Origin of the sequence: Dysosmobacter sp. HCP28S3_G4 (assembly GCF_052065175.1) — a bacterium.
Classification (GTDB): domain Bacteria; phylum Bacillota; class Clostridia; order Oscillospirales; family Oscillospiraceae; genus Oscillibacter.
This window is the reverse complement of the sequence record NZ_JBQHUP010000019.1, coordinates 1-43,584: the sequence shown is the minus strand read 5'-3', so window position 1 is coordinate 43,584 and position 43,584 is coordinate 1. Positions and strand designations below refer to the sequence as shown.

At 57.9% G+C, this 43,584-nt stretch carries 44 protein-coding genes, 1 tRNA gene and 3 pseudogenes; 29 read left to right on the top strand and 19 right to left on the bottom strand.

Going from position 1 to position 43,584, the window contains the following annotated elements; genetic code table 11:
- Positions 1 to 356: 356 nt before the first annotated feature.
- Positions 357 to 1,757, bottom strand: a complete 1,401-nt coding sequence (locus ACTNBU_RS06450) for a S1C family serine protease (protein WP_441031903.1) — start codon at positions 1,755 to 1,757, stop codon at positions 357 to 359.
- Between the two features lie 252 nt (positions 1,758 to 2,009).
- On the opposite strand from ACTNBU_RS06450, the gene ACTNBU_RS06445 reads away from it, so the two are divergent.
- The 4 genes from ACTNBU_RS06445 (at position 2,010) to ACTNBU_RS06430 (ending at position 6,136) form a co-directional block, all read left to right on the top strand.
- Positions 2,010 to 3,608, top strand: a complete 1,599-nt coding sequence (locus ACTNBU_RS06445; RefSeq protein WP_441031901.1) for an NAD(P)/FAD-dependent oxidoreductase — start codon at positions 2,010 to 2,012, stop codon at positions 3,606 to 3,608.
- Positions 3,609 to 3,696: 88 nt separating this feature from the next.
- Positions 3,697 to 4,677 carry a D-2-hydroxyacid dehydrogenase gene (locus ACTNBU_RS06440; protein ID WP_441031899.1) on the top strand — a complete coding sequence of 327 codons (981 nt, stop codon included), beginning with the start codon at positions 3,697 to 3,699 and terminating at the stop codon, positions 4,675 to 4,677.
- 21 nt (positions 4,678 to 4,698) lie between these two features.
- Complete coding sequence (locus tag ACTNBU_RS06435) at positions 4,699 to 4,878, top strand: hypothetical protein (RefSeq protein ID WP_441031897.1); 180 nt, start codon at positions 4,699 to 4,701, stop codon at positions 4,876 to 4,878.
- Positions 4,879 to 4,954: 76 nt separating this feature from the next.
- Positions 4,955 to 6,136, top strand: coding sequence for an iron-containing alcohol dehydrogenase (locus ACTNBU_RS06430; RefSeq protein WP_441031895.1), 1,182 nt, complete (start codon positions 4,955 to 4,957; stop codon positions 6,134 to 6,136).
- Positions 6,137 to 6,211: 75 nt separating this feature from the next.
- On the opposite strand, the gene nifU is transcribed toward ACTNBU_RS06430, so the two are convergent.
- The 4 genes and pseudogenes from nifU to ACTNBU_RS06410 form a co-directional block, all read right to left on the bottom strand.
- Positions 6,212 to 6,658, bottom strand: a complete 447-nt coding sequence (gene nifU, locus ACTNBU_RS06425) for a Fe-S cluster assembly scaffold protein NifU (RefSeq protein WP_441031894.1) — start codon at positions 6,656 to 6,658, stop codon at positions 6,212 to 6,214.
- A 25-nt stretch (positions 6,659 to 6,683) separates the two neighbouring features.
- Entirely contained in the window at positions 6,684 to 7,871 is a 1,188-nt protein-coding gene (nifS, locus tag ACTNBU_RS06420) for a cysteine desulfurase NifS (RefSeq protein WP_441031892.1), read from the bottom strand.
- A 198-nt stretch (positions 7,872 to 8,069) separates the two neighbouring features.
- Complete coding sequence (locus ACTNBU_RS06415) at positions 8,070 to 8,516, bottom strand: RrF2 family transcriptional regulator (protein WP_441031890.1); 447 nt, start codon at positions 8,514 to 8,516, stop codon at positions 8,070 to 8,072.
- Between the two features lie 235 nt (positions 8,517 to 8,751).
- Positions 8,752 to 8,922: pseudogene (locus ACTNBU_RS06410) on the bottom strand (small, acid-soluble spore protein, alpha/beta type); the annotation flags it as partial.
- 209 nt (positions 8,923 to 9,131) lie between these two features.
- On the opposite strand from ACTNBU_RS06410, the gene ACTNBU_RS06405 reads away from it, so the two are divergent.
- Together ACTNBU_RS06405 and ACTNBU_RS06400 are read left to right on the top strand one after the other, a co-directional pair.
- Positions 9,132 to 9,791, top strand: coding sequence for a CatA-like O-acetyltransferase (locus ACTNBU_RS06405; protein ID WP_441031888.1), 660 nt, complete (start codon positions 9,132 to 9,134; stop codon positions 9,789 to 9,791).
- Positions 9,792 to 9,967: 176 nt separating this feature from the next.
- A complete protein-coding gene (locus ACTNBU_RS06400; protein ID WP_441031886.1) occupies positions 9,968 to 10,393 on the top strand; it encodes an Hsp20/alpha crystallin family protein in 426 nt (141 codons plus the stop codon).
- Between the two features lie 87 nt (positions 10,394 to 10,480).
- Here ACTNBU_RS06400 and ACTNBU_RS06395 read toward each other — a convergent pair whose 3' ends face one another.
- From ACTNBU_RS06395 to ACTNBU_RS06355, 9 genes are all read right to left on the bottom strand, one after another.
- Complete coding sequence (locus ACTNBU_RS06395) at positions 10,481 to 11,233, bottom strand: acyl-[acyl-carrier-protein] thioesterase (RefSeq protein ID WP_441031885.1); 753 nt, start codon at positions 11,231 to 11,233, stop codon at positions 10,481 to 10,483.
- 27 nt (positions 11,234 to 11,260) lie between these two features.
- Positions 11,261 to 12,664 carry a GNAT family N-acetyltransferase gene (locus ACTNBU_RS06390; RefSeq protein ID WP_441031883.1) on the bottom strand — a complete coding sequence of 468 codons (1,404 nt, stop codon included), beginning with the start codon at positions 12,662 to 12,664 and terminating at the stop codon, positions 11,261 to 11,263.
- A 188-nt stretch (positions 12,665 to 12,852) separates the two neighbouring features.
- Positions 12,853 to 14,526 (bottom strand): ATP-binding protein, encoded by a 1,674-nt coding sequence (locus tag ACTNBU_RS06385; RefSeq protein ID WP_441031881.1) that lies wholly within the window; start codon positions 14,524 to 14,526, stop codon positions 12,853 to 12,855.
- A 7-nt stretch (positions 14,527 to 14,533) separates the two neighbouring features.
- A complete protein-coding gene (locus ACTNBU_RS06380) occupies positions 14,534 to 15,202 on the bottom strand; it encodes a response regulator transcription factor (protein ID WP_441031880.1) in 669 nt (222 codons plus the stop codon).
- Positions 15,203 to 15,680: 478 nt separating this feature from the next.
- Complete coding sequence (phoU, locus tag ACTNBU_RS06375; RefSeq protein ID WP_441031878.1) at positions 15,681 to 16,316, bottom strand: phosphate signaling complex protein PhoU; 636 nt, start codon at positions 16,314 to 16,316, stop codon at positions 15,681 to 15,683.
- 15 nt (positions 16,317 to 16,331) lie between these two features.
- Positions 16,332 to 17,087, bottom strand: coding sequence for a phosphate ABC transporter ATP-binding protein PstB (gene pstB, locus ACTNBU_RS06370; RefSeq protein WP_441031906.1), 756 nt, complete (start codon positions 17,085 to 17,087; stop codon positions 16,332 to 16,334).
- 13 nt (positions 17,088 to 17,100) lie between these two features.
- A complete protein-coding gene (gene pstA, locus ACTNBU_RS06365; RefSeq protein ID WP_441031876.1) occupies positions 17,101 to 17,946 on the bottom strand; it encodes a phosphate ABC transporter permease PstA in 846 nt (281 codons plus the stop codon).
- Positions 17,947 to 17,949: 3 nt separating this feature from the next.
- Positions 17,950 to 18,798 (bottom strand): phosphate ABC transporter permease subunit PstC, encoded by an 849-nt coding sequence (gene pstC, locus ACTNBU_RS06360; RefSeq protein WP_441031904.1) that lies wholly within the window; start codon positions 18,796 to 18,798, stop codon positions 17,950 to 17,952.
- Between the two features lie 254 nt (positions 18,799 to 19,052).
- Positions 19,053 to 19,937 carry a phosphate ABC transporter substrate-binding protein gene (locus ACTNBU_RS06355; protein ID WP_441031874.1) on the bottom strand — a complete coding sequence of 295 codons (885 nt, stop codon included), beginning with the start codon at positions 19,935 to 19,937 and terminating at the stop codon, positions 19,053 to 19,055.
- A 335-nt stretch (positions 19,938 to 20,272) separates the two neighbouring features.
- Between ACTNBU_RS06355 and ACTNBU_RS06350 the strand changes: the two genes are divergently transcribed.
- Entirely contained in the window at positions 20,273 to 20,788 is a 516-nt protein-coding gene (locus ACTNBU_RS06350; RefSeq protein WP_441031872.1) for a CarD family transcriptional regulator, read from the top strand.
- A gap of 104 nt (positions 20,789 to 20,892) precedes the next feature.
- Here the strand turns inward: ACTNBU_RS06350 and ACTNBU_RS06345 are convergent, their stop codons facing one another.
- Complete coding sequence (locus ACTNBU_RS06345; protein ID WP_441031871.1) at positions 20,893 to 21,735, bottom strand: DegV family protein; 843 nt, start codon at positions 21,733 to 21,735, stop codon at positions 20,893 to 20,895.
- A gap of 310 nt (positions 21,736 to 22,045) precedes the next feature.
- Between ACTNBU_RS06345 and ACTNBU_RS06340 the strand changes: the two genes are divergently transcribed.
- A complete protein-coding gene (locus ACTNBU_RS06340; RefSeq protein ID WP_441031869.1) occupies positions 22,046 to 23,320 on the top strand; it encodes a glycosyltransferase family 2 protein in 1,275 nt (424 codons plus the stop codon).
- Positions 23,321 to 23,460: 140 nt separating this feature from the next.
- The gene (locus tag ACTNBU_RS06335; RefSeq protein WP_441031867.1) at positions 23,461 to 24,354 is read left to right on the top strand and encodes a dipeptidase; all 894 of its coding nucleotides are present in this window, start codon (positions 23,461 to 23,463) and stop codon (positions 24,352 to 24,354) included.
- A 75-nt stretch (positions 24,355 to 24,429) separates the two neighbouring features.
- Here the strand turns inward: ACTNBU_RS06335 and typA are convergent, their stop codons facing one another.
- Both typA and ACTNBU_RS06325 read right to left on the bottom strand, forming a co-directional pair.
- On the bottom strand, positions 24,430 to 26,253 hold the full coding sequence (gene typA, locus ACTNBU_RS06330; protein ID WP_441031865.1) for a translational GTPase TypA: 1,824 nt from the start codon (positions 26,251 to 26,253) through the stop codon (positions 24,430 to 24,432).
- A 116-nt stretch (positions 26,254 to 26,369) separates the two neighbouring features.
- Positions 26,370 to 26,579, bottom strand: a complete 210-nt coding sequence (locus ACTNBU_RS06325; protein ID WP_441031863.1) for a hypothetical protein — start codon at positions 26,577 to 26,579, stop codon at positions 26,370 to 26,372.
- A 15-nt stretch (positions 26,580 to 26,594) separates the two neighbouring features.
- Here ACTNBU_RS06325 and ACTNBU_RS06320 point away from each other — a divergent pair, with 15 nt between their 5' ends.
- The 7 genes from ACTNBU_RS06320 (at position 26,595) to ACTNBU_RS06290 (ending at position 31,287) form a co-directional block, all read left to right on the top strand.
- Positions 26,595 to 27,767 (top strand): phosphoglycerate dehydrogenase, encoded by a 1,173-nt coding sequence (locus ACTNBU_RS06320; protein ID WP_441031861.1) that lies wholly within the window; start codon positions 26,595 to 26,597, stop codon positions 27,765 to 27,767.
- An 803-nt stretch (positions 27,768 to 28,570) separates the two neighbouring features.
- A tRNA-Arg gene (locus tag ACTNBU_RS06315) sits at positions 28,571 to 28,647 on the top strand.
- A gap of 872 nt (positions 28,648 to 29,519) precedes the next feature.
- Positions 29,520 to 29,735: a Maff2 family mobile element protein gene (locus tag ACTNBU_RS06310; RefSeq protein ID WP_002576404.1), complete on the top strand. Its 216-nt coding sequence runs from the start codon at positions 29,520 to 29,522 to the stop codon at positions 29,733 to 29,735.
- 85 nt (positions 29,736 to 29,820) lie between these two features.
- A complete protein-coding gene (locus ACTNBU_RS06305; RefSeq protein WP_005929973.1) occupies positions 29,821 to 29,979 on the top strand; it encodes a Maff2 family mobile element protein in 159 nt (52 codons plus the stop codon).
- 65 nt (positions 29,980 to 30,044) lie between these two features.
- Positions 30,045 to 30,407 carry a helix-turn-helix domain-containing protein gene (locus ACTNBU_RS06300; RefSeq protein WP_007887891.1) on the top strand — a complete coding sequence of 121 codons (363 nt, stop codon included), beginning with the start codon at positions 30,045 to 30,047 and terminating at the stop codon, positions 30,405 to 30,407.
- Positions 30,367 to 30,744 (top strand): TnpV protein, encoded by a 378-nt coding sequence (locus ACTNBU_RS06295; RefSeq protein ID WP_002584333.1) that lies wholly within the window; start codon positions 30,367 to 30,369, stop codon positions 30,742 to 30,744. The genes ACTNBU_RS06300 and ACTNBU_RS06295 overlap by 41 nt, the downstream gene beginning before the upstream one ends.
- A 51-nt stretch (positions 30,745 to 30,795) precedes the next feature.
- Complete coding sequence (locus tag ACTNBU_RS06290) at positions 30,796 to 31,287, top strand: nucleotidyltransferase domain-containing protein (RefSeq protein WP_002584332.1); 492 nt, start codon at positions 30,796 to 30,798, stop codon at positions 31,285 to 31,287.
- A gap of 118 nt (positions 31,288 to 31,405) precedes the next feature.
- On the opposite strand, the gene ACTNBU_RS06285 is transcribed toward ACTNBU_RS06290, so the two are convergent.
- The gene (locus ACTNBU_RS06285) at positions 31,406 to 32,212 is read right to left on the bottom strand and encodes a helix-turn-helix domain-containing protein (protein ID WP_441031858.1); all 807 of its coding nucleotides are present in this window, start codon (positions 32,210 to 32,212) and stop codon (positions 31,406 to 31,408) included.
- A gap of 472 nt (positions 32,213 to 32,684) precedes the next feature.
- On the opposite strand from ACTNBU_RS06285, the gene ACTNBU_RS06280 reads away from it, so the two are divergent.
- The 12 genes and pseudogenes from ACTNBU_RS06280 to ACTNBU_RS06225 all read left to right on the top strand — a co-directional run bounded on the left by ACTNBU_RS06280 (position 32,685) and on the right by ACTNBU_RS06225 (position 43,167).
- Positions 32,685 to 32,873, top strand: coding sequence for a hypothetical protein (locus ACTNBU_RS06280; protein WP_005930722.1), 189 nt, complete (start codon positions 32,685 to 32,687; stop codon positions 32,871 to 32,873).
- Entirely contained in the window at positions 32,870 to 33,211 is a 342-nt protein-coding gene (locus tag ACTNBU_RS06275; protein WP_173877597.1) for a DeoR family transcriptional regulator, read from the top strand. The genes ACTNBU_RS06280 and ACTNBU_RS06275 overlap by 4 nt, the downstream gene beginning before the upstream one ends.
- Entirely contained in the window at positions 33,204 to 33,500 is a 297-nt protein-coding gene (locus ACTNBU_RS06270; RefSeq protein ID WP_173877598.1) for a DUF3847 domain-containing protein, read from the top strand. The genes ACTNBU_RS06275 and ACTNBU_RS06270 overlap by 8 nt, the downstream gene beginning before the upstream one ends.
- Before the next feature lie 746 nt (positions 33,501 to 34,246).
- A complete protein-coding gene (locus ACTNBU_RS06265) occupies positions 34,247 to 35,707 on the top strand; it encodes an Lsa family ABC-F type ribosomal protection protein (protein ID WP_441031855.1) in 1,461 nt (486 codons plus the stop codon).
- A 214-nt stretch (positions 35,708 to 35,921) separates the two neighbouring features.
- On the top strand, positions 35,922 to 36,467 hold the full coding sequence (locus ACTNBU_RS06260; RefSeq protein ID WP_002584326.1) for an AAA family ATPase: 546 nt from the start codon (positions 35,922 to 35,924) through the stop codon (positions 36,465 to 36,467).
- A 196-nt stretch (positions 36,468 to 36,663) separates the two neighbouring features.
- A complete protein-coding gene (gene mobQ / locus ACTNBU_RS06255) occupies positions 36,664 to 38,244 on the top strand; it encodes a MobQ family relaxase (protein ID WP_002584325.1) in 1,581 nt (526 codons plus the stop codon).
- 65 nt (positions 38,245 to 38,309) lie between these two features.
- Positions 38,310 to 38,954, top strand: coding sequence for a CHC2 zinc finger domain-containing protein (locus ACTNBU_RS06250; RefSeq protein ID WP_002584324.1), 645 nt, complete (start codon positions 38,310 to 38,312; stop codon positions 38,952 to 38,954).
- Positions 38,923 to 40,260, top strand: coding sequence for a virulence-associated E family protein (locus ACTNBU_RS06245; RefSeq protein ID WP_002584323.1), 1,338 nt, complete (start codon positions 38,923 to 38,925; stop codon positions 40,258 to 40,260). Before ACTNBU_RS06250 ends, ACTNBU_RS06245 begins: the two co-directional genes overlap by 32 nt.
- A gap of 241 nt (positions 40,261 to 40,501) precedes the next feature.
- Positions 40,502 to 40,699, top strand: coding sequence for a hypothetical protein (locus ACTNBU_RS06240; protein ID WP_002592708.1), 198 nt, complete (start codon positions 40,502 to 40,504; stop codon positions 40,697 to 40,699).
- Positions 40,700 to 42,370 carry a recombinase family protein gene (locus ACTNBU_RS06235; protein ID WP_002584321.1) on the top strand — a complete coding sequence of 557 codons (1,671 nt, stop codon included), beginning with the start codon at positions 40,700 to 40,702 and terminating at the stop codon, positions 42,368 to 42,370.
- 91 nt (positions 42,371 to 42,461) lie between these two features.
- Positions 42,462 to 42,545 (top strand): annotated as a pseudogene (locus ACTNBU_RS06230) (Maff2 family mobile element protein); the annotation flags it as partial.
- A gap of 25 nt (positions 42,546 to 42,570) precedes the next feature.
- On the top strand, positions 42,571 to 43,167 hold the full coding sequence (locus tag ACTNBU_RS06225) for a VirB6/TrbL-like conjugal transfer protein, CD1112 family (protein ID WP_441031852.1): 597 nt from the start codon (positions 42,571 to 42,573) through the stop codon (positions 43,165 to 43,167).
- A gap of 94 nt (positions 43,168 to 43,261) precedes the next feature.
- Here the strand turns inward: ACTNBU_RS06225 and ACTNBU_RS06220 are convergent.
- Positions 43,262 to 43,483: pseudogene (locus ACTNBU_RS06220) on the bottom strand (ATP-binding protein); the annotation flags it as partial.
- Here ACTNBU_RS06220 and ACTNBU_RS06215 point away from each other — a divergent pair.
- Positions 43,406 to 43,579 (top strand): hypothetical protein, encoded by a 174-nt coding sequence (locus tag ACTNBU_RS06215; RefSeq protein WP_441031908.1) that lies wholly within the window; start codon positions 43,406 to 43,408, stop codon positions 43,577 to 43,579. The pseudogene ACTNBU_RS06220 and the gene ACTNBU_RS06215 sit on opposite strands and share 78 nt — an antisense overlap.
- Positions 43,580 to 43,584: the final 5 nt, after the last annotated feature.

Below are 43,584 nucleotides of genomic sequence, written 5' to 3'. Positions count from 1 at the left end.
TACTGTTATTTTGAAAACAAGGCGGCAGCAGCTTGCACCACTTCCACCTTGAATATATTTTGCTCTATTTGCACCGCATTTCGGCGTTTACACAGAATTTGGGACAGACCCGCCCATTTCCTATTTTCGATTCTATTTTCCCGAATATGTGCTGAAAACCCGGTTGCCGCCTAATTGCGCAACCGGGTTTCTCGACAGCCTGAGCGCACCGTGATCTCTCACGGTGCGCTTTCCCATATCATTCGTCTGCCTGCGATCTATATTGACCGGCCGGGACGTCTGCCGCAAGGGCGGTCTTGGCTCTGCCGCAGCTGCTGCCGCGGCCCGCCCGCCAGACTCCGGCGGATTCCCATGGTTCAGGCCGTGGTGCCGCTGCCCCGGCGGCCGCCGTACTGGCCGAAGAAGTAGTCAAACAGGTCCTGCATGTCGTCGCTGCTGTAGTAGTTGTTGCTGCCGCTCTGGTCCTGGGTAGCACTGGTGGTGGTGTCCTGCTTGGGCTGGGCGCCCCAGGTCAGCTCCACGGTGATGGTCTGGCCCTCCCGGTAGACGGTGAGGGTGGCGGTGTCACCGGCGGAATAGCCCTTCTTGGCGGCGGTGAGGTCCTCCAGGGAGGAGATGGCGGTGTTGTCGATCTTCGTGATGACGTCGCCCATCTTCAGTCCCGCTTTGGCGGCGGCGCCGTCCTCGTCCACGGAGTAGATGAAGGCGCCCTCGGTGATGCTGTAGCGGTACTGCTGGGCCATGCTGGCGCTGAGAGTGCCGATGGTGGCGCCCAGATAGGCCTTGTTGGTGACGTAGCCGTTGGTCATGATGTCCTCGATCATGGAGATGACGTCGTTGATGGGGATGGCGAAGCCCAGACCCTCAACGGCCTCGCTGGAATAGCTGGAGTACTTGGCGGACACGATGCCCACCACCTCACCGTAGCTGTTGAACAGCGGGCCGCCGGAGTTGCCGGGGTTGATGGAGGCGTCGGTCTGGATCATGTTGAAGGGGGTGCCGTCCACGTTGATGGCCCGGTTCACGCTGGAGACCATGCCGCCGCTCATGGAGAAGGTCAGCTCGCCCAGGGGGTTGCCCACGGCCAGCACCCGGTCGCCCACGTTCAGGGAATCGCTGCTGCCCAGGGTCACGGGCTGGAGGTCCTGAGCCTCCACCTTGATGACGGCGATGTCGTAGTCCTTGTCGGTGCCGATGATGGCGGCGTCATAGGTGTCGCCGTTGTACAGGGTGACCTTCACGGTGTTGGCACCGCTGACCACGTGGTTGTTGGTGACGATGTAGCCGTCCTGGGTCAGGATGAAGCCGGAGCCGGCGGAGGCGGTCTCCACCTGCTGGCCGAAGATGTTGGTGCCGGAGCTGCCGGTGACGTTGATGGACACCACGCTGTTGACGTTGGCGGCGTAGACCTCCGCGTCGGTCATCAGCTTCTTGCCGGTGACGGTATTCACCGTCACCTGGGTGGCGGGACGGCCGCTGACGTTGATGGCGGCGTTGTTCCTTCCGGCGCCCACCGCCGCGGTGATGCCGGCGCCCGCGGCGCCGCCCACCAGGGCGCACACCAGGGCCAGGGCCACCAGCTTCACGCCCCGGCGCTCCTTCTTCACAGGCTGCATGTCCTGAACGGGCTGGCGGTACTCGCTCTGGGACGCCTGATAGCTGTGGAGCTGCTCGTCCACGGTGGGGCGGGTCTGGGTGGTCTCGCTGCCGTCCTTGCGGTAGGTGTAATGATACAGATTGTTCTCGTCGTTATACATATCCGGTTCCTCCTATGTCTCTCCCGTTTTCTTCTTATTCTGGATAATAGCAGGAGTTTGTGTACAGAGTGTGACAAAAGATTGCACGAATTTTAAATTTCACCGCCGGGGATCTTTTTCGCTTTTCCCCACCGGCTTCCTTCTTGCACCTTTGCCTGAAGTATAGTATGCTTATCTTAAAACATCCTTTAAGAGATATGAACAATTCAAGAACCTCCGGAATTTTCCGGAGGCGGAAAGGGAACGACCGTTTTGCTGAAGATCGAAAACCTGAAGATCGCGCCGGAGGAGGGCCTCTCCGCCCTGACGGCCCAGGCGGCGAAGCTGCTGAAGGTCCGGGAGAAGGACCTGAAGTCCCTGCGCATCCTCCGCCGCTCCGTAGACGCCCGGGACGGCGTGAAGCTGGTGTACACCGTGGAGGCCACCGTGGACAACGAGGCCGCCGTCATGAAGCGGGTCCACACCCCCAAGGTCTCCCGGTACGCGCCCCCCGCGCCCTACCGCTGCCCCGCCGTGACGGTCCGTCCGGAGACGCCGCCGGTAGTGGCGGGAGCCGGTCCAGCGGGCCTGTTCTGCGCCCTGATCCTGGCCCGGGCGGGGCTGCGGCCCATCCTGCTGGAGCGGGGCCAGCCCACGGAGCGCCGTCAGGCGGACGTGGAACGGTTCTGGTCCACCGGAGCGCTGGACGTCACCTCCAACGTCCAGTTCGGTGAGGGCGGCGCCGGGGCCTTCTCCGACGGAAAGCTGAACACCGGCACGAAGGATCCCCGGCACCGGTTCATTCTGGAGCAGTTCGTCTCTTGGGGCGCGCCAGAGGACATCCTTGTGGACGCCAAGCCCCACATCGGCACGGACCGGCTCCACATCGCCCTGGTGAATCTCCGGCGGGAGTTGCTGTCCCTGGGGGCGGACGTCCGGTTCGGCAGCCGTCTGACGGACATCGCCGTGAAGGACGGCGCCCTCACCGGCGTCACCGTGGAGGGGCCGGAGGGCACCTACGCCCTGCCCTGCCGCCAGCTGGTGCTGGCCCCGGGCCACTCCGCCCGGGACACCTTCGCCATGCTCCACGCCCGGGGCGTGGCCATGGAGGCCAAGCCCTTCGCCGTGGGCGTCCGCATCGAGCACCGCCAGGCGGACATCGACCTGGCCCAGTACAAACAGTACGCCGGAAGCCCCAGCCTGCCGGTGTCGTCCTACAAGCTGTCCTGCCACCTGCCCAACGGGCGGGCGGCCTACTCCTTCTGCGTCTGCCCCGGCGGACAGGTGGTGGCCGCCGCGTCGGAGCAGCAGCGTCTGGTCACCAACGGTATGAGCGAGTTCGCCCGGGACGGGGAGAACATCAACGGCGGCTTCCTGGTGAACGTCACGCCGGAGGACTTCGGCGGCGACGGTCCCCTGGCGGGCATCGCCTTCCAGCGCCGTCTGGAGGAGGCGGCCTTCGCGTTGGGCGGGTCGGACTTCAAGGCCCCCTGCCAGCGGGTGGGGGATTTTCTGGCCCGCCGTCCCTCCGTCCGGTACGGACGGGTGCGGCCCACCTACCGCCCCGGCGTTACCATGACGGACCTGCGGCTGTGCCTGCCCCCCTTCGTGGCGGAGACGCTGGCGGAGGCCCTGCCCATTCTGGGGAAAAAGCTCCGGGGCTTCGACGATCCCGACGCCCTGCTGACCGCCGTCGAGACCCGCAGCTCCTCCCCCGTCCGCCTGCCCCGGGACGAATCGTATCAGTCCGTCTCCCTCCGGGGGCTGTATCCCTGCGGCGAGGGGGCGGGCTACGCCGGTGGCATCCTCTCCGCCGCCGCCGACGGGATGCGCGCCGCCGAGCAGGTCTGCGCGGCGCTGTCCGGTGTCTGAGCGTCCCCGTCTCCCACTGTCTTTTCCGGGCGGAGGAACGGCCCTGTTCCCTCCCGCCCATCAATTTATGTATCGGAGGTCTGTCTCTATGAACCGCAATCTCTGCGTCTGCCAGGATTTCCTCACCGACGCCCACAAGGCCCGGATCACCGCCGCCGCGGAAGCGGCGGGCTTCACGCCCCACTTCTTCACCCCGGAGCAGTTTGACGAGGCCAGTGCCTGCCTTCAGGACTGTGAGGTCCTGTTCTCCCATATCCCGGAGCTGCTGCGCACCGCCCCCGCCAGTCTCAAGTGGTACTGCTGCTCCTATGCCGGCGTGGACCCCTACTGCAAGGACCCCTCCCTTTTCGCCAATCCGGACTGCCTGCTGACCAACTCCTCCGGCGCCTACGGCGTCACCATCGCGGAGCACATTGTCATGGTGACGCTGATGCTGCTGCGGCAGATGCCCGCCTATCAGGCGGACATGGCCCGGGACGGCTGGGTGGACGAGCCGAAGCCCATCCGCTCCATTTTCGGCAGCCGCGTCACCGTTCTGGGCACCGGCAACATCGGCACCACCTTCGCCCACCGGGCCAGAGGCCTGGGGGCCGCCCACATCACCGGCGTCTGCCGCAGCGGCAGGAACGACGACCCGGTGTACGACGAGGTACTGCCCATCTCCCGGCTGGAGGAGGCTCTGCCGGAGACAGACCTTCTGGTGATGGCCCTCCCAGGCACGCCGGAAACCGCCCACATCCTGAACCGGGAGCGCATCTCCCTGCTGCCCGCCCACGCCTACGTAGTCAATGTGGGCCGTGGCACCGCCATCGACCAGGAGGCCCTGGCGGACGCCCTGAATGCGGACCGTCTGGCCGGCGCCGCCCTGGATGTCATGGACCCGGAGCCGCTGCCCATGGACCATTTCCTGCGCAGCGCGAAGAACCTCCTGCTGACGCCCCACATCTCCGGCAACATGGCCCTGGGCTACACCCGGGACATCACCGTGGACATGTTCTGCGAGGACCTGGCCAATTACGCCGCAGGCCGGCCCCTGGCCCATCTGGTGGACCGGAAGCTGGGATACTGAGACTTGAAGGGGGCTCCGCCCATGGAAAAGCGATGGTCCCGGGCTATTGATGAGATCCGGCGGGAAAAATTCGGTGATGCGGAGGACCTTCGCCGGGAGGGCCGGTCCGGCCAGCGGCAGTTTCTGATAGACGGACTGCGATTTCTTGTGGGCGTGGGTGCGGCGGCATTTCTGCTGAGCCTGCTCCGCGCCTGCTTTTGAAAAGCCATTCTTTGAAAAGGATCGACGTGTCCACCGGCACTGCGCGACCCAAATGATGAGATCTGGAGGTCAAATTATGGAACGCTTCAATTTCTACGCACCCACCTACTTTGCCTTCGGCAAGGGACAGGCAGAACAGACCGGCGAACTTGTCCGCCGGTTCGGCGGCACCAGGGTCCTGCTGGTCTACGGCGGCGGCTCCATCAAGCGCAACGGCGCCTATGACGACGTCACCGCTTCCCTGAAAGCCGCCGGCATTCCCTGGGCGGAGCTGGGCGGCATCCAGCCCAATCCCCGCAGCGGAAAGGTCTACGAGGGCATCGAGCTGTGCCGCCGGGAGGGTGTGGACTTCATTCTGCCCGTGGGCGGCGGCTCCGCCATCGACACCGCCAAGGCCATCGCCGTGGGCGTGCCCTACGACGGGGACTTCTGGGACTTCTTCTCCAAGAAGGCCCCGGAGAAGACGCTGCCGGTGGGCGTGGTGCTGACTATCGCCGCCACGGGCAGCGAGTCCTCCAACGCCACCGTCATCACGAAAGAAGAAGGGAACCTGAAGTGGGGCAACGTGAAGTCAGACCTCTACCGTCCGGCCTTCGCCGTCATGGACCCGGCCTACACCTGCTCCCTCCCCGCCTACCAGACCGCCTGCGGCGCCACGGATATGCTGTCCCACATCTTTGAGCGGTACTTCACCAACACGGAGCATGTGGACGTGACGGACCGGCTGTGTGAGGGGCTGATGCAGACCATCCTCACCGCCGCCCCTCAGGCCATCGCCCATCCGGAGGATTACGACGCCCGGGCAGAGCTGATGTGGGCGGGCACCCTGGCCCACAACGACACCTGCGGCGTGGGCCGCGTCCAGGACTGGGCCAGCCACCAGATTGAGCATGAGCTGTCCGCCTTCTTCGACTGCGCCCACGGCGCGGGCCTGGCGGTGGTGACCCCGGCGTGGATGCGGTACGTCATGGCCCACAACTACATGCGCTTCGCCCAGTTCGCCGTCCGGGTCATGGGCTGTCAGATGGACTTCGCCTGCCCGGAGAACACCGCCCGGGAGGGCGTGGACCGGCTGGAGTCCTGGCTCCGGTCCATCGGTATGCCCACCACCCTGGCGGAGATCGGCGCCGACCCCGCCATGATCCCCGAGATGGCGGCCCACCGCGCCCAGAAGCCCAACGGCTTCCCCTTCGGCCAGTTCATGAAGATCTACCCGGAGGACATGGAGGCCATTCTCCGTCTGGCTGTCGGAGAATAAGTCCCGCAACGGCAGCAAACAAGCCCGCCGCGTTTTCACAAACGCGGCGGGCTTTCTCTTATCTCGGCCAGTCCCTCACTGATGATGGCTGTCGCAGGCCATGCAGTGCTCGCAGTCCATGGCCAGCTCGTCGCCGTAGGGGATGTGGTTCTTGTCAAAGTAGTCCTTGATGGCGGCCTTCACCGCCTCCTCCGCCAGCACGGAGCAGTGGAGCTTGTAGGCGGGCAGGCCGTCCAGGGCCTCCACCACCGCCTTGTTGGTCAGTTTCAGGGCCTCGCTGATGGGCTTGCCCTTGATCATCTCCGTGGCGATGGAGCTGGTGGCGATGGCGCTGCCGCAGCCGAAGGTGTTGAACTTCACGTCGGTGATGGTCTGGGTATCGTGGTCCACCTTGATATACATCCGCATGATGTCGCCGCAGCGGGCGTTGCCCACCTCGCCGATGCCGTCGGCGTCGTCCATCTTGCCCACGTTCCGGGGATGCTGAAAATGGTCCATGACCTTGTCGCTGTATAATGCCATAGTCGTCTCCTCCTGTTATAATCTCTTAAATCTGATGCTTCCGGATGCCCCGCTCCAGCTCGTCCCACACCGGGGACATGTCCCGGAGATACTCCACGATGCCGGGCAGGACGCTGAGGACGTAGTCCACTTCCTCCTCCGTGGTGGCCTCGCTGAGGGTCAGCCGCAGGGAGCCGTGGGCCACCTCGTGAGGCCGTCCCAGGGCCAGCAGCACATGGCTGGGGTCCAGGGAGCCAGAGGTGCAGGCGCTGCCGGAGCTGGCGGCGATGCCCTTGCCGTCCAGAAGCAGCAGCAGAGACTCGCCCTCAATGCCCTCGAAGCACAGATTCACGTTGCCAGGCAGACGCCGGACGGGATCGCCGTTGAGGACGCTGTGGGGGATCTTCGTCAGCTCCGCGATGAGCTTGTCCCGCAGGGGCCGCATGTGGGCGGCGTTCTGCTCCATGTTCTCACAGGCCTCCCGGAAGGCTGCGGCGGCGCCGCAGATGCCGGCGGTGTTCTCCGTGCCGGCCCGCTTGCCCCGCTCCTGGGCGCCGCCCTCGATGACGTTGGTCAGAGGGATGCCCCGGCGGGTGTACAGCACGCCCACGCCCTTGGGGCCGTGGAACTTGTGGGCGGACAGACTCAGCATGTCGATGTCCATGGCCTGGACGTCAATGGGCAGGTGCCCCGCCGCCTGGACGGCGTCGGTGTGGAACAGCACCCCCGCCTCCCGGCACAGCTTCCCGATCTCCGGGATGGGCTGGATAGTGCCGATCTCGTTGTTGGCAAACATGATGGTAACGAGGCAGGTGTCCGGCCGCAGGGCGGTGCGCACCTCGTCCGCGGTGATGACACCGTCAGGAGGGATGTCCAGCAGCGTCACCTCAAAGCCGTGCTTCTCCAGCTTCTGCAGGGTATGGAGGACGGCGTGATGCTCAAACTTGGTGGAGATGACGTGCTTCTTGCCCTTCTTCTCCCCCAGGGCCGCCGCGGACAGGATGGCCTGATTGTCCGCCTCGCTGCCGCCGGAGGTGAAGGTGATCTCCTCCGGCCGGGCGGCGTTGAGATATTTGGCGAAGGTCTGCCGGGCATCGTACAGCCGCTCCGCGGCCCGCTGGCCCAGGGTGTACAGGCTGGAGGGGTTGCCGTAGTCCTCCGTGAGACAGGGCAGCATGGCGTCCAGCGCGGTCTTGCTGACGGCTGTGGTGGCTGCGTTATCCAGATAGATCATAGTCTCTGTTCTCCTTTATTTCATATATGATTACTATGATATGAATAACACAGCTTCCCCTACTTGTCAAGTAGGTATTCCAAAAATTCTCCGATTGGTCAAAAAAGGCGATGGATCCCGCAATTCTCTCCGGCCGGTCCGACGCGCAGAACGACCCCGCGCCTTCCCGGCGCGGGGCCGTTTGGTCCTCTATTCCGTTCAGCACTCTGCCCTGTGCTGGGCGGGATGTTCCTTTTCCTGCTCGGTCCGTACCAGATCCGCCAGGGTGAACCGGTCGATATACTGGTTGATGACGGCGTACAGCCCCGTCCAGAAGTCCAGGGTGGCGCACTCATGGGACCGCTCGCACCGGTTCTCCGAGTCCTCCAGACAGGCCACCGGCGCCAGATTGCCCTCCGTCAGCCGCAGGATGTCCCCCACGGTGTACTCCTCCGGAGCGCGGGACAGCCGGTATCCCCCCTGGGGACCCCGTCCGCTGCGCAGGAATCCTGCCTTGCTCAGCAGGCCCACGATTTGCTCCAGATATTTGGCGGAGATCCCCTGCCGCTCTGCCACGTCGCGGATGGAGATCAGGCTGCCGTCGTCATGCTCTGCAAGGTCGATCATCAACCGGAGCGCGTACCGCCCCTTTGTGGAAATTCTCACAGAGAATACCCTCCTCTCTTTCTAATTCCCATTCTGCCACAGGGAATTATACTTTTCAAGCGGAATTTCCCCATTTCCTGCATTTTCTCCGGAGTCTCCAGAATCCAGGGCGGTTTTTCTACAGAACGGTCAATGTGCCGCTTTACAGCAGCAAACAGGCTATGTACCCCACTCCGGCGGCGTGTCCCGGCGCCGTCCGGTCCGTCCGGGAGTAGTCTGTTGTCCGTATGGGTGTCATGTTCTTGACCATCTGGCCGCCCACGGAACCGGCCTCACGGGAGGTCAGGTCGCCGTTGTAGCCCTCCTTCAGGTTGACGCCGACCTCGGAGGCAGCCTCCATCTTGAACTTATCCATAGCGGCACGGGCCTCGGGAACGTTGAGCTTATTGCTGTTCTTGGTAGACATAACTTCTTTTCTCCTTTTTTCTCAAAACTGATTGCGTTTGGGTCCACTGGGTATCGCAAGCATAGTTTGACTCGAAAAAAGGAGAATATGCCGGGATCCTGCCGGAAAATTTTGTTTTTCAATCTGCCGGAGAGAACGGACTTGCGGCTTTGTCCGGCGCGCATTATAATGATACAAAATCCATCCATCCCCGCTGACAGGAGGTACCTATGGAACAGCATCTGCCCGCCTACCGCCCCATCGACCTGGACACCTGGCCCCGCCGGGAGCATTTTCAGTATTACCGCACCGCCATCCCCTGCGGCTACTCCGCCACCGTCCGCATGGACGTGACGGAGGCGGTGGACTTCGCCAGAGCCCACGGCCTGCACTTCTATCCCTGCTTTGTCTACGCCGCCGCAAAAACCGTCAACGGGCAGGACGAGATGCGGATGATGCTGACGCCGGAGGGCACCCCCGGCGTCTGGGAGGTCTCCCACCCCTGCTTCACCGTCTTCCACAAAGACGACCACACCTTTTCCGACCTGTGGACGGAGTATGACCCGGACTTCCGGACCTTCTATCAGGGCTTCCAACAGGTGACGGACCAATACGGCGACCGGCACGGCGTCAAGGGACGGCCCGGCCAGCCCGCCAACTTCTTCTGCATCAGCTGCGTGCCCTGGCTGGACTACACCGGCTACGCCAACTACTCCACCGGCACCCCGGCCCTGTTCCCCATCATCACCTTCGGAAAGTATACGCTCTCGGAGGGCCGCTATACCCTGCCGGTGACGCTGAGCATCTCCCACGCCTCGGCGGACGGCTGGCACACCAGCCGGTTCTTCCAGGGACTGGAGGAGAATCTGGCCGCTTTCGGCAGCTTCTGAGCCCCCAGTTTTAGCACTCCAGTCGTCAGAGTGCTAATGTTTACAAACCGTTCAAATCTCCGTAACATAATATCCGATTTTCTCCGATATGATAGGGCCTGTAAAAAGAACAGAGCGGGCCGCGGCCGGGGCAGTCAATGACCGGCAGGCGGCGTGATCATGAGGAGGAAATGCATATGCTGGAACTGAGACCTTATCGCGGGACTTTCTGGGACCCCTTCTCCGATATGGAGAAACGCTTTTTCAATGACAGTACGCCGGACCGCCGTCCCGCGGCCTTCGGCACCGATATCACCGACGAGGGCACCTACTTTGAACTGAAGGCGGACCTGCCCGGCTTCCGCAAGGAGGACATCCACCTGAACCTGGACGGCGACACCCTGACCATCACGGCGGAGCGCCACTCCCGGTATGAGCAGCGGGAACATCAGGGCAAGTACATCCGCTGTGAGCGGTCCTACGGCTCCTACAGCCGCAGCTTCGACGTCACCGGCATCCACACCGAGGGCATCCAGGCCGCCTACACCGACGGCGTCCTGACCCTGAAACTGCCCAAGCAGACGGCGGAGACCCCCGTCAGCCGCCGCATCCAGATCAACTGAGCGTTTTACCCGATTGATAAAAGCCCCGGCGCCGTTTGGCGCCGGGGCTTTTCGCGTCTTCTGATATCCGTGAGATCCGTCGCCGTCTCACCCGAACAGGCAGGCGCAGCTGAAGCTCCGCTCCGTGCCGCAGAGGCCCTCCATCAGATAGGTGTCCCCCTGGCGGCAGCCCAGCAGGGTCAGGGTCTCCCCCCGGGTGGCCTCCCTGCTGTAGTTGATCTGGAACTCCCGCAGGTCCGCGTCCTGGAGGTCCGTGGGCAGGGCGTCCCAGATGATGTCGCCGTAGCTGCCGCTGTAGACGTGGCCGTTGTGGTCCAGCTCCGAGAAGGCCACCGGATGCTCCCCCAGGACCTCCACGCCCTCTCCGGGCAGGACGATCCTCCGGCAGGCCGGACAGTCCGCCGCCCGGCCGCTGGCGGTGAGCTCCTTGCCGGTGAATGCGGAGGGCCGCAGGATCCGCCGGTCCAGCGGGTCCACTAGGATCCACTCGCTCTTTCCGGAGACGCAGGGCGTGCCGTCCTCCGACAGCAGCTCGTAGTCCCGGCACATGTGGGCGCCGCGGACGCCGTTCTCCCAGGTGGAGACGGTGACGGTCTCCCCCGCCACGGGGCAGCGGTGGACCCGGAAGGCGATGCGGGACAGCAGGAACACCTGCCGGAGGCCGTAGAGATACTCATAGGTGAAGCCCCGGGCCTCGAAATCCTGGGCGCCGCCGTTGGCCAGGAAGCTCAGCAGCGTGGCCGTCCGCGCCCGGCCGTGGACGTCGCACTCCCGGAAGGTCAGCTCCTCCTGCCGGAAGAAGCGGTCGTCCTCCCTCCATTGTCTCCGTTCGTTCAGCATAAAGCCTCCGTTCCCGATCGGGCCGCGTCAGACCCGCTTTTCAAAATAGTAGAAGGTATCGTCCTGGCCGTTGGGCCGCATGCAGGAGGCCAGCATTTTCCGGGAGGCCTCGTTCTCCCGGTAGCACTTGGCCACCACCCGGATGAGGTGGACCTTGTACAGCGCCCAGTCCGCCACCGCCGCGAAGGCCTCGGTGCCGTAGCCGTGACCGGCGTAGGCGGCGTCGATGCGGCAGCCCAGCTCCGCGTCGCCCCGGTAGTTGAACCGGTACAGCACCGCCTCGCCGATGAGCTTCCCGTCCAGACGGACGGCGAAATTCACCGCCGCCCGGTTCTCAAAGTCCCGCTTCGCCACGTCGAAGAAGCTCCGTTCCTCCACAGGGCCGCCCAGGCCCCCCACGTCGTCGTAGCCCCACCAGCGGTTCCGGTCCTGGTCCAGCACCAGGGCGTTGTAGGCCGGGATGTCTTCCTCCGTCAGGGCGGACAGGGTCAGCCGCTCCGTGGTGAGGGTAGGGATGGCGGACACGTGGCACAGCAGCTCGTTCTGGGGCTCAAAGCGGTACTTGGGGGCCAGCAGCACCGGGCCGTACTGGAGCTTGCTGGTGCGCAGGCCCCGGTCGGCGGCGTCGTCCTCCCGGTTCAGGAAGTCCACGTCCGTGCCGAAGGTCTGGGCAAAGGCCTGCACCGTGGCGGGATAGACGCCGGGATAGGAGTACAGGGCCTTTTCGATGTGGATGATCAGCGTCCGGCCGCACTTCTCCGCCATGGACAGGGAGATCAGCTTCTCCCCGTCGAAGAAGCCGCCGCAGCGGGTCCAGGAATTCCCCGCCAGCTTCAGCATCTCCATGGCGATGTGCAACTCCTGGACGGCCTTGGGATTGTTCTCCTTGGTGAACTCCCCGCCGTAGTCCCGCCAGAAGGCCTCTACCGCCGGGGCGTCCTCCGCCGTCAGCGGGCGGAATTGAGCGTTGGGGCAGGCGGCCCGGAACTTCTTGATGTGGTTCCGCTGGCCGGCGTACCGGCGGCCGGCGAAGTTCTGGAGATCGGCGGTGTTGTACACATAGTCCTGCCAGGTACGGATGTTGCCCACCCGGACATAGGGATACCGGGCCAGCAGGGTCCCCGCCTTCACCTGGGGCACCACGGAGATCACCGGCGGGACGCCGGACTCGATGCAGTCGTTTTCAATGGCCGTCAGGGCGGCGTCCTCGTCCCCCTCCGGGCCGGGCACCGGGTAGTCGTAGACCACCTGTCCGTCGATGGTGTTGCGGACGATGAGGCAGCCCGCCGCCTCCGCCCAGGCGGGGTGCAGATAGTCCCGCCACATGAGCTTGGTGCCCACCGCGTATTCGCACAGGCCGTAATTGCAGTCCGCGTAATAGCCGCGGAGCCGCTCCGCGTCCTCCAGTTGGATGGGTCGATAGTTCAGCATAAAATCAGGTTCCTGACCTCTTTCTGTATGGATTTCTGTATGATATTTTGAGCAATTTTTCATAGATTTTTAATTATAACACATCCTTTGCGAAATTGCATCACCTTTTTCCAAGAAAAACAGTGTGAATATCAATACAACTGCGGAAACGCCGGACCATTTTCATGGTCCGGCGTCTGTTTTCTGTATCATGCCCGCCGCTCCCGGGGGGTCTTGGGGATGGACAGGGTGAAGGTGCTGCCCCGGCCCACCTCGCTCTTCAGCTCCACGGAGGCCCCCAGATAGGCCGCGCCGTGCTTCACGATGGAAAGTCCCAGTCCCGTGCCGCCGGCGGAGTGGCTTTTGTCCATGCGGTAGAACCGCTCGAAGACCCGCTGCCGGGCCTCCGGCGGGATGCCGATGCCGGTGTCCGTCACCGTCACCCGGGCCTCCCGGGGCCGGTCCTCCACCGTGACGGTGACGCTGCCGCCGTCCCGGTTGTACTTCACCGCGTTGTCGCAGAGGTTGTAGAGGATCTCCTCCAGGATCTGGGGAACGGCCCGGACCGTGGACGGCCCGCCTCTCCGCTCCAGAGTAATGTCCCGGCCCTCCGCCGCGGCCCGGACCTGCTCCAGCACGCAGCCCGCCATCTCGTACAGGTCGCAGTCGGTCCAGTCCGCCACCGGGCCGCCCTCGTCCAGACGGCTGAGGCGGATGATGTCGTTCACCAGGTCGATGAGCCGTCCCGCCTCCCGGTGGATGTTCCCGGCGAAGTGGGACACGTCCTCCGGCCGCACCAGGCCGTTCTGCAAAATTTCCGCCGTGCCCAGGATGGACGTCAGCGGTGTCCTCAGCTCATGGGATACGTTGGCGGTGAACTCCCGCCGCAGGCTCTCCCGCTGCTCCTTCTCCGTGGTGTCCAGGATCACCAGCACCGCGCCGCTGAGGTGGCCGTCCTGGAAGACGGGGCTGGCGATGATCTGGCGGCAGCAGCCGTCCTTCTCCAGCACCTGCTCGCTGCGGCGTCCCCCCAGGGACTCCTCCACGCAGCGGCGGAAGCCCGCCTCCCGGTTCAGGTCGTAGGCGCTGGTCTCCTGCTCCACGGTGATATCCTCGGCGTCCAGCAGCCGCAAGGCGGCGGCGTTGTGGGACAGGACATGGGTCCGGGTGTCCAGCACCAGGAAGCCCTCCTCCATGTTGTCGGTGATGGCGGAGAACTCCTCCTGACGGCGGCTGAGCTGGGCCATCTGGAGGCTGATCTGCCGGTTCTGGCTGCGGATCCTGGCCAACAGGGGCGTCAGCTCGTCATAGGTGATCTTGTTGCCGGGGTCGGACGGGTCCAGGGCGTTGATGGGCTCCACGATGAGCCGGGCGGCCCGGGACGCCATCAGGCCCGCCAGCACGCAGGCCGCCAGCACCACCGCCGCCAGGGGCTGAAGGATCTGCACCACCAGCATCCACACGGAATACTGGGTGCTGGCCGTCCGGAGGACGGTGCCGTCCGCCAGCCGCTGGGCGTAGTACAGAGTCTTCTGCCCCAGGGTGCTGGAGTACCGGGATGCCTGTCCGGCGCCGCTGTCCAGCGCCGCACGGATCTCCTCCCGGCCGATATGGTTCTCCATTTTGGCCGCGTCCTCCCAGTTGTCATAGAGGACGGTGCCGTCCGCCGCCACCCAGGTGATGCGGTTGTCCCGGGGCAGGCCGGAGAGATAGTCCAGCCCCCCGTCCTCCACGCCCCGGAGGATGTACGCGGTCTGGCTCTGAAGCTCCCGCTCCACCCGCTCCTCAAAGTAGCCGTAGAGCACGCCTGTGATGAGGACCAGGCAGGCCAGCAGCGCCGCCAGGGCCACCGTCAGAATGGAACGAAAAATCCGTTTTGTCATAGTTCTCTCACTCGCCGATCTTATAGCCGTAGCCCCGGACGGTCTCCACGCACTCGCCGCACTTCCCCAGCTTCTGCCGCAGGGTGCGGATGTGGACATCCACCGTCCGGGTCTCGCCGGTGAACTCGTAGCCCCACACCTGACTGATGAGCTGCTCCCGGGAGAACACGGTGCCGGGATTCCGCAGCAGCAGGCACAGCAGTTCGAACTCCTTCTGGGTCAGCACCACGTTCCGGCCCTCCGCCTGGACGGTGTGCTTGGCGGGCACCACCCGCAGTCCGCCGTGGGACAGCACTTCCTCCTCCGGCTCCGGTTCCGTCCGCCGCAGCAGCGCCCGGATGCGGGACAGCAGCTCCATCATGCCGAAGGGCTTGGCCACGTAGTCGTCGGCGCCGCCATCCAGGCCCAGCACCTTGTCGTACTCGGTACTCTTGGCCGTCAGCATGATGATGGGCAGTTTGGCGGTGCGGGGCGCGGCCCGCAGCTTTTTCAGAATGGAGAGACCGTCCTCCTCCGGAAGCATGATGTCCATCAGCACCAGGGACGGCATCTGCTCCTCCATGGCCCGCCAGAAGTCGGAGGGCAACTCGAACCCCCTGGCCTCCATGCCCTGGCTGTTGAGGGTGTAAATGACAAAATCCCGGATGCTGGCGTCATCCTCCAGAAGATAGATCATAAGGCGATCCTCCTTGCAAAATCAAAAAGTGAATCCGTCCCCACAACGCGCGTCTTCCGCCCCGCCAAACCGTCTCCCCGCGCCTTCCGCCGCAGGCGGAACAGCCCGCGCACTTTTCGCCAAAGGCGGAAAGGCGCGGTGGAAAGCCCCGGCGTTGGCTTCACCCTCCGGTCGAAACCAGGGAAAGGGGGCCAGGGGGAAGCCTACGGTTTCCCCCGATTCCCGCGCCTTCCGCCGCAGGCGAAAGGCGCCAAGGAAAAGGGCCAGGAAAAACCTACGGTTTTTCCGGTTGCTCTGCCCACAGGGCAGAGCAATCTGCCGGAATCATTTTTCCGGCGGCGTGTACGTCGGAAAAATACATTGACCCCAGCCGCCGGGGGCGGCGACACCAGTGACGCGGCGTCACTGGTGAGGGGGAATAGCGGAGTCTGGCACCGCCCGACGGAGCGTAAAGGGGGGACGAAGTCCCCTCTTTACCTCACTTTCTTCCGGTGATGGAAAACTCCACCCACTCCGCCACATTGGTGGCGTGGTCGCCGATGCGCTCGAAGTATTTGGCGATCATCAGCAGATCCAGACCCAGCTCGCCCTGCGCCCGGTCGGCGGCGATGAGACCGATGATCTCTCGCTTCTCCCGCTCGAACAGGGCGTCCAGCTCGTCGTCCATGGCACAGACGGACCGGGCCAGCTCCAGGTCGGACTTGACGAAGGAGTCCACGCTGTCCGTCACCATGCGGCAGGCCGTCCGGGCCATGTCGGCGATGCCCCGCATCTCCGACGGGTCCGCCGTGACGGCGTAGGGCGCCAGCTCCGCGATGTCCGCCGCCTGGTCGCCGATGCGCTCCAGATCGGAGATCATCTTCAGCGCCGCGGAGATGGTCCGCAGGTCCCCCGCCACCGGCTGCTGCTGGAGCAGCAGCTTCAGGCAGCGGCTCTCCACGTCCCGCTCCTTCTGGTCGATCTCCCGCTCCGCCGCCCTGGCCTTCTCCGCCAGGGGCAGGTCGTTTTTCAGCAGGGCCTCCGCCGCCGCGGAGATGGCGTCCTCGCACAGGGCGCCCATCTGGATCAGTTCGATGTGCAGCTCCTCCAGCTGCTCGTTGAAACGGTCACGCATTGCCCTCAGCCTCCCTTATCCGAACCGTCCGGTGATGTAGTCCTCGGTCTTCTTCTCTCTGGGGTTGGAGAAGATCTGCTCGGTGTCGCCGAACTCGATCAGCTCCCCCAGCAGGAAGAAAGCCGTCTTGTCGGAGACGCGGGTGGCCTGCTGCATGTTGTGGGTGACCATGATGACAGTATACTTGCTTTTCAGCTCCACCGCAAGGTCTTCGATCCTGGAAGTTGAAATTGGGTCCAGGGCGCTGGTGGATTCGTCCATCAGCAGGATGTCCGGCTCCACCGCCAGCGCCCTGGCGATGCACAGACGCTGCTGCTGGCCGCCGGAGAGGCCCAGGGCGCTGGTCTTCAGCCGGTCCTTCACCTCGTCCCAGATGGCCGCGTCCCGGAGGGACCGCTCCACGATCTCGTCCAGCAGCACTCTGGAGCGGATGCCGTGGGTCCGGGGGCCGTAGGCCACGTTGTCGTAGATGCTCATGGGGAAGGGATTGGCCTTCTGGAACACCATGCCCACCTGCTTGCGCAGCCAGGTGGTGTCCACTGAGGGGGCGTAGATGTTGGTGCCGGCGTAGAGGACCTGGCCGTCGATGCGGCAGCCGGGCACCAGATCGTTCATCCGGTTCAGGGTCTTCAGGAAGGTGGACTTGCCGCAGCCGGAGGGGCCGATAAGGGCCGTGATCTGGTTGGCGGGGATGTCGATGTCGATGTGATGCAGGGCCTGGTGGTCGCCGTACCACAGGTTCAGGTCCCTGGCTTGAATGATGGCAGACATGGTATCCATTCCTTTACTTTTTCAGTTTCCGGCCCGCCAGATTGGCGGCCATGTTGATGAGGAACGTCAGGAGCATCAGGATCGCCGCGATGGCAAAGGCCACGCCGGTCTCGCCCCGCTCGCTGGCGTAGACGTACAGCGCCACCGTCAGGGTGGCGGAGGAGGACTCCAGCGCCGCCCGGAAGCTGTTCAGCACCAGGCCGAAGCCGGCGGTGAACAGCAGCGCCGCCGACTCGCCCACGATGCGGCCCACCGCCAGGATGCAGCCGGTGACGATGCCGTCCACCGCGTTGGGCAGCACCACCGTGCGGACCATGTGCCACTTGCCGCTGCCCAGGGCCAGGGAGCCCTCCCGGTAGGACTGGGGCACGGTTTTCAGGCTCTCCTGGGTGGTACGGACGATGGTGGGCAGGATCATGATCACCAGGGTCAGGCCGCCGGCCTTGATGCCCGCCTGCCAGCCGCACAGCTGGAGGAAGAACAGCATGCCCACCAGGCCGAAGATGATGGAGGGGATGCCCGTCAGGGTCTCGGTGGCGAACTCGATGACCGCCACCAGCTTTTTGTTGGAGGCGTACTCCGTCAGGTAGATGGCGGCCCCCACGCCCAGGGGCAGCACGATGACCATGGCCAGGGCGATGATATACAGCGTGTTTAAAATATTCGGCAGAATACCGATTGTATTGCGCAGATAGCTGGTCTGGGTGGTCAGCAGCTCCCAGGTGATGTTGCCCAGGCCCCGGTAGAAGATGTAGCCGATGAGGAACACCAGCAGGGCGCAGGTCAGGCCGGCGCAGAGATACAGCGCCGCCCGCAGGGTCCGGTCATAGACCCGGCGGCGGGGAGACAGGGTCTTCATGGCTCAGCCCTCCTTCTTGTGCTTGATGAACACGTTCAGCAGCACGTTGATCAGCATGATGAACAGGAACAGCACCAGACCGATGGAGAACAGGGCCTGCCGCTGAAGGCTGCCCACGGCGGCGTAGGACATCTCCGAGGCGATGGCCGTGGTCAGGAAGCGGACGGAGGTGAACAGGCCCGGCATGTTGGGCACGTTGCCCGCCACCATGATGATGGCCATGGCCTCGCCGATGGCCCGGCCCACGCCCAGGACGATGGCGGTGGCGATGCCGCTGCGGGCGGCGGGGACCGTCACCCGGAAGACGGTCTCGATGTGGGTGGCCCCCAGGGCCAGGGACGCCTCCTCGTACTCCCGGGGCACGGCCTTCAGGGCCGTCTCGGAGACGTTGATGATGGAGGGCAGGATCATGATGGCCAGCACCACGATGGCCGCCAGCAGGCAGGCGCCGGAGCTGAGGCCGAACAGCCGCTGGATGCCGGGCACCAGCACGATCATGCCCACCAGGCCGTAGACCACGGAGGGGATGCCCGCCAGCAGCTCCACCGCCGTGTGGACCACTGCCGCCAGCCGGGGATTGGCGACCTTCGCCAGAAAGATGGCGGTCATCAGGCCCACCGGCACGCCGATCACCACCGCCCCGGCGGTGCCGTAGACGCTGGTGAGGATGAAGGGCAGGATGCCGAACCGGGCGCCGGTGGTAGAGTTGGTGGGCGCCCAGACCTTTCCGAACAGGAACTCGGTCAGGCCGATCTCCCGGATGGCCGGGACGCCGGAGATGATGAGATAGACGCTGATGCACAGCACGAAGCCCACCGCCACGATGCCGCACAGCAGGAACACCAGGTGCATGAGGCCCTCCAGGACGTCCCTGGCGCCCTTGGTGCGGGGCGTCCGGCCGTCCGCCGGGCCGCTCCGGGCGGCGGGGGCCGGACCGGGGATATGCAGTGTGTTTTCCATTTGACAGAACCTCCAGTCGGGAAAGCATCTTGTCCACGCTCCGACGGCGTGTACCGGCGGGCGCGGGGGGTCTCCGGTGGGAGACCGGTTCACGGCCGCAGCCTCCGCCGGTGAGACCGGGCGGAGGCTGGGCAGAAAGAGGGGGCTTACTTTGCCACGGGCACCGCGCCGGCGGCCTTGATCAGTTCGTTGGCGGCGGAGGAGGTGGCGAAGTCGAACCAGGCCTGGGCCGCGTCAGACAGGGCGGCGCCGTCCTTGGTCACCAGCACGAAGGGGCGCTGGATCACGTAGCTGCCGTCCAGGACGGTGGCCTCAGAGCAGGCCACGCCTTCCACCGTGACGGCCTTGATGCCCGTCTGGCCCTCCACGGAGGACAGAGAGGCGTAGCCGATGGCGTTGGGGTTGTTCTTGACGGCCTCGATGACGGCGCCGGTGGAGGTCAGCTCCTGGGCCAGCTTGCAGGCGTCCTTGGTGCCGGTGATGCTCTCGAAGCCGTCCCGGGTGCCGGAGCCGGCCTCACGTCCGATGCAGGCAATCTCGCCGGCATTGCCGCCCACGGCGCTCCAGTCGGAAGCGGCGCCGGTGAAGATGTCATAGATCTGGTCAACGGTCAGGTCCTCCACAGTGGAGCCGGCGTTGACGATGACGGCGATGCCGTCCAGGGCCAGGGTGGTGCCGGTGAGGCCGTTGGCCTTCTCCTCGTCCTTTAGGGCGCGGGAGCTGAGGCCGATGTCGCAGGTGCCGTTGGAGGCGGCCTCGATGCCGGTGCCGGAGCCGGTGGCGTCGTAAGTAACGGTGACGCCCTTGTTGTCGGTCATGAACTGCTCGTTGATGGCGCCGATGACCTTCTCCATGGAGGTGGAGCCGTTGGTGGACACGGTGCCGCTGAGTTCCACGGCGGCGGGCTGGCTGCTGCCGGTGTTGGAGGCGGCAGGGGTGGAAGCGGCGGGGGCGGAGCCGTTGGAGCCGCAGGCGGTCAGAACGGCGGCGGTCATGGCCAGGGACAGCAGAGTCAAAATACGTTTCTTCATCTCGGAAGATCTCCTTTTCAGCTTTTTGATCGTTTTACCTTCGTGCGGTATGGTCACAGTATAAGGGACGGCAAGTCAAATCCGTCACCATAAGTCTGTAAAGTGTTTGTAAAACCGATCCATGCCGCCCCCCTGTCCCGATCCCGCGCATCTGCGGGAAAAAGTACGTGGAATGCGTTTTTCCGTTCAAATTGCCCAATGAAATTTTTCTATTTTTTTGTATTTTTCCAATTACGTTTTTCAAAAAAACTGTGTAAAATAGAATTGTATGGTATCTGTATCTAATTTTACCGGAAACGGTGAAATCTTTGTTTTTGTAAAGGAGGTCTCAGCGAATGTATCAGGCAGGTGAGTTGGTCTTTTATGGTTCCGCTGGCGTGTGCCGGGTGGAGGGACTGGGCAATCCGGACCCCCGGGACCGGAGCGGAAAGCAGTTCTATCTCCTGAAGCCCCTGTATCAGGACGGCGTCATCTACACCCCGTTGGACAGCGGCGAGCGGATGATGCGCCCCGTCATGTCGGCGGAGGACGCCCGGGCCCTCATCGCCCAGATCCCCACCATCCAGCCGGAGGCCTTCCGGGAGCGGACGCTGCAGCTTCTCTCCCAGCGGTATCAGACCCTCCTCCAGTCCGGCAACGGCCGGGACCTGTTGGAGCTGACCATGTCGGTCTATCAGAAGCGCCGTCAGGCGGAAAAGCAGAACCGCCGCCTTGGCATGGTGGACGAGAAGTACGGCCGGCAGGCGGAGCGTCTGCTGTTCGGCGAGCTGGCCGTGGCGCTGGACATCCCTGTGGACCAGGTGCCCGCCTATATCTCCTCCCGGATGAAGGAGCAGGTCTTCGCCGGATAAGGCCATTTTCAGCGCAAAAATCCCCCTGACGCGGCATCCGCCGTGTCAGGGGGCGTTCTGTTTGGGGGGCAGACCCGATCAAATGGCCTGTGCGGGGCCGCCGCTCAGCGGCGGAGGAACATGATGCCCAGGGTGTCCGGGCCGCAGTGGGAGAAGATGGTGCAGCCCGCCTTGGCCTCGATGATCTCTCCGAACCGGCCGTCCGCCCGGAGAAGGTCTCTGGCGGTCTCCACCAGTCCCGGCGCGCGGCAGCAGTCCACCAGCACCGCCCGGCTGGTGTCGATGTCCGTCCGGCCATCCAGCCGGTCATGGATGTAGTCGGCGATGGCCTTCTCCATGGTTCCCCGGTACTTCTTCACCACGGACATCTTTCCGTCGATGACCTGGATGCCGGGGTGGAGCCGCAGCAGATTGGCCCCCAGGGCCAGCACCGCGGAGCAACGCCCGCCCTTCTTCATGTACTCCAGCCGGTCCATGACGAAGCTGGCCTCCACCCGGGGGATCAGCTTCTCCAGAAGCGTCAGGATCTCCGCTGGGGACTTTCCGGCGGCCGCCGCGTCCGACGCCGCCAGCACCACCAGGCCGTGGCCGCTGGAGAGGTTCCCGGAGTCCACCACGTACACGTTGCCGAACTCCTGGGCCGCTGCCCGGGCGTTCTGATGGCAGCTGGAGAAGCCGGAGCCGAGATTGATATGGATGACGGCGTCGTACCGCTCCGACAGGGGCGCGAACAGCGTCTCGTAGTCCGCGATGTTCACCGCCGAGGTGGTGGTGATCTCACCGCCGCCGTCCACATGAGCGGCAATGTCCCAGATGCTGATGTCCACGCCGTCGTGATAGAGCTTCCCGCCCTTGGCGACGCCCAGGGGCGCCACCGTGATGTTCCGCTGCTCCAGAAGGGCGGCGGGCAGATCGCAGGTACTGTCAGTGGTGATCTTGATGGTCATAGGGGCGATTCCTCCGTATATTCAGCGCCGCCGGAGCGGCGAACTTGATTGGGGTTATTCTATCATGTTCCGCCCCGGATTTCCACAGAAACGGGAAAGATGTCTCCGGATATTTTATGGAAACGCTCCCGCCATCCATCAAAAACGGCCGAAACCGCGCACAGTGTCCCATATTTGTGAATTTTGTCTGAATTTATTTTGACACTTTGGCGCATTTGTCCAAATCCGACTTGCAAAACAGGTGTGGAGTTTTATAATAATGTCTGCTGAATCAACCACAAAAATTCTGAGGACAAGAGGGTCCGTGAACATGATCTTTGGACTGCACATCTGGAACATGGTGTTTCTGCTGGTGCTGCTGGCCTTCGGCGTGGCCACGCTGCTGTATATGCTGGTGGGCCTTGCCAACAAGTACATATTCGCCGAGCCGGAGGCGCCGGAGGAACACCGCTACGCCGCCGTCATCTCCGCCCGGAACGAGGAGGGCGTCATCGGCGGACTCATCAAGAGCCTGCGGACCCAGCGGTATCCGGCGGACAAACTGGACATCTACGTGGTGGCCGACAACTGCACCGACCGCACTGCCGAAGTGGCGGAGCGGGCGGGAGCCACGGTCTACGTCCGCCGGAACGCCCGGGAGGTGGGCAAGGGCTACGCCCTGGACTTCCTGTTCCAGAAGCTCCTGACCCTCCACGCCAGCCGGCACTACGCGGGCTACTTCATCTTCGACGCCGACAACGTGGTGGACGAGAACTTCACGGCGGAGATGAACAAGACCTTCTGCCGTGGGGGCTACGACGCCATCACCTGCTACCGCAGCTCCAAGAACTTCGGGGACAACTGGATCTCCGCGGGCTACTCCATCTGGTTCCTGCGCCAGTCCCGGTTTCTGAACTTCCCCCGGAGCCTGCTGGGGCTGAACTGCGCCGTGGGCGGCACCGGGTTCTTCGTGTCCGACCGGCTGATTCGGGAGAACGGGGGCTGGCCCTTCCATCTGCTGACGGAGGACATCGAGTTCTCCGCCGACTGCGCCGTCCGGGACAGGGCCATCGGCTACTGCGACCGGGCGGTGGTGTTCGACGAGCAGCCCACCGCCTTCCGCCAGTCCTGGGACCAGCGGCTGCGGTGGTCCCGGGGCTTCTATCAGGTGGACGCCAAATACGCGCCGGCCCTGCTGCGGGAGAGCCTGCGGGGCGGCGTCCACGGCATCTCCTGCTGCGACATGCTGTTCAACCTGATCCCCGGCCTGCTGGGGGCCGCCGCCGTCTTCCTGCTGGGCGGACTGCTGGCCATGCACTGTCTCCTCCACCCCGCCGCCGGACTGACGGCCTCCCTGCTGCTGGATATCGCCAAATATGTGGCCGCGGGCTACTACGCCCTCATGTTCCTGTGCGGTCTGACCACGGTGCTGACGGAGTGGCGGCGCATCCCCGCCAGCCGGTGGAAGAAGGTGTGCTATCTGCCCCTGTTCCCGGTGTTCATGCTGACCTATCTGCCCATCGCCGTGACGGCCCTGTTCCGCAAGCCGGAGTGGAAGCCCATCCACCACACCCCCACGGCGGAGCCGGAGTCCGAGGGGCTGTGACGCCTCTCCCCTGTCCCGATATCCGCCCGCCGGAAGCGCGCCGCGTTTCCGGCGGGTCTTTTGTTTTGCCGGTGCAGACACGGCGGTTTGATGCTATACTGGAACAGTGCAACGAACATCATCAACAGGAGGACTCCGCCATGACTCTTTTCCCTCTCCCCTACTTTGACGCCCACTGCGACACCCTTAGCCGCTGCCTGAACACCGGCGAGCGCCTGCTGCGGACAACGGGACAGTGCGACCTGACCCGGCTGTCCGCCTACCGCCCCGCCGGACAGCTCTTCGCCATCTACCACGACGCCGCCCACATGCCGCCGGAGGGCCTGTTCCGCAGGGCCTGCCGCCAGCAGGCCCTGTTCCGGGCGTCCCGGGAGAAATACCCGGAGCTGATGACCCACGCGGCATTGTCCGTGGAGGGGGCAGAGCTGCTGGACTGCGACCCGGACCGGCTGGAGATTGCCGCCGCCTGGGGCGTCCGCAGCGTCAACCTCACCTGGAACCACGCCAACGCCCTCTCCGGCAGCCATCTGGAGCAGCCGGAGCGGGGACTGTCCGACGTGGGCCGGGCCTTCGCCCGCCGGGCGTATGCCCTGGGCATCCTGCCGGACGTGTCCCACCTGTCGGACCCGGGCTTCTGGGACCTGGTCAGGATCGCGGAGGGTCCCCTCTTTGCCAGCCACTCCAACAGCCGGGCCGTCTGTCCCCACACCCGCAATCTGACGGACGACCAGTTCCGGGCCATCCGGGACAGCGGCGGCGTGGTTGGCGTCAACCTGTACACCGTCTTCGTGGGCGGCGGCTCCATGGACAGCCTGCTGGCCCACTTCGACCACTTCCTGGATCTGGGCGGCGAGAAGACGGTGGCTCTCGGCTCCGACTGGGACGGCGGCATCACCGGCGCGGGGGGCATCCGGGGGGCGGAGGACATGGGCCTTCTGGCGGAGGCCATGGCCCGCCGGGGCTACGGCGAGGCCCTGATCCGGGACATCTTCTGGAACAACCTGGCCCGGCTGCTGGGCGCGCCTCAGGTGTGACACGGCTCCATATACGCAGAAACTCCCCGGACGGCGGTGCCGTCCGGGGAGTGGTGTTTTTTTGGGGGGGAGAATTTACTTCTTGCCGTGCATGGCCTTCATCCGCTGCTCGTGGTTCAGGATGCTCTTGCGGATGCGCAGGCTCTTGGGGGTGACCTCCAGCAACTCGTCGTCCGCCAGGAACTCCAGGCACTGCTCCAGGCTCATCTGCTTGGGGGGCACCAGACGCAGGGCGTCGTCGGAGCCGGAGGCCCGGGTGTTGGTCAGCTGCTTCTTCTTGCAGGCGTTGACGGTGATGTCCTCGCCCCGGTTGGCGATGCCGATGACCATGCCCTCATACACCGGCACGCCGGCGCCGATGAACAGGGTGCCACGCTCCTGGGCGTTGAACAGGCCGTAGGTGATGGACTCGCCGGTCTCGGAGCAGATGAGGCTGCCCATGCCCCGGCGCTGGATGTCGCCCTTGTAGGGGGCGTAGGAGTCGAACACGGAGGCCATGATGCCCTCGCCCTTGGTGTCGGTGAGGAAGTCGTTGCGGTAGCCGAACAGGCCCCGGGCGGGGATCAGGAACTCCACCTTCATCCGGTCGCCCACGGGGGTCATCTCCACCATGTCGGCCTTCCGCTGGCCCAGCTTCTCGATGACGGAGCCCACACTCTCGGCGGGCACGTCCACCACCAGCCGCTCGATGGGCTCGCAGCGCTTGCCGTCGATCTGCTGATACAGCACACGGGGGGGAGACACCTGGAACTCATAGCCCTCCCGGCGCATGGTCTCGATGAGGATGGACAGGGACATCTCGCCCCGGCCTGCCACGTTGAAGGCGGTCTCCACATTGGTGTCGCTGACCTTCAGGGACACGTCCTTCAGGGTCTCCCGGTACAGCCGGTCCCGGATCTGGCGGGAGGTGACGTACTTGCCCTCCCGTCCGGCATAGGGGGAGTCGTTGACGGAGAAGGTCATCTCCAGGGTGGGGCGGGAGATCTGCACGAAGGGCAGGGCCTCCACGCAGTCGGAGGCGCAGATGGTGTCGCCGATGGTGACGTCGGGCAGACCGCTCATGGCGATGATGTTGCCGGCGGTGGACTCGGTGACGGCGGTGCGCTCCAGGCCCTCGAACTCATAGATGGCCGTAGCCTTGGCCTTCCGGAGGACGGCCTCCGGGGCGTGGTAGTTGCACATGGCCACTTCCTGATTCTGCTTCAGGGTGCCCCGCTCGATGCGGCCGATGGCGATGCGGCCCACGAAGTCGTTGTAGTCGATGGAGCTGACCAGCATCTGGAAGGGCTGGTCCACCTCCGCCTGGGGCGCGGGGATATACTCCAGGATGGTCTCGAACAGGGGCTTCAGGTCCGTACCCTGCACGTCGGGAGAGTAGGAGCAGATGCCCTGCCGGGCGGAGCAGAACAGCATGGGGGAGTCCAGCTGCTCGGGGGTGGCGTCCAGGTCCATCAGCAGCTCCAGCACCTCGTCGATGACCTCGTGGATGCGCTGGTCGGGGCGGTCGATCTTGTTCACCACCACGATGACCCGGTGGCCCAGCTCCAGGGCCTTGCTCAGCACGAAGCGGGTCTGGGGCATGGGGCCCTCGGCGGCGTCCACCAGCAGGATAACGCCGTTGACCATCTTCAGGATGCGCTCCACCTCGCCGCCGAAGTCGGCGTGGCCCGGGGTGTCCACGATGTTGATCTTCACGTCCTTGTAGCGGATGGCGGTGTTCTTGGCCATGATGGTGATGCCCCGCTCACGCTCCAGATCGCCGGAGTCCATGACACGGTCCACCACTTCCTGACCGGCGCGGTACACGCCGCCCTGCTTCAGCATCTGGTCCACCAAGGTGGTCTTGCCGTGGTCGACGTGGGCGATGATGGCCACATTTCTCAGTTTTTCATTCTGCATAAATCGATCTCCTTACGATACGGGGCAGACAGCGCCGCTCCGCAAGACTTTTTACACACAGCCAAATATTATATGCCACCATTTTGCCGTTTTCAAGAGAAAACAACCGGCTTTTTTCAAAAAATAACACTTTTCTGCGAATTGCCCCGGCGGTTTTTCCCGCGGAGTACCTTTTTGTACAAAGAAGCAAAAAAATTTCCCTCTTTTTTCCCTTCCGCCGCTTGACTGCCGCGAAGCACCTTCCTATAATAAGAAGTGCTGCTGCGGAAGCGGCGCCAGCGCCGCACGTTCCGCCGCAAGTATTTCTGACGTACTGTCGTCAGCATCTGGAGGATACTGTCATGTATCACATCAAAACAATGAACAAGATCTCCCCTGTGGGCATCAGCCAGTTTGACCGGGAGCGATACATCGTCTCCGACGCCGAGGAGAACGAGGACGCCATTCTGGTGCGCTCCGCCAAGCTCCACGACTATGCCTTCCCCCGGAACCTGCTGGCCATCGCCCGGGCCGGTTCCGGCGTCAACAACATCCCCCTGGACCGCTGCTCCCAGGCGGGCATCGCCGTGTTCAGCACCCCCGGCGCCAACGCCAACGCCGTCAAGGAGCTGGTGATCTGCTCCATGCTGCTGGCCTCCCGCGACATTGAGGGCTCCTCCCGCTGGGTGAAGGAGCAGGTGGACGCCGGCGTGGATGTCACCACCGTGGTGGAAAAGGGCAAGGCCGCCTTCATCGGGCCGGAGATCTATCAGAAGACCCTGGGCATCATCGGCCTGGGAGCCATCGGCGCGCTGGTGGCCAACATCGCCCTGTCCCTGGGCATGGACGTCTACGGCTACGACCCGTACCTGTCCGTGGACTCCGCCCTCCGTCTGGACCGTCACGTCCACGTGGTGAAGGACATCAACGAGCTGTACAAGAAGTCCGACTATATCACCGTCCACATCCATCTGACGGATTCCACCCGCCACATGATCGACGCCAAGGCCATCGCCGCCATGAAGCGGGGCGCCCGGTTCATCAACCTGGCCCGGGGCGAGATCGTGGACGACGACGCCATGATGGCCGCTCTGGAGACCGGCAAGGTGGCCTGCTACGTCACGGACTTCCCCAACAACAAGATCATGCAGGCCCGCCATGTGGTGGCCTTCCCCCATCTGGGCGCCTCCACGCCGGAGAGCGAGCAGAACTGCGCCGTCATGGCCGCTAACGAGCTGATCGACTATCTGGAGTACGGCAACATCCGCAACTCCGTGAACTTCCCCGCCGTGTCCCAGGAGCCCAGCGGCGTGGTGCGGCTGTGCATCATTCATAAGAACATCCCCGCCATGCTGGCCAATATCACGGCCCTGCTCAGCAAGGACGGCGCCAACGTGGAAAACCTGAGCAACAAGTCCAAGGGCGACTACGCCTACACCATCGTGGACCTGAACTCTGAGGTGGACGCCACAGTCCTGGAGGACGTCAAGTCCCTCAACGGCGTCATCCGCGTCCGGGCCCTGCGCTGGGCGTGAGCCGGCGGAGCCAGCCTGTCAGTTCTCTGAAAACCCGAGGGCGTCCGGAGACATCCGGACACCCTCGGTCTTTTCTTTTGTCCGCCGGGCGGCTTTTTCCCGCTCCGGCGTTGACAGCCGGGACAAAAACGGGTAAAATAAGACCCGCTGAAGCCCGCAGCCCATAAAATGCCCCGGTAGCTCAGTCGTATAGAGCGGTCGCCTCCTAAGAGAACGAGGAGCGGACACCTTTTGGGGAGGACCCCGCCTTAAAACTTCATATACGTCTCCGTAGCTCAGCAGGATAGAGCATCCGCCTCCTAAGGTTACGTTACAACGCTCACCTTGGAAAAACCTTAGTTGGGAGCTGAGTCCGATAATTACGGAGGCTGACAAAAAAATTAAATACGTCCCAATAGCTCAGTTGGATAGAGCACACGCCTCCTAAGAAAAAGGGCGAGCACGAGTCTGCTGAAAAACAGTAATTCTGTTGTGAGTTCAAATCTTCTTGAGAATTGACTCCCGACGCGACAGTTCCGACTTCCCGTCTAACAATGGCGGAAGGGTCAATTATACGGATGCTGCTAATAAACCGGTCGAAAAACGACCTCTTTTTGATTAGAAGAACCGCTCTTCGGAGCCTTCTTAATACAGGCTGAAGTTCCAAAAACCCAGGAAATAAGCCAAAAATTGAATAAATGTCTCTGTAGCTCAGTAGGATAGAGCGTTCGCCTCCTAAGGTTACGTTACAACGCTCACCTTGGAAAAACCTTAGTTGGGAGCTGAGTCCGATAATTACGGAGGCTGACAAAAAAATTAAATACGTCCCAATAGCTCAGTTGGATAGAGCACACGCCTCCTAAGCGTGGGGTCGGAGGTTCAAGTCCTCTTTGGGACGCCAGCTAACAACGCCGAAAGCCTTTGTTTTCAAGGGTTTTCGGCTTTTTTTAACAAATTCCAGTGTGATTGCTGAGACGAAATAATGTTTTCAAATTTTACTTCAAATTCTGATTTTTGACAAGCCCTAAAAAATCGAACTGCTGTGATAAGACAAAAATTTCTGCTAATCATTAGCAGAAAAAGGGCCGTTTTTGCTAATGAAAATGCGCTTCCAGCTAATTAGGCGAAAAAACGTGCTAAAAACCTTGCTAATTCAAAAGGCGGATGTTCCGAGTGCTAAGCCGTTATAAGAAATAAAATTGAATACTACCATGTACATAGAGCGTCTATTTGCCCCTGTATCGGGGATGGATAGACGCTCTTTTTTTATGCCCAAAATTCATGGGTAAATCTGAAAGATTGGAGGTTTGATTTTTGAGTAAAATCGTCTATTCCCCAGACAAGCCAAACGACTGCCGCTACTGTCATTTTTGGAAAAACAATAAAACGGGCTGCTGTCTGGGCGAAGAAAATTGTTACTACTTAATCTCCGTATCCCCAAAGCCGAAGTCGGAATGTGAAGGTTGTCCTTATGGGCGGGATCATCCCTGCATCGGCTGGTGTACCAGGAAGATTATGAAGGAAGTGGGGGTGCGTTGATATGTATGAGTATGAACGCAATCGCCGTGACAAGCCGAAATGTTGCAAAGACTGCGAGTATTATCAACCCCGATGGAAGTACCGCTTCTGCTATTTTGTCAGATGTCCGTATAAACTGAAGGATATGATTGCAGTTGAATAGTCCCGTTGTTTCTGCCCTCCGACCGGTTCTCCGGTATTGCGGAGGGCTTTTTTCATTTCAAAATCCATTTCAAATATCAGGAGGAAACGTATATGGCATTTTTCAACAGCGCAGTAACCGTTCTTCAGACTCTCGTTATCGCTCTCGGCGCAGGTCTCGGCATCTGGGGTGCAATCAACCTGCTTGAAGGCTACGGCAACGACAACCCCGGCGCAAAGTCCCAGGGTATGAAGCAGCTCATGGCTGGTGGCGGTGTCGCTCTCATCGGTACTACCCTTGTACCTCTGCTCTCCGGTCTCTTCGGCTAATCAGCCGCTGGAAGCTCAAGAACCAATCAATCACGGGTTGGGATAGAAGCTCCCAACCCTATTTTCTATCAAGGAGGAAAAATATATGGCATTTTTCAACAGCGCAGTAACTGTTCTTCAGACCCTCGTTATCGCCCTCGGCGCTGGTCTCGGCATCTGGGGAGCCATCAACCTGCTCGAAGGCTACGGCAACGACAACCCCGGCGCAAAGTCCCAGGGCATGAAGCAGTTCATGGCTAATTAAAGGGAACAAAAAGAAAGGAAAAGCACAATCCAGACGGTATCAGCGGCAGTCTACAAGAATAAATTGTGATTTCACAAGATTGGTGCTATAATAAGAGAAAAGTTCCTGCCGGGGCAGCCGCTCCGGTGGTATGGATAGAAAGGCAGGAAAACAATATGCACATCAGCTATAAACCACTCTGGCACACACTGTTAGAGCGTGATATGAGAAAAGAGGATTTAAGGCTTGCCGCTGGTATGACAACAAATATGATTGCCAACATGAGCAAAGAGGGAAAGCACATCAGCATGGATACATTAGCCCGTATCTGCGAAACGCTGAATTGTGAGATTACCGATGTGATTGAGTTAGTACCAGACGAGCCTGCTTCCACAGGAGGTAAGGAACATGAGCGAATTGAAACCAAGAATAAAAGAAAACGGAATTGATTATATCCTTGTTGGAGATTACTACATCCCGGACTTGAAGTTGCCGGAGGAACACCGCCCCATCGGAAAGTACGGACGGATGCACCGGGAATATTTAAGAGAAGTCTGCCCAGCCAGATTACACACATTGACCCTGACCGGGGAATTGTGGACATATCTTGCAGACCTGAACGAACAGGCACAGAAACGGTTAGACACCATCATGGAGCAGATGAAAGCTGCCGAGGGCGTGACCGAGGAATTGAAGCGTACCCGTCAAATGGAATGGGTGCAGCGTTGCAATAACATTCACAACCGGGCAGAAGAAATTGTTTTACATGAGATGATTTATTCATAACGGTATGGTAGAATGATTATTACAAATTAGAAGTTGTAAAGGAGACTTTGTATGGGTAGAAAAGAAATAACAACAAAAGAAGATTTAATGAAAGTAATAGAATTATTCGAAAATACTGGAATTACATACTGGTTGGATGGCGGATGGGGTGTAGATATTTTAGCTGGTAAACAAACAAGAATTCATAGAGATATAGATATAAATTTTGATGCTCAACATACGGAAAAATTGTTAAATGTGCTTTTGAATCTGGGCTATAAAATTGATACAGACTGGAAACCGGTTAGAATAGAGTTATATAGTGATGAACTTGGTTACTTAGACATTCACCCGTTCGTTTTAAGTGAGGACGGAACTTCAAAACAAGCTGATTTAGAGGGTGGCTGGTATGAGTTTGAAAAAGATTACTTTGGTAGTGCTTTTTTTGAAGGAAAAACAATTCCTTGTATATCCTTAAAAGGCCAAAGAGTTTTCCATTCAGGTTATGAATTAAGAGATAAAGATAAGCATGATATTTCAATTCTTGAAAGTTTATCAAAATAACATTGCCGTAATTTCTAAGATAAATTCCACTTTATCGCTTTGAAATTTTAACTGAATAAGTATAGCACCAACCGCTGCTACATGGAAGCAAACACAACCATGCAACAGCGGTTTTTCTTTACCGTTTTTTCCTTTGACTGATAGGAGTTCCTGTTTTCTTTGATTTTTGTAGAATCCGAATGAGCCAGCGAAATTCTTCTTCTGATAAATTTTTGTAGTTGATACCAAGCTGCTTGCAGTAAAGCACTGCCAGTTTTTCCAAACGGCTGCCCTTGAAATTTTCGACTGCTTCTAGATTTTCTCTCAGTTCATCGGCAACGGTGGTCTGGGGCGCACTCTCACTGTCTTTTTTATGGGCTTCCCGAATATCCCGGATAATGAGATTGAGGTCATCCAGAACCATGTGGCTGAAATATTCATCATCACTGATATGGGCGGCTTGCAGCACTTTCAAATGCGGGTCATCTTCTCCGGGGCGATACCGTTCAATGATTTCATGCCGGACAGTATCGACAAGGGCGTTGAGGTTTTGAATCTGCATGGTGGCAATTCCATCCACATAAATCTCAATGTCCGCAAGAAACTTAATAAAATCCTTATGGGTGGCAAGTTCGCAGAGCAGACGGTTGTTAATCCGACCGCTTTTCAGAAGTGCAACCATCTCAACGTTCAAATGCAGCTCCGTCAATGGCGTATTGATCTGCTCCTTGTTCTCTGTCCGGCACAGCAGATAATCAACGGAAACCCCATAGAATTCTGCCAGCGTGATGAGGTTTCCATGATTGATTTCCTTAAAATCTTCTTTTTCATAACTGCCAAGGGCTGATTTAGAAATACCCGTCAGCTTTGATAGTTCTTCCAGATTTAAGCCTTTGTCCTTGCGGAGTTCCCAAAGGCGTTCCTGTATGCTTGTTGCTCCTTTCATGGGCGCACGCTCCTTTCCGGCGGTTTCATTGCTGTCGTTTAACTGGATTATATCACACTTTCCGCAATCGTGGAAATTTCTGATTTTTACCCCTAATTCCTACTTTGTGGACATACGGCACAGGGCACAAAAATGTTCTATGATACAGGTAGTTCATCGATGGATTATTCCAATCGAATGACCAGCCTGTGTGGGATATGCTTCCCCGGCGATGTAGTGCCATGACTTTTGGCAGGGATATGGAGGAACCCTGACCGAAACGAGCGTACCAAAGGGAGCGATACGCCGCTGTGAGATTCAGGGGAGGAACGACACCGGGGAGAACTGGCGAACTGACACCGAAATACGACAATTTGATAGGGGGATAGTCTACCCTATCGCTGATACTTCGGGAGATTTTAGGCGGCTCTATGGCTGTAATTTTTCCGAAAATCGCCCCGAAACCATACACAAAAACGGGAGGAAGCGCAATATGCCGAGAATGAGCAAAAAGAGGAAGCATGAGCTTTCCTTTTACCTCAATGACCGGGGGCGTGTCACTTACAACGAATTATGCAGGAAATGCCAGCATGGGTGCAGGCAGAGCTTCCGGGCGGTTGTGATTGACTGCCCCCGTTATTTATCCAAACGAGCAAAGAAAAAGGAGGAACACACCGAATGAATTTTGAATTTATGACGATAGACACACCATTGCCGCCCTGTATGCCCTTTCCCATAGCGTTGACAGGATTTCCAGTCAGCAGCACCGCAAAGGTCATGTACTGCCGGATGCTGGACGATATGCTGTCCAAAGGACAGGAGGACGAGAACGGAATCCTGTTTGTGTGCTTCCCTGTCACAGCCATTGCCGCAGTCCTGTCCCGCAGCCCCATGACGGTCAAGCGTTCTTTGAATGAACTGGAAACCGCCGGACTTATCATGCGGGTGCGTCAGGGCGTTGGAGAACCAAACAGGATTTATGTTCTGATACCGGGAAAGGAGGACGCTGCCCTTGCCTGATACCTCAAAGCTGGAAAAACTCAATCGGGAGTTGGAAAAAAGCGAAAAGAAACTGCGGAAAGCCATCAATGATGAAAAGGCATTGCAGCACCAGTTGAAACAGCTTACCCGAAAGGAACGGACGCACCGGCTCTGTACCCGTGGCGGTATGCTGGAAAGTTTTCTGCAAGAACCGGAACGTCTGACAGATGATGATGTCATGCTGTTGTTGAAACTCATTTTTCACAGACAGGACATGCAGGAACTATTGAAAAAACTGCTGGAACGGGAGAAGCCGGAAACCCCTTAGTTTACTAAGGGCGCAATTATACACCACCCAAAGGTTGGTGCATTGCGTTCTCCGAAGGCTCCTTGCCGGAGGGCTGTGATTTTTCGCAGTCATGGTCTGCTCCAAATCATACAGGGGACGCTACGCTTCCCCTGCGCTGGCTACCGCCAGCTACCCTTTTGTGGACTTGTCATCTGGGGACACCTTGCGTTGCAAGCTGTTCCCAGCCGACAAGTTTCATAAAATATGCTATCTTTTCGATAGGCAATAAAGTATAATAAAGTCAGCAATAAATCGGAATTTTACGGTCAGTAAGGAATGCGTAAAGTTATATGATTGTATTATAAGCGATTTGTTAAATTTTTATAACCACCTGTATTTGCCTGCGATTTATGGTATAATATTTTAAAATTTAGAAAGAGGTGGGAAGATGATTAACTTTTCTTGCAAATAAAATCAAAATATGCGGTAGTGCTATACTTTGGCATTATTGTGTCTATTGCAAGAAAGTTATATGTCTATCTTACTCAATATAGTGCTGTTGCCACTTTTGCTTAGTGGTGTTATTTTATGCTATGACGAGCTGCAAGGATAAACTTTCTTGTGGCTCTTATTTTGTTTTGGAGGTGCTTTATGAATAGTGCAGAACAGATAGTTACACATGATTCACTCCGTATAGTGTCGGTTCCTTTTGGTGAAATCTATACGTAGTAAACATTCACCGAACCGACTTTGTATCGTATGACACGCAAAGGAGGATAATATTTATGTCAATGATTAAAATTGAAAACCTTACGTTTTCATATCCGACAAGTTATGATAATGTTTTTGAAAATGTCAGTTTCCAGATTGATACCGATTGGAAGCTTGGTTTTGTGGGCAGAAACGGACGAGGTAAAACAACCTTTCTGAATCTTCTGCTTGGGAAATATGAGTATAGCGGAAAAATCCTATCATCCGTACAGTTTGATTATTTTCCTTATCCCGTTTCAGATAAGAATCGTATTACAGAGGATATATTGCAGGAGGTTTGCCCACTTGCGGAAGAATGGGAACTTATGCGAGAACTTTCTTATCTTGATGTTGATGTCGATGTGCTTTGGCGACCTTTTGAAACACTTTCCAACGGAGAGCAGACAAAGGTTTTGCTTGCCGCTCTTTTTCTTAATGAAGGGCATTTCCTACTGATTGATGAACCTACCAACCATTTGGATGCCAAAGCGAGAAAAAGTGTGGCGGCATATCTGAAAAAGAAAAAGGGATTCATCTTAGTTTCTCACGATCGTCGCTTTCTTGACGATTGTGTTGACCATATTCTATCGATTAACCGAGCGAATATCGAAGTGCAAAGAGGAAACTTTTCATCATGGATGTCAAATTTTGAGCGACAGCAAGAATTTGAACTGGCTCAGAACGAACGTTTGCAAAAGGACATCAGACGATTACAGCAGTCGGCAAAACGCTCTGCAGTATGGTCTGAACGTGTAGAAGCTTCCAAAATTGGGGCAGCAGATAAAGGTTATGTCGGTCATAAAGCCGCCAAAATGATGAAGCGTTCAAAATCTATAGAAGCGAGACAACAACAGACAATCGAACAAAAATCAGCATTGCTGAAAAATGTGGAAACCGCAGAAGCCCTCAAGATACAACCGCTTAATTACCATACAGATTTGATTGCATCATTATCGAATGTAGTAGTTTATTATGATGGCATTTCAGTTTGTGAACCCGTTTCGTTTGAAATAAGACAGGGAGAACGCATTGTGCTTGACGGGAAGAACGGCAGTGGCAAAAGTAGCCTGTTAAAGTTGGTAGTCGGGCAGTCCATAGATTATACGGGTACAGTAACACTTGGCTCTGGGCTTGTAATTTCTTATGTGCCACAGGATACATCGTATTTATGTGGAACCCTTTCCGAGTTTGCAGAAGAAAACAACCTTGATGAAAGTCTGTTCAAGGCACTTCTTAGGAAAATGGACTTTGAGCGTGTACAGTTTGAAAAGGATATTAAAGACTTTTCTGGCGGGCAAAAGAAGAAAGTCCTAATTGCGAAAAGCCTTTGTGAAAAGGCACACTTGTATGTATGGGATGAACCGCTCAACTTTATTGATGTGTACTCACGTATGCAGATTGAACAACTCATAACGGAGTTTGCCCCGACCATGCTCCTGGTAGAACATGACAGTGTTTTTCGAGATACTGTGGCAAGTAAAATTGTGAATATCTAAATTGGTTCTTCCGCAATTTTACGTTTTTCGCTTTAATAAAAATGGAGAATGCTGATTTACACTGGCATTCCAGTATTGAAAAATTACAAAATACGGATAATTGCGTAAGAACCTCTAAATTAAAATAATTGTATGGGTTAATTCCAGCTTTACAGAGACTCAAATTCCAGTTTGTAGAATTAAGAAAATCGTAATTTGTGGAGGTAAAATATAGATGAATCAAGGTAGAATTATTGTAATCACAGGTGCGCCGGGGACAGGAAAAACTACAACGGCATCTGCTGTTGCAAAAGAATCAGATTTGGAAAAGTCTGTGCATATGCACACAGATGACTTTTATCATTATTTGAGTAAAGGGGCAATACCACCGCATTTGCCAGAATCAAATGAGCAAAATTTGATTGTCATTGAAGCGTTTTTAGAAGCTGCGAAGCGATATGCTCGTGGTGGATATGATGTAATTGTTGACGGTATTATCGGACCGTGGTTTTTAAAGCCGTGGCAAAGTCTTGTTCGGGAACATTATGAGGTGCATTATATTATTTTAAGGGCAAGTAAGGAAGAAACCTTGAAGCGAGCTGTTGAACGCTCAAAGTTAGACCGAAAGACAAATATCGAATTGGTAGAAACCATGTGGGAGCAATTTTGCAATCTGGGAATATATGAATCGAATGTTATAGATACGACCACTTATTCCATTCAAGAAACTGTTTCCGCAGTACAAGAAAAAATCGCAAGTAGGGCAGCGTTGTTGTCTTAGATTGTTTTGGTGCAATTCCAGTTTGTTAGCTTTACATCGGGTCAACTTGTCCCGAACTTTTACAACTAAATACCCGCCGCTCACACAGTGGCACACCGAGCAGGAAATCTGAAAAAGGTCTCCTGCTTTTTTTCTGCCCAAAATGAGGTGGTAAAACGCCACCCCATCCACCAATTAGCGAAAGGAGGGACACGAAATGCCTTGTCCACACAACGAAATCACGATTGTTCAGCGCAGCCAGCGGCAGTCTGCGGTTGCCGCCGCTGCTTACCAAAGCGGCGAAAAGCTGTTCTGTGAATACGACCAGCAAGTAAAGCACTACCCGGAAAAGCGTGGTATCGTCCACAATGAAATCCTGCTCCCGGCAAATGCTCCACAGGAATATGCAGACCGCAATACTTTATGGAATGCCGCCGAAGCGGTGGAAAAGCAATGGAACTCCCAGCTTGCAAGGCGGTGGGTGCTTACCATTCCCAGAGAGATACCGCCCGACCAGTACGCTGTCCTTGTACGGGAGTTTTGTGAACAGCAGTTTGTTTCCAAAGGCATGATTGCTGATTTTGCCATCCATGACCCCCATCCGCCGGGACACAATCCCCACGCCCATGTCCTGCTGACCATGCGGGCAATGGATGAACATGGAAAATGGCTTCCCAAGAGCCGCAAGGTTTATGACCTTGACGAGAATGGGGAACGGATAAAGCTGCCGTCCGGCAGGTGGAAAAGCCACAAGGAGGATACGGTGGACTGGAACGACCAGAAGTATTGTGAAATCTGGCGGCATGAATGGGAGGTTATCCAGAACCGCTATCTGGACGCCAATGACCGCCCGGAGCGTGTGGACTTGCGTTCCTATGCCAGACAGGGGCTTGATATAGTCCCCACTGTCCATGAGGGGACTGCTGTCCGGCAGATGGAAAAGCGAGGTATCCAGACGAATATCGGCAACCTGAACCGGGAAATCAGAGCCGCCAACCGCCTGATGAAGTCCATCCGGCAGCTTATCCAAAACCTCAAAGGCTGGATTACCGAGCTGGGAGAAAAACGGAAGGAGCTGCTTGCACAAAAGGCGGCGGAGGAAGCGACACTTCTTCCCAATCTGCTGATGAAGTATATGGAGATACGAAAGGAAGAACGGAAGGACTGGACAAGGGCTGGACAGAACCGGGGAACTTCACAGGACTTAAAGGCAGTCAGCGAAGCCCTGTCCTATCTCCGGCAAAAGGGGCTTTCCACTGTGGAGGACTTAGAAGCGTTTCTGGAATCTTCCGGGAAATCAGCCGCAGATTACCGCAATCAGATGAAGCCAAAGGAAGCCCGGAGCAAAGTGATTGACGGGATTCTTGCCAGCCGGACAGACTGCAAGGAATGTAAGGCTGTCTATGAGAAGTACCAGAAGATATTTTTTAAGAAAATAAAGGGGAAATTCAAACAGGAACACCCGGAGGTTGCCCGGTATGAGAAAGCCGCTGACTACCTTGCCAAGCACCCGGACGATAAGGATAAAACGAAAAATGAGTTGCAACAGGAGCAGGAAACGCTTCTCAGCGAAATCGCAGAGCTGAAAGTACCACTGACCGAGGTACAGGAGGATTTGAAGAAGCTGCGGGACATCCGCTACTGGGTACGGAAAGCCACACCTGGCACAGAGGAAAGCAAAGAGCCGCCCAAGAAGCAGCCCATCAAAGAAGTCTTGCAGGATAAGACTGACGAGAAAAAAGCACAAAGAACCGCCCCGGCACAGGAGAAACACAGACAACAGGATATGGAACTTTAACAGGCACTTGCCATTTTCAATTAGAGAATGTCAGGTGCTTTTCTTATTTTCAAGGAGGGATAGATTTGAATGTATTCGAAGCTGTGAAGCAGTCCGTCACAACAAGACAGGCTGCGGAGTATTATGGAATCCATGTAGGTCGGAACGGGATGGCTTGCTGCCCGTTCCATAACGATAAAACCCCAAGCATGAAGCTGGATCGGCGTTACCATTGCTTCGGCTGCGGTGCGGATGGGGATGTGATTGATTTTGCCGCCGCCCTGTATGGGCTGGGAAAGAAAGAAGCCGCCGTACAGCTGGCACAGGACTTCGGGCTTTCCTATGAGGACTGGAAACCGCCGGGAAAGGTAAAAAAGCCCAAGACCCGGCAGAAATCCCCGGAGGAACAGTTTCAGGAAGCAAAGAATCGCTGCTTCCGTATTCTTGCCGATTATCTCCATCTGCTGATGGCATGGAGAACGGACTACGCCCCGCACTCCCCGGAGGAAGCCTTTCATCCCCGGTTTGTGGAAGCCTTACAGAAGCAAGCCCAAGTGGAATATCTGCTGGATGTGCTGCTGTTCGGGGAAACAGAGGAAAAAGCGGATTTGATTACGGACTACGGAAAGGATGTGATACAGCTTGAACAGCGAATGGCAGAACTTGCAGCCGCAGACGCAGCAAGAACTAAAAAACACTATGAACGCCATGCAGCCGCCCCAGAGCGTTGAGGAAATCAAGGCGGGGCTGGAAACCACCGAGAAAGGCGGTGTCCGTCAGAGCATACGGAACTGCCTGACCGTATTCCAACGTGACCCTCTGCTTTCAGGGGCTATCGCATACAACATCCTGACTGACCGCAAGGACATCATAAAGCCCATCGGTTTTCACAGAGAAAGCACCGCCCTGAACGATACGGACATGAAGTATCTGCTTCTTTATCTGGAAGAAACCTACGGGCTTACCAATGAGAAAAAGATTGATAACGCCATCGGGATTGTGGCGAATGAAAACAAGTACCATCCCATCCGGGACTATCTCAATACCCTTGTGTGGGACGGGACAGAGCGAATCCGCTTCTGCCTGCGGCACTTTCTGGGGGCTGACGCAGACGATTACACCTATGAAGCGTTGAAGCTGTTCCTGCTGGGTGCAATCTCACGAGCCTTTCAGCCGGGGTGCAAGTTTGAAATCATGCTCTGTCTGGTAGGCGGTCAGGGGGCTGGAAAGTCCACCTTCTTCCGGCTGCTGGCAGTCCGGGACGAGTGGTTCTCCGATGATTTGCGGAAGCTGGACGATGACAATGTGTACCGCAAGCTGCAAGGTCACTGGATTATTGAAATGTCGGAAATGATGGCAACCGCCAACGCCAAGAGCATTGAGGAAATCAAGTCATTTTTAAGCCGGCAGAAAGAGGTCTACAAGATACCTTATGAAACCCACCCGGCAGACCGCCCCCGTCAGTGCGTGTTTGGCGGCACTTCCAATGCCCTTGACTTCCTGCCCCTTGACCGTTCCGGCAACCGCCGCTTTATCCCGGTCATGGTGTACCCGGAGCAGGCGGAAGTTCACATTTTGGAGGATGAAGCCGCTTCCAGAGCCTATATCGGGCAGATGTGGGCGGAAGCGATGGAGATTTATAAAAGCGGCAGGTTCAAGCTGGCTTTCAGCCCCGCCATGCAGCGGTATCTCAAAGAACACCAGCGGGATTTTATGCCGGAGGACACCAAAGCCGGGATGATACAGGCGTATCTTGATAAATACACCGGGAGCATGGTCTGCTCCAAGCAGCTCTATAAGGAAGCCTTGAACCATGCTTTTGACGAGCCGAAGCAATGGGAAATCCGGGAAATCAACGAGATTATGAACCAGTGCATTTCCAGCTGGCGGTACTTCCCAAACCCAAGAATGTTTTCCGAATATGGCAGACAAAAGGGCTGGGAGCGTGAAAACCCGGCAACGGACTCCGGCAACCCGTCTGAAAAAACGATGGACGGTTTTGTGGAGGTCACAGAACAGATGGAGCTTCCATTCTGAAAAGGACAGCCCGTTGCACCCCCTGTTGTTATCCCGTTGCCGAGCCGGTTGCCGGGAAAAACCCCTTATTTCCGGGCTTTTCTCCCTTATAACAACCAAAACAACAAAAAAATAAAAGAAAAGTATAAATAGTAACCATCGCCAGATTGAGATTGTTTGCAAGGTCTTTTGAAGTCCGTTGCCGGACTTCGTTGCCGACACCCTCTGTCTGGCTATTTTCATGTATGGAGGATAACTGCCTATGGCAAAAAACAAAACAGAGATTCATGTGACCACTGTATTTGACGGGGAGCTTGACGCCACTGATGTGTTCGTCAGCCTGATTTCCCAGAAATACGGAAAGACAAATGCAAAAGAATATCTTGCTAAAAAGAAAGATATAGGCTATAATGAAGATGAGGTTCAAAAGAGCCAGATACCGTCTGGATTGTGTGGGTAAATGGCTATGATGAACGAAATGGAATACAGAACAATCGGTTCGGCACTTGCCGGGGGTTATCGTGCGGCGGTCTATTGCAGGCTGTCAAAGGACGATGACCTGCAAGGCGAAAGTGCCAGTATCGCAAACCAGCGTGATATGCTGGAAAAATACTGCGAAAAGCAGGGATGGGAGGTTGTGGCAGTCTATCAGGACGATGGCTTCACAGGTCTTAACATGGAGCGTCCTGACCTACAGAGAATGTTGAGAGCCATTGAGCGCAGGCAGATCAACCTTGTCATCACGAAAGACCTCAGCCGACTGGGGCGTAATTATCTGCAAACCGGGCATTTGATTGAGGACTTTTTCCCAAGAAACGGTGTCCGCTATATCGCCATGAATGACGGCATCGACACCCTGCGGGATAACAACGACATTGCCCCGTTCAAGAATATCCTGAACGAGATGTACAGCAAGGATATTTCCAAGAAAGTCCATTCCTCTTATCTTCTGAAAGCGCAGAAAGGACAGTTTACCGGGTGTCTTGCCCCGTTTGGGTATCGGAAAGACCCGGAGGACAAAAACCATCTGCTCATTGACGAGGAAACCGCCCCGATTGTGCGGCTGATTTTCGGATATGCCCTGAACGGTCATGGTCCGAACTATATCCGCAGACGGCTGGAGAAAGAAAAAATCCCCTGCCCTACATGGTGGAACCGGGAACGGGGGCTTCGCAATACCCGCACCAAATGGGAAAAGAAAGACCCAGAAAACGGGCGGTATATGTGGGACTTCTCCGTTATCAAAGACCTTTTGATGAATCCCGTCTACACCGGGGCGATTGCTTCCCAGAAAAAGGACTACCGCTTCAAAATCGGCACGATTGGGGAAAAGAAGCCGGAGGACTGGATTGTGGTGGAGGGACAGCATGAACCGCTGATTGACAGCATGAGCTTTGACATTGTGCAGAACAAGCTGAAATCCCGCCAGCGTCCGGGGCAGACCAATGAAATCAGCCTGTTTGCCGGACTGTTAAAATGCGGCGAGTGTGGGAAGTCGCTGACGGTACGCTACACAAACGCTAAACATCCCCAGCGGATTTACTCCTGCAAGACCTACAATGCCTTTGGAAAGAACCACTGCACCCAGCACCGGATTGATTATGACACCCTTTACAGCCATGTGCTGCGGAAAATCCGGGAATGTGCCAGAGCTGCCCTGATGGACGGGGAAGCGGTTGCCGACCGCCTGACCAATACCTGTGAAGCCGAGCAGCGGGAACAGCGGGAAGCAATGGAACGCTCCCTTACAAGGGACGAGGAACGGATTGAGGTTCTGGACAAAATGGTCATGCGGCTTTATGAGGATATGATTGCAGGGCGTATCAGTGAGCAGAATTTCAACACCATGCTGGAAAAGACACAGACCGAGCAGACGGAGCTTAAAACAAAAGTGTCCGAGGGCAGAAAGCGGCTGTCCGATGAAGTCCAGCTTGCCAATGATGCAAAACAATGGGTGGAAGCCATTCAGGAATACGCCAACATCACAGAGCTGGACGCAGCCACCCTCAACCGCTTAATCAAAGAAATCGTTGTGCATGAGCGCATTGACGAAGATAAAACAAGACACATTTCTATCGAAATTCATTTTAATCTCAAACCCATCCCGGAGGTGGAACAGGTCACTGCCTGACCTGTCCCGCCGGGACGGTTCTCTTAACAACACCATATAGATTTTTTGTACGCCGCCGCCCGCCATCGAGCAGAGTTTTTACACCTAATTGGGGATGAAACAGCTTATGGCAGGAGGCGGTGTTGCCCTCATCGGAACCACTCTTGTGCCCCTGCTTTCCGGTCTCTTTGGTTAATCCGCAAAAAAGGAGGTAATCGCCTTTGGACAGCATACTCCAACAGATCACAGACTGGCTGAAAGAAATGCTCGTTTCAGCCATCATGGGTAATCTGTCGGGGATGTTTGAGTCCGTCAACAACCAGGTTGGCGAGATAGCAACCTCCGTTGGCATGACCCCGGCGAATTTCTCGCCGGGTGTCTTTGCCATGGTACGCAACATCTCCGAGTCAGTGATTATCCCGATAGCAGGCTTGATACTGACATTTATCGCCTGTTACGAGCTGATTCAAATGATTATTGACCACAACAATCTGGCGAATTTTGAGACATGGATTTTTTTCAAGTGGGTGTTCAAGACCTTCGTTGCGGTCATGTTAATCACAAACACATTCAATATCACAATGGCTGTGTTCGATGTGGCACAGCACGTTATCAATGCCAGCGCCGGTATCATTGCGGGAGACACAGCCATAGATGCGGCAGCGCTGGAAACGATGGAAGATACGCTGATGGCAATGGATCTCGGTCCGCTATTAGGGCTGTTCCTGCAATCCCTGATTGTTCAGGTCACAATGTCGGCATTGGCAATCGTGATCTTCGTTATTGTTTACGGACGAATGATTGTCTTACCTCCATGAATCATCCATGCCTTTATTGTAGAGGGTGCGCAGAGTTGTTTGTATCAAGTTTTCTTACGCACTTCTTACAAAAATGAAAGAAGTGCAGAGCGTGTCAGCCCTGCACTCCAGCAACAAAGTCGTTGATCGGGAAGATAAGAGAAACACTTGTCCCTTTGCCCTGGGAACAGACTGACAATCCAATACCCAGTTTATCGCAGAGCCGTTTACAAAGGTACAGGCCAATCCCGGTGGAACTATGAACGGTTCGGCCATTCTGTCCGGTAAACCCCTTCTCGAAAACGCGGGGCAAATCGCTCTGTGGGAGGGTCTGTCCCAAATTCTGTGTAAACGCCGAAATGCGGTGCAAATAGAGCAAAATATATTCAAGGTGGAAGTGGTGCAAGCTGCTGCCGCCTTGTTTTCAAAATAACAGTA

Excerpts from the sequence above, each read along its gene's own strand:
- ACTNBU_RS06450 (WP_441031903.1), bottom strand. The coding sequence starts at position 1,757 with ATGTATAACGACGAGAACAATCTGTATCATTACACCTACCGCAAGGAC.
- ACTNBU_RS06440 (WP_441031899.1), top strand. The coding sequence starts at position 3,697 with ATGAACCGCAATCTCTGCGTCTGCCAGGATTTCCTCACCGACGCCCAC.
- ACTNBU_RS06435 (WP_441031897.1), top strand. The coding sequence starts at position 4,699 with ATGGAAAAGCGATGGTCCCGGGCTATTGATGAGATCCGGCGGGAAAAA.
- ACTNBU_RS06430 (WP_441031895.1), top strand. The coding sequence starts at position 4,955 with ATGGAACGCTTCAATTTCTACGCACCCACCTACTTTGCCTTCGGCAAG.
- nifU (WP_441031894.1), bottom strand. The coding sequence starts at position 6,658 with ATGGCATTATACAGCGACAAGGTCATGGACCATTTTCAGCATCCCCGG.
- nifS (WP_441031892.1), bottom strand. The coding sequence starts at position 7,871 with ATGATCTATCTGGATAACGCAGCCACCACAGCCGTCAGCAAGACCGCG.
- ACTNBU_RS06405 (WP_441031888.1), top strand. The coding sequence starts at position 9,132 with ATGGAACAGCATCTGCCCGCCTACCGCCCCATCGACCTGGACACCTGG.
- ACTNBU_RS06400 (WP_441031886.1), top strand. The coding sequence starts at position 9,968 with ATGCTGGAACTGAGACCTTATCGCGGGACTTTCTGGGACCCCTTCTCC.
- ACTNBU_RS06395 (WP_441031885.1), bottom strand. The coding sequence starts at position 11,233 with ATGCTGAACGAACGGAGACAATGGAGGGAGGACGACCGCTTCTTCCGG.
- ACTNBU_RS06390 (WP_441031883.1), bottom strand. The coding sequence starts at position 12,664 with ATGCTGAACTATCGACCCATCCAACTGGAGGACGCGGAGCGGCTCCGC.
- ACTNBU_RS06385 (WP_441031881.1), bottom strand. The coding sequence starts at position 14,526 with ATGACAAAACGGATTTTTCGTTCCATTCTGACGGTGGCCCTGGCGGCG.
- ACTNBU_RS06380 (WP_441031880.1), bottom strand. The coding sequence starts at position 15,202 with ATGATCTATCTTCTGGAGGATGACGCCAGCATCCGGGATTTTGTCATT.
- phoU (WP_441031878.1), bottom strand. The coding sequence starts at position 16,316 with ATGCGTGACCGTTTCAACGAGCAGCTGGAGGAGCTGCACATCGAACTG.
- pstB (WP_441031906.1), bottom strand. The coding sequence starts at position 17,087 with ATGTCTGCCATCATTCAAGCCAGGGACCTGAACCTGTGGTACGGCGAC.
- pstA (WP_441031876.1), bottom strand. The coding sequence starts at position 17,946 with ATGAAGACCCTGTCTCCCCGCCGCCGGGTCTATGACCGGACCCTGCGG.
- pstC (WP_441031904.1), bottom strand. The coding sequence starts at position 18,798 with ATGCACCTGGTGTTCCTGCTGTGCGGCATCGTGGCGGTGGGCTTCGTG.
- ACTNBU_RS06355 (WP_441031874.1), bottom strand. The coding sequence starts at position 19,937 with ATGAAGAAACGTATTTTGACTCTGCTGTCCCTGGCCATGACCGCCGCC.
- ACTNBU_RS06350 (WP_441031872.1), top strand. The coding sequence starts at position 20,273 with ATGTATCAGGCAGGTGAGTTGGTCTTTTATGGTTCCGCTGGCGTGTGC.
- ACTNBU_RS06345 (WP_441031871.1), bottom strand. The coding sequence starts at position 21,735 with ATGACCATCAAGATCACCACTGACAGTACCTGCGATCTGCCCGCCGCC.
- ACTNBU_RS06340 (WP_441031869.1), top strand. The coding sequence starts at position 22,046 with ATGATCTTTGGACTGCACATCTGGAACATGGTGTTTCTGCTGGTGCTG.
- ACTNBU_RS06335 (WP_441031867.1), top strand. The coding sequence starts at position 23,461 with ATGACTCTTTTCCCTCTCCCCTACTTTGACGCCCACTGCGACACCCTT.
- typA (WP_441031865.1), bottom strand. The coding sequence starts at position 26,253 with ATGCAGAATGAAAAACTGAGAAATGTGGCCATCATCGCCCACGTCGAC.
- ACTNBU_RS06325 (WP_441031863.1), bottom strand. The coding sequence starts at position 26,579 with ATGCTGACGACAGTACGTCAGAAATACTTGCGGCGGAACGTGCGGCGC.
- ACTNBU_RS06320 (WP_441031861.1), top strand. The coding sequence starts at position 26,595 with ATGTATCACATCAAAACAATGAACAAGATCTCCCCTGTGGGCATCAGC.
- ACTNBU_RS06310 (WP_002576404.1), top strand. The coding sequence starts at position 29,520 with ATGGCATTTTTCAACAGCGCAGTAACCGTTCTTCAGACTCTCGTTATC.
- ACTNBU_RS06305 (WP_005929973.1), top strand. The coding sequence starts at position 29,821 with ATGGCATTTTTCAACAGCGCAGTAACTGTTCTTCAGACCCTCGTTATC.
- ACTNBU_RS06295 (WP_002584333.1), top strand. The coding sequence starts at position 30,367 with ATGAGCGAATTGAAACCAAGAATAAAAGAAAACGGAATTGATTATATC.
- ACTNBU_RS06290 (WP_002584332.1), top strand. The coding sequence starts at position 30,796 with ATGGGTAGAAAAGAAATAACAACAAAAGAAGATTTAATGAAAGTAATA.
- ACTNBU_RS06285 (WP_441031858.1), bottom strand. The coding sequence starts at position 32,212 with ATGAAAGGAGCAACAAGCATACAGGAACGCCTTTGGGAACTCCGCAAG.
- ACTNBU_RS06280 (WP_005930722.1), top strand. The coding sequence starts at position 32,685 with ATGCCGAGAATGAGCAAAAAGAGGAAGCATGAGCTTTCCTTTTACCTC.
- ACTNBU_RS06275 (WP_173877597.1), top strand. The coding sequence starts at position 32,870 with ATGAATTTTGAATTTATGACGATAGACACACCATTGCCGCCCTGTATG.
- ACTNBU_RS06265 (WP_441031855.1), top strand. The coding sequence starts at position 34,247 with ATGTCAATGATTAAAATTGAAAACCTTACGTTTTCATATCCGACAAGT.
- ACTNBU_RS06260 (WP_002584326.1), top strand. The coding sequence starts at position 35,922 with ATGAATCAAGGTAGAATTATTGTAATCACAGGTGCGCCGGGGACAGGA.
- mobQ (WP_002584325.1), top strand. The coding sequence starts at position 36,664 with ATGCCTTGTCCACACAACGAAATCACGATTGTTCAGCGCAGCCAGCGG.
- ACTNBU_RS06245 (WP_002584323.1), top strand. The coding sequence starts at position 38,923 with ATGAACGCCATGCAGCCGCCCCAGAGCGTTGAGGAAATCAAGGCGGGG.
- ACTNBU_RS06240 (WP_002592708.1), top strand. The coding sequence starts at position 40,502 with ATGGCAAAAAACAAAACAGAGATTCATGTGACCACTGTATTTGACGGG.
- ACTNBU_RS06235 (WP_002584321.1), top strand. The coding sequence starts at position 40,700 with ATGGCTATGATGAACGAAATGGAATACAGAACAATCGGTTCGGCACTT.
- ACTNBU_RS06215 (WP_441031908.1), top strand. The coding sequence starts at position 43,406 with ATGAACGGTTCGGCCATTCTGTCCGGTAAACCCCTTCTCGAAAACGCG.